Source organism: Pseudomonas sp. CBZ-4 (assembly GCF_000346755.1).
Taxonomy (GTDB): Bacteria; Pseudomonadota; Gammaproteobacteria; order Pseudomonadales; family Pseudomonadaceae; genus Aquipseudomonas.
Genome location: NZ_ANNV01000148.1, coordinates 1 through 57,671 on the forward strand (window position 1 = coordinate 1; position 57,671 = coordinate 57,671).

Here is a 57,671-nt window from a genome sequence, read left to right on the forward strand (position 1 = left end):
CGCCCCCCCCCCCCCTATCAACAGTGACTTCCGGATGAATGGTATTCTCTCGGCCGGCTATGTCACTGTTACGACGATACGCCAGGACGGTTCGCGGCAAGTGTTTAACTATGCAGACAGCCGGCTTTCTGGAAACCACCAGCGAAATTCCGGAGCCGCATGGGTTCAAAAGTAGCCGTTGCTCTGCCATCTAGTGAACGGACCGTCGAATTCACGGAGCATGCTCACAACAACCTTGAAGTGGATAGCCGTGACCACAACATGCGAGCTGCTTATATTCACATTATTGGGAACACGGCCGTGTCGGTGAGGACCATCATCGGCTGGCTGTTGGCATAGGCGCTTGGCTGGCTGTGGATGGCCCAGCGGTTCGAACATCTGCGCCACGTCGCCATAATCCGGATCGTAGAAAAGAATGTCACGCATCCAGAGCGCACCAAAGTCCAGCGCTTCGACGCGTTGCGCCATCTCGAAATGACCGCGCATGGTCGGGGCCGCTCGGCCGGGATGGGTTTCCAGCGGCAAAATCGGACCGATAGTGAGTGCTTCTGGTTGAAACAGGCGTTGAAAAACGGGATGACGCTCCTGGGAAGGATGTGGAGTCGGCTACATCTGTGGTAAAAAGGGCGTCGACAAAGCGATCGGTAAACCACAACTCCACGTGCAGCTCAGGCCACTGCTTCAGATAGGCATCAAGGATCGGCAGGACATGGCGCTGACCAAAGGACAGCGGGACCGTGAGTTTAAAGGTACCGGTCGGCCGCCCACGGCCCGGACCATGGTCACCTCGACCTCATCAAGATCCTCGATAATCTGCCGCCAGCGCTCATACGCAATCTGCCCCTCGTTTGTCAGGCTCAGTTTGCGCGTCGTGCGATTGAGCAACCGTGCGCCCATCCGGTCCTCCAAGCGAACAATGCGGGTCCATGCCCAGTGTAATCGCCGCGGCGGTAAAGCTTCCCGCCTTCACGGTAAAAACAAACGGGTTGATATCACCGATATTGGTTGGCTTGCGTGGAAGTTTGGCTCCAGGCCAGACATTCGAAGTATTCAATAGTGCTAAAGCTTAGTCGCTCGCGCCCGTGCTTTTGCGCAAGGGCACAAACGGCACAGGTTAACTATCAGAAGTCTTGCGCCGTCGGACGCAGAACAATCTCGTTGATATCGACATCGGCAGGTTGCTCGATCGCGTAAGCGATGGCCCGTGCAACCGAATCAGCCGGGATGGCCTTCTTGTAAAACTCGCCAACGACCTCGGCGCTCGGCTGGTGCCCGCTGCCGAACTTGAGCTCGGAATCCACCGCGCCCGGCTCGATGGTCGTCGTGCGAATATTCCCGCCGACTTCATGACGCAGGCCATCGGAAATAGCGCGCACCGCAAATTTGGTACCGCTGTACACCGATCCACCGGGGCTGAACACCTTGATGCCGGCAACCGAAGAGATGTTGATGAAGTGACCGCTGGCCTGTTGTTCGAAAAGCGGCAAAGCGGCCGCGATGCCATACAACACGCCCTTGATGTTGATGTCGATCATGCGATCCCACTCTTCGACGCGCAGCTGCGAAATCGGAGAGATCGCCATCAGCCCTGCATTGTTGATCATCACATCGATGCGACCGAATGCCTCGACAGCCTTGGCGACCAGCGCAGACAAGTCCTCTTTGTTTGTGACATCGATCGGATGGGCAATCGCCTTGCCGCCTGCTGCGGCGATCTCCCGGACAATCGCGTCCAGACGATCCTGGCGACGGGCGCCAAGCACTACATGGGCGCCGAGCGCTGCCAGATGACGCGCCGTTGCTTCGCCCAGACCGCTACTCGCACCGGTGATAACGACCACTTTACCCTGGATGTTTTTACTCATGTTCAGCGCTCCTGTTGAGACCTGTTTGGGTTGATGAGTGCAGTCTGCGCTGGTTTTATTCGTCAGAAAATGGAAGAGTTCGGATTTGAGAATTCCATTTTCTGGAACGGGAGTTGACGCCAATGCTCAATCGCATGGAGCTGATTCGGATCTTTTCGGTGGCGGCGCAATCGACCACGTTTCGCGATGCAGCCACCCGCCTCGGCACCTCTCCGCAGACCGTGACACGCGCCATCAAAGAACTGGAGCGCACGCTTGGGGAGCCGTTGTTCCACCGCAGCACGCGGCAGGTTCACGTCACCGCTTTTGGTGCCAAACTCGCCTTGCAAGCCCGGGAAACCCTGGAACGGGTGGATCAGTTGTTTATCGCCAACAGTAAACAGGAGGCAAAAGGCGTCGTCGGCATCACGGCCCCCCACGCCATTGGCAAGCTGTATCTGATTGAGTTTCTGAAACCGCTGATGCGGGAGAATCCCGGCCTGAGCATCGACCTGAGCCTGGATGACCAGCTCACCGACGCGGTGGCCAACAAGATTGACATCGGTATTCGTGTTGGAGCTGTGCGGGATCGGCGCTATATCGCCAGAACGGTGGCCCATGTCGACCTGAAAATCGTCGCGGCGCCGTCACTCCTCGACACCGTGCAATGCCCTGGCAGCATCGAGGATCTGAAACGCTTGCCCCTGTCGATGCTGATCGATCGCAAAAACGGCCGCCCCTGGCCGTGGGTGCTTGCCGAGGGGCAAACGTTCCTGCCTGCCTCCCCGGCATTTACCTGCGACGATCCAGAAACCGAGCGAGAGATTGTTCTGGCGGGAATCGCCTTTGGGCAAATGCCCGGTTATCTGGCAGAACCCTATCTGTCTGAAGGGCGACTGGTCGAGCTCATGCAACACGATGCCCCGCCGCCTTCCGAATTGATCATGTATCGCCCGCAATCAGGGCCCGTGGCACCGAGAGTGAGGCTGGTGTACGACCACCTGGTCAACTGCTTCTCAGATCCGCGTGTTTTTGCGCAGAGCGCGCGCTGAAAGAGTTGGGTGGAAAAACACCCGTGAGCCTCATCTTCCTTTTTCGTCGTACTGGGACAGGATCGTTTCCAGCAGGCCCGGAAAACGGTGACTCAAGTCTTCCCTACGCAACGAGTTCATGTGGGTCGTGCCGATGGTCTGGGTTTGAACCAGTCCGGCATCTCGCAGCACCCGGAAATGGTGGGACATGGTGGACTTCGCACGGCCACCGTCCAGCTCGCCACAGCTGGCCTCTCCCAGCTCGGCGAGGCGCCGGACAATCTCCAGGCGTACAGGGTCGCTCAAGGCGTAAAACAGACGCTCAAGAACGAATTCACTGAGAGGAAGGTGTTTGAAGGGGCGCATGAGCGAATCATACACGGGTTTGCTCTATGTCAATAGTTCGAATATTATCGAACAAGAGAAATAGTATCCCTCGGAGAAAAACCTAATGTCTGCGCTGTTCCAACCTTTCACGCTCAAGGATGTCTCCCTTCGCAACCGGATCGCGATTCCCCCCATGTGCATGTACTCGGCCAATGATGGCCTGATCAACGATTGGCACACTGTGCACTATGCCACCCTCGCGCGTGGCGGCGCAGGACTGGTGGTCGTCGAGGCGACTGCCGTGTCACCCGAAGGACGGATCACGCCTGGCTGCGCTGGTATCTGGAATGATGAGCTCGCCCGTGCCTTCGTGCCGGTGGTGCAATCGATCAAGGCTGCCGGCGCAGTGCCAGGTATCCAGATTGCCCACGCGGGGCGCAAGGCCAGTGCGAACCGTCCTTGGGAAGGTGACGATCATATCGGCGAGGATGATTCGCGTGGCTGGCAGACCATCGCCCCGTCGGCTGTTGCCTTTGGCGCTCAGCTCGCCAAGCAGCCGAAAGCCATGACGCTGGAGGATATCGCCCGGGTGCGCGAGGATTTTGTCTCAGCCGCTCGCCGTGCACGTGAAGCTGGCTTCGAGTGGTTAGAGCTGCATTTCGCCCATGGCTATCTGGCCCAGTCATTCCTCTCTGAACACTCCAACCTTCGTGACGACGCCTATGGCGGAAACTTCGATAACCGTAGCCGCTTTCTGCTGGAAACACTGGCGGCGGTTCGCGAAGTATGGCCAGAGCACTTGCCGCTGACCGCTCGCCTGGGTGTTATCGAATACGACGGCCGGGATGAACAGACCTTGTCAGAGGCTATCGAACTGACACGTCGTTTCAAGGACGGTGGTTTGGACTTGCTCAGCGTCAGTATCGGGTTCACCATCCCTGAATCCAACATTCCTTGGGCCCCCGGTTTCATGGGCGAAGTTACCCAGCGGGTACGGCGCGAGACGGGGATTGCGGTGGCCTCGGCATGGGGCTTCGGCACGCCGAGCGTCGCCGAAGAAGCGGTGAGAAGTGGTCAACTGGACCTGGCGATGATTGGCCGGGCGCACCTGGGCAATCCTAACTGGTCCTATTCAGCCGCCCAGGCGCTGGGTGTAGAGCGTGCTGCCTGGACCTTGCCCGCTCCCTATGCCCATTGGCTTGAACGCTACAGGTGATCCCGCCGGAGCGAGAGCGCTCGCGTGGCCTTAGGGCTATCAACTTGGTCGAATGCCCAAGTGGGCAAGATTGTTGTCGCGCTCTCACCCGGATTCAGGTTTTTGGCCGCATGGCCGGCATGGACATCTTCGATACACCCGTGCCAGCCAATGCTCCCTCTTCATATCGCACACAGACAGGAGGTTTGATGACCACCCCTCTGACACTGATTGCCACCTTGGTCGCCAAGGCCGGCTTCGAAGTCGAGCTCGAGCAGACGCTGCAGGGCCTGCAAGGCCCAAGCCGAAGCGAAGCGGACTGCATCCAGTACGATTTCCACCGTGATGCCGAGCAGGCTCGCACTTTCCACATGATCGAGCAGTGGCGGGACGAAGCGGCGCTGACTGCTCACGAAGCGACACCGCATTTTCAGGCAGCGCTCCCTTTCATCGAACGCGCTGCTGAAAAGCTCACCATCACGAAAATGTATCGCATCTCCTGAGGATCTTCGAATGAAAGCCATTGCACACTTCAAATGCCTGCCTATTGAACATCCCGACGCCTTGGTGGAGATCGATATACCCGAGCCAGTGCCGGGGCCGCGCGACTTGCTCGTAGAGGTAAAGGCCGTATCGGTCAATCCTGTCGATACCAAGGTGCGGCAGGGCTACGTACCGCACGAGGACGAAAGCCAGCCGCGCATCCTCGGTTGGGACGCTGCCGGCGTGGTCAAGTCGGTCGGCAGCGACGTAACGCTCTTCAAGCCCGGTGACAGGGTCTGGTACGCCGGATCGCTGATCCGCCCGGGCAGCAACAGTGAGCTGCAACTGGTGGACGAGCGTATCGTCGGCTCAATACCCCAGTCGCTGGATTTCAGCGAGGCTGCGGCATTGCCACTGACTTCCTTGACCGCTTGGGAATTGCTGTTTGATCGCCTCGGTGTTGCACGCGATACCACCGACCGGGGCGAAACGCTGCTGATCATCGGCGCTGCAGGCGGGGTGGGTTCAATCCTGACTCAGCTGGCGCGTCAGCTAACCGGGTTGACGATCATTGGTACGGCTTCGCGCCCTGAAACCCAGACCTGGGTCACCGAGCTTGGTGCGCATCATGTCATCGACCATACCAAGCCACTCAGCGAGGAGCTCAAGCGCATCGGTATCGCACAAGTCAGCCATGTCGCTAGCCTGACCCAGACCGATCGGCACTACGAGCAAATCATCGAATCACTGAAGCCTCAGGGCAAGCTGGGCCTGATCGATGACCCGGCCACGCTTGACGCCGTACCGCTCAAGCGCAAGAGCCTGTCGTTGCACTGGGAGCTGATGTACACCCGCTCGCTTTACGAGACAGAGGACATGCAAGAGCAGCACAACATCCTCAACGAAATTGCGCGGCGCATTGATGCGGGTGACTTGCGCACCACCGTTGGCGAAAACTACGGGCGCATCAGCGCAGAAAATCTTCGTCGAGCCCATGCTCTGCTGGAAAGCGGCAAGGCGAAGGGCAAGATCGTGCTGGAAGGCTTCTAAGAGGGCGTAGACAAAATAAATCAAACCGGCTGCACCACCTACCTAATGTCCTGAGCGTCGGGCGGATAATCCTGCACAGAAGCACCCGTGTTATCGGGTGCCTTCCTCAGCGTGGCCGGACTGAAAGCGGCTATTCGTCCTCATGACACTCGTTAGAGAAGCGGAATGCTATAGCTTACAAAAACTCGGTTCTGATCTACGTTACGAGCCGCTTCGCTGTTGGACTTGCCGTTACGCCAGCCGAACCCGACACCTTTAAGCGCTCCGGACTGAAGGAAGTAGTCCAGGCTAATGTCTCTTTCCCATTCCTTTTGGTTGTCGCCGGACGTAGTTTTAATATTATCGCCGGAGAGGTACATGACCGAGCCTTTCAGGCCAGGAACTCCCAGAGCGGCAAAGTCGTAAGCATACTGACCGAAAGCTGTGCGCTCGCCTGCGCGGGTGAACGTTTGGATCAGGCGGTCTGTATACAGATACAGGCTTGCTCCACCGGCGCCCTTGTCTATCAGGCTGCCCTGATTGAGTTGAGTGAAGTTGCTGCCATCCGACACACTTTGGTACCCCGCAGTAATCGCGTGGCCACCCAGCGTGTAAATCAACGCGGCACTCCAGGTACGGTTGTCGATCTCTCCATCACCGTTTTTGGTGTAGCCATTAATTCTGTAGCCTGACGTACCGGAGCTATTTGCACCTGACGAGTCAGTTTTGAAGTAGCGCAGGTCGGTTTTAAGGGACTGATTGTCCGAGAGCGCAAGGGTGTGAATCAATCCAAAAAAATGCTGCGTATAGTAGTTATCGAGGTTTGCGTAGTAGTACTGAGCTGTCAGATCCTTGGTGACACTCCAATCGCCCCCGGCGAAGTCAAACTGATTGCTCTCACGCGTACCACCAGCAACGGCCAACCCCGTCTGATCGCTTGAACCACGCCCTGTCGCATGTTCGATCCGACCTCCAGTCAAGGTCAGCCCCTTGAACTCGCTCGAGGTGATTTGACCGCCCTCGAAGGTTTGTGGAAGTACGCGCCCATCGTTGGCAACCAGAATTGGGAGTTTCGGAATCAAGGTGCCGTAGCGAAGTTCAGTTTTCGACATTTTGACTTTTCCGGTCAGCCCCACCCGGCTCCACTCGTCGACGGCACGGTTGTCACTGTCAGAAGGCATCATGGTGCTGCCGACATGCCGTCCTTTGCCGCTGTCCAGGGTAACCCCCAGCAATCCCAGGCCATCGACACCAAAGCCAACCATGCCATCGGTATAACCCGATTTGAAGCCCAACATGAAACCCTGCGCCCATTCTTCGGTTTTGGAAGGGGCGGCAGTGCCATCGCGGTTGTCGTTATTGAAGTAGAAGTTCCTCATCCCCAAGGTGGCCTTGCTATCACTTAGAAAGTCAGCATACGCCTGTGCACTCAGGGTGATACCAAGAAACACCGAACTTGCAGCAATTTTTTTCCTACTCAATTGTATAGCGCTCCATTTGTTATTTTAAAGTAATAGAAGCAACGCAAAATCTTAGAGGTCAACGCAACGCACACGAAGGACCGGTACTTAGTCAATTTCAACTAGCCCAATAATTGGCACGCCATTTTATTCTTCTGAACATCCTGCTCCATGGCAGCGCGTTGGAAAAAACCACCGAGGTGATCTGCACATGAGCATGAGGTGAACGGATGATCGTCGCATGTAGCGTACCCGTAGGGCGCCGATATGGCCGGTCTGGCTTTCGATAGTAGGTGGGAATCTGGTCATTTTTCGTGGCTCTTGTTGTTTTACAGCGCGAGAGCGCTAGAGCCAAGTGTGTGTGAAAGGCGCAGGGAGCGCTTTGCCTGGGGAGATGGAGTTTTGCGCCGAAGTCTGGAAATTTGTCTTTGCGTCTGATTTAAGGGGCTGGGACCCGACACAATTCCGGTCATGTTCGACGACTTCGATGACTTTATGGATAGCGACCGGGCTCTATAACTTTTTAATTTTGAGCGTTCATCACATAAGTGGCGAATGCAGATCCTTCGCGGTTTTCCACAAGGCACTTTGGCCACGATATTTATCTTAAATACAAGTATTTCATAGGATTAACCTCTCCCATTCTGATATGGTTTTTTTCGACTATCTGAGCCTTTTTCGTGAATCAGTAGTCTATAAAGTGCACGCCCGATGTTCTTTAAAACAACAAAAAGCAGCCAACTAATTTTGGCGCTTGGGCACACTGACGCGCTCGAGAACTCAGACCATCTCAGGATCAGAAATAAAACCTTTCTTTATAAAAAGAAATGGCACAAATAACTATTCACTTGATTTGGAGAGGGCGCCGTGCGAAAGCTTGGCTTGGGCTTACTGGTAACTGGCGTTTTAGGGCAACTATCAGCTCTACTATGGACCTACACGTCCACAGGACCAACTTGTGAAAATAACGTCGACAATTCATACATCCAGCAAAAAGTGACAGACTTCGAGCAAGAATTTGACGACATCGCTAATAAAGTTTGCGACAGAAATCAGTACAAATCTTCCCGACGAATTCACGCCCGCATTGAATACGCCCAGCCGCCATCGCGCACTAAAAGCCATTCAGCAACTGGAGTTGCCGGTAGCGCGTAAAGAAAACAATTTTGTCGTCATAGGCCCATATAAACATAAGCAGGACGCGACTCGAGTCGTGAAAGAGCTGAGTGAAAGTCATGGCGTTCGAGGATGGATGATGGCAGGAAATTGACATAGTCCAATTTAGCGCTGGGCCGACCTTGAACAACCAGCTACTTATTGCATGCCACAAGAGAGCATTCATGATCGCAAAAGAACTTAGAGCTGAACTTGCCCTGAAGAAATTCCTGGACGCCAATCTATGGATTCAGCTTGAACTCAGCGAACTGAATTACAGCCTCGCTGAAAACTGCGGGCTCTCGCCAGAAGAATATCGCCTTAAATTTCTGAAAGAAGCATTTGAAGCAGAAGCCGACGCGCATGGCTGCGATTGCTGGGACTTCATCCTGCAGTGGGCGGCCGAAACCAAGGAAGAACTTGAATTGATGCGCGAAGAACGCATGAAAGAGATTTATGACTTTATGGACAATTAATAGACGCTACAAATTTCGTAACCTTTAAAAGCTCAGAGTTTCAAGATGAAAGACTAACTTCATCGGCGGGAGCATTACCCAATACTCCCGCCCTCCTCTCGGTTCAAACCGCCGTATAACTATCAACCACACGCCGATACTGGCTGGGGGAAGCGCCGATGTGCTGACGGAAAAACCGTGTGAAATGACCTTGCTCGGAGAACCCGAGGTTCTCAGACAACAGGCCCAACGTGCCACTGCGCTCACGCTCCAGCCAGGCAAAAGCCCGGCGCATGCGCGCGTCGTTAAGCAGCAGGGTCGGGGTCATGCCGGTGTCTTTCTTGAACAGCGCAAAGAAGTGTGCCCGAGACAGACCACAGGCCCGCGCGGCGTTGTCGATCGGGTTCGGATCATCGAGGTGCTCAAGCAACCAGGCGGTGCCACGGCGCACGCGCGCATCCCGGAACTCACCTGTGTTGGGCGCACCCAGTAGCGACAAATGCCGCCAGCTGGAAAAGTCCTCGATCAGTTCGATCAGGAAGTCGAACAGCATGAACTCCAAACGCTCTTTCGGCACGATCCCACAACCATGCGCTTCGGCGACCAGGATGTCGGCCAGGGTGCGATTTCGACTCGACAGCTCGATGCATGATTGGGCAAAAAAGTCCGGCCGACCGCTGAGCGCCAGCGATTGCTGGGCAGTGGCCAGCCAGGCGGGCTCTATGTAAAGCGCCAGGATTAGCGTGGCACCGGCACCCGGCTGCGGATCGTAGAAATGCGGCTCCCAGGCGTTGACCAACACCGCGGTGCGATCACTGAGCGGAACCCGTCGACCGTTAACGTTGAAGTAAGTATCCTCGCCGGACACTTTGACCAGCACATGGCATTCGGAATGGGTATGGGTGACCAGCGAATGATCCATATTCAGCAAGGCGACCCGGCCAAACCTGCCGTGGAAAACCCGTTGGGCAATCGACATCAGATTCCTCCTCGCTTGAAGCGATATTGTTATCGGCCTCAATGCATATCATCGGGGCGCTTATCTATTTCTCAAGCCCGTCGATCGGTCCATGGTTCAGCCAGACTTTGCTGGCCACTATCGCGCGCGAATGACCGAGCGTCTACCTCGACTTTCGCAGCCCCCACGTTCGTCGGAAAAACCGCCTTACAAGGCATGGCGTTCTTTGCCGTGATAAACGCGCAGGATATCGGCCACCACCGCCAGAGCGATCTCCGCCGGGGCCTTGCTGCCCAGATCGAGGCCGATGGGCATGTGCAAACGGGCAATCTGTTCATCCGTCAGACCACCGATGCGCTTGAGCCGCTCGGCGCGCTTGGCCGAGGTTGCCTGAGAACCCATGGCACCGATGTAAAACGCCGGGGTGTGAACCGCTTCCATCAGCGCCAGATCATCGATTCGAGGATCGTGAGTCAGCGCCACCACCGCAGTCGCCGCATGGCAACCACCAGCGGCGATGTACATCGAGGGCAGCACGCGTTGCATCTCCACGCCTTCGAGCTGCACATGCTGCATCTCATCCCGGGGGTCGCAGGCGATGACTTCGCAGCCGATGGCGCGGGCGAAACTGGCGCAAACTTCAGCGACCGGCGACAGCCCGGCCAGAATCAGTCGCAACGCAGGGCCAACACTGATGCGCACCGTCTCGTCGACGACTTGCACCCGCTCGCTGCCGTGTCCGATGTCTGCGTCCAGGCGCAAGGCTCCGCTGCTCAACTCGACATGGCGCAGCAGACGCCGCTGACCCAGTAACGCCGCTTGCAGACTCTCCAGGTGCTCGATCCATTCGAGACTCGCAGCGCGGTGCTCGACCAGCACGATCAGCACGCCACCACAGGGTAATCGCAGACGGTGGCGTTGCTCGACGCTGTCGCCATAACTGACGATCTGCGCCGGTTCGCGTAATTCACCGCGCGTCAGGCTTTCGAGAAACTCCTCCTCGACGCAGCCACCCGACAGCGAGCCGACGTGTTCGCCCGAGCCATTGGTCACCAGCATCGCCCCCGGCGCACGCGGCGCCGAGCCATAGGTGGAGAGCACCGTACACAGCCACTGGGCCTGCCCGGCGCGAGCCCATTGCAGTGCCTGGTCGATCACCTGAACATCGAGATGACGCATGTTTTCTGTACCTCAAGCAAAGCGTGGTGCTGCAGACAGGGTTACGTTTACGGTAACCTGCGAGCAACCTTGTTCAATCGTTGATTCAACATGTCGCCACAACAATTTCTGCAACTTGGGCCGCTGCGCCTGGAATATCGCCAAATTCCTGCGGCTGACCCATCGCGACCGACGCTTGTGCTGTTGCACGAAGGCCTCGGCAGCGCCGATCAATGGAAAGACTTCCCCCAGCGCCTGGCCCAGGCCAGCGGTTGCGGTGTGGTCACCTACAGTCGTCAGGGTTATGGGCAATCGAGCCCGGTAACCCTGCCGCGTCCGCTGAACTACCTGAGCAGCGACGGCCCTCGTGAACTGCGGCAATTGCTCGATGCCTTGCAACTGCCGCAAGTGGTTTTGCTCGGTCACAGTGACGGCGCCTCCATTGTCCTCGCCTATGCCGCCGCCAATGATCCCCGCGTATTGGGCAGCATTGCACTGGCGCCTCACGTGATTGTCGAGACCGAGAGCCTCGATGGCATTCGCCATACCACCGAGGTTTGGCATCAGGGCGAATTGCGCGAACGCCTGGCACGCCACCATGGGACCAATGTCGACGGCGCCTTTCACGGTTGGAGCGACAGCTGGTTGCACCCGGACTTTTCCTTGGACGATCTCGAAGCGCAGTTGGCTTATATCGAAAGGCCGCTGCTGGTCATTCAGGGTCGCGAAGACCACTACGCCACGCCCGAGCAACTGATGGTCATCCAGCGACAGGTGCCTGGGCCGTGCCGCTGTGTGTTGCTGGATAACTGCCGGCACTTTCCCCAGACCGAAGCGACCGAGCGGACCTTGCAGCTGATCTGCGAATTCCTGGAGCGCCTCCCCGCCTGAATGCCCCGAATGTGACTCAACCATCGATCACCTCATCCAGCGTTGCTACGCGCTCCGGTCGTTCGCGCCAGCGACGGACGACACCCAGTTCGATATCGAACATATCCAGCACCCTTCCTACAGTGTGATCGATCATGTCATCCAGGCTGGTCGGCTTGGCATAGAACGCAGGCACTGGCGGCGCGATCACCGCACCGAGTTCAGCCAACTCGGTCATGCTGCGCAGGTGATTGCGGTGCAGTGGCGTCTCGCGAACCATCAGCACCAGGCGCCGGCGCTCCTTGAGCACCACGTCGGCGGCGCGGGTCAGCAGCGTTGAGGTCACGCCGCTGGCAATTTCTGACAGGCTGCGTATCGAACACGGCGCGATGATCATGCCCATGGTTTTGAACGAGCCACTGGCAATTGCCGCGCCGATGTCCTGATTGATGTAGCTAACGTCAGCAAGGGTCTTGATCTGAGACCAGGACATCTCGGTTTCATGGGCCAAAGTAATCAGCGCCGACTTGCTGACCACCAGATGGGTTTCAATCGGCGTGTCGCGCAACAGCTCCAGTAGACGTACGCCATAAACGGCGCCGGAGGCACCGGAAATTCCTACGATCAGCCGCTGCGGCCGGCTATTACTGGGAACGCTCATGGTCGCCTTCCTCTATCGGGCCTTCTTTGTAGAAATGGATGGCGTCGAGTGCGGTGGTCATGGTTTTGCCGATCATCTCGATGAACAGCATTGCCGCCGGGGTCAGTGGTCGACGGGCGTCGTGCACACAGACCATGCGCCGGCTGATCCCCGGCGCGGCCAGCGGATAGGCGCGCAACGCGCCTTCGTGCAATCCGCGATGCAAGACGGTTGCCGGCAGCACGCTGACCCAGTCGCTGCGACGCAAGAAGTCCTCAATGACCGCCAGATCGTCCACCTCCAACTGCGGGGTGACTTCAATGCCCTGGGCGGCAAGGTGCTGGTCGATGACCATACGCAGCCCGTGACGACGCGAGGGCAGCACCAGTTTGAATCCCGCCAGACTGGCCAACGGCAAGGGCAACGCTCCGTTAAGGCGATTGGCTGCACCGGTGGCGACCAGTAGCTCCTCATCGAAAATGTCGTGGCCGATCAGGTGCTCATGCTGAAAGCTTTGGTTGATGACCGCGAAATCCAGCACGCCGGTCAGGACCTTCGCGATCAACTCCTGGCTGTAGCCCGAGGTGACGCTCAATTCAACCTGTGGCTGATGCTCGACGAAATGCGCCAGGGTGCTGGCCAACGCGTTGTTGGCGGCAGACGCGATCAGCCCGGCACTGATGCGTCCGCCGATCTGGCCGCTACGGTCGATCAGGGCCTGACGCGCCGCCAGCAGCTGGCCAAGAATCGGCATGAACAAACGATAAGCCTGATCGCCGGCCTCGGTCGGCGCCATGCCCTTGGAGCTGCGCTCGAACAACGTCTGCCCGAGTTCTTCCTCAAGCCTGGCGATCTGCATCGACAACGCCGGTTGCACGATATTCAAGCGCTGCGCAGCCCGGGTGACGGAGCCTTCCTCATAAAGGCAGGTAAAATACTTCAGATGGCGCAGCTCCATGGTCACCCTCGCGTGCGCGCTCAACCGAGCGTGCCGACGTTCTGATAAATGTGTTTGAGCTCGCTGAAATCCAGCAGCGCATCGACGCCATGCAAGCGCCCCAGGCCGCTCTTGCGGTAGCCACCGGTTTCCGCCTCGGCGAACAATTTGTTGTGGTCGTTCAGCCACACCGTACCGTTGCGCAGTGCCCGAGCGACACGCCAGGCGCGAGCGCCCTGCCCGGTCCAGACACTCGCCGACAGACCGAACTCGGTATGGTTGGCGCGCGCTACTGCCTCGGCTTCATCTTCGAAGGACTCCAGCACCAGCAACGGGCCGAAGATTTCCTCCTGGCAGAAGAACGCGCCGCTGTCGCGGTGGGCGATCAGTGCAGGGGCGAGGAAGGCGCCCTGACTCAGCGCGCCATCCGGGCGGCCGCCGGCCAGCAGCACCTCGTCGCAACAGTCCAGCGCCTCGGCGATGCGCCTCTCGACCTTGTCGCGCGACTGCCAGTCGATCAGCGGGCCCATTTGCGTCGCCGCCTCCAAACCGTGGCCCAGGCGGATTTCGCCGAGCGCAGCACTGAGCGCACGTTTCATCTCGGCAAAACGGCTGGCCTGCACCAGCACGCGCCGTGCGGCGGTGCACTGTTGGCCGGAAATGATGGTTGCTGCTGCCGCCAGTTTCGGTGCGATAGCCTCGACGTCGGTATCCTCGAAGACCAGGCAACAGGATTTGCCGCCGAGTTCAAGGGACAGCTTCTTCATGGTCGCTGCGGCGTCTTGCATGATGCGCTGGCCGGTTGCGGTGGAGCCAGTAAAGCTGAGCACATCTACCAGCGGCGAAGCCACCAGGTACGCCGCGCCGACATGCCCAGTTTCAGCGAACAGGTTGACCGCGCCGGCCGGTAGGCCCGGTAGGGCGAATAGCGGCTCGAGCATGGCCGCGTTGAATAGCGCGGTCTGCGGCGCCGGCTTGATCACCGCGGTGCAGCCGGCCGCCAATGCCGGGGCGAGGGCGCGCACCAGCAGCACCGCCGGGGCATTCCATGGAATGATCAGCCCCGCGACCCCGGCCGGTTCACGCAGCATGTTGGAGAACTCGCCAGGCGCCACCTCCATCACATGGCCGGGATTGTGTCGGGCCAGACCGGCATAATAGACAATCTCGGAAATCGCCCCGGCTATCTCGCCGCGCGATTGCACCAGGGCCTTGCCATTCTCGCGGGTGAGCAGCTGCGCCAGTTCCTCCTGGCGTGCCTTGAGGCCTGCGGCCCAATCCAGCAGCAATTGCTGACGCAGGCGCGGATTCTGTGACCACTGCGGGTTGGCGAAGGCGCGCGCGGCGGCGGAGACCGCCGCTTGCGCCTCGGCTTCGCCGCCATCGGCGAAGCGGCCGATCAACTCGCAGCTGGCCGGGTCGAAGCTGTCCGCCCAATGTCCCGCGTCGGTCCATTGCCCATCGATGAAATGTCTGCTTTGCATGAGTCCTCCGGTATTCCGTGGGTCAGCGAGCAGCGGTCGACCACCAGAACCGACCGCTCATTGAGTCGCTGTCAGAGCTGGTGTTCGGTAGCCGCTTTGGACGCGCGCTCGACCTGCTGCGCATCAACGCGAGCCTGGTCCTCGGGTTTGCGCGCCGCATCCGACATGCCATTGAACAGCGTGCCCAGCACGCCCTTGTTCAAGTCGCTGGTGCCAAACAGTGCATCGCAGATCGGAAAGGTCAGGTTGAAATTGCGCGTGTGCATGAAGTCCGGGTTGTGATGCAGGACATGCATGCGGCGCACCGTGTTGACCAGCGGCATGGCATCGAGCAGCGGATGCTCGAGGTGCGACAGCGTGTGCAGGCCTTCGTACATCAGGAAGTAGGCCGCCATCGTCAACATTGCGATATAGCCGGCGTTGGCCGTCCATAACGTGCCCAGCAGCAGGGCCAGCGGCAGCGCGGCCATCACGAACAACACCGGAGCGAATGGGGGAAACAGCAGAGCGCGCCAATCCTGATGGCCGTGATAGTCCAGCGTCTTGTGCGAGAAGAACTGATGGTGGGTGGCGACATGCCGCTTGTAGGCCGGCTTGAGCCAGCTCCTCGGGCTGTGTAGCAAATAACGGTGGCCCGCCCATTCGGCCCAATTGCCGAACAGGAACATCGGCACTACCACCAGCAACCACTCCTGCCAGCTCGCATCGACAATCTGGCTGGCGCAGTACCAGAGCACCCCGCCGGTGAACAGCAGGGTGAAAGCCAGGTGCATTTCGCCGCGATACCAGCTGGGTGTGGACGCACGATAGCTCTCGCGGTATGCGTGCGAACGCTCAACGATTTGTTGTTCACGATTCATAACGGTTTACCCTTTCAATGAAATATCGGCTGCGCATGGACTCCCCCTATCAGTGGGTCACCGAGCCGCCGTCGACCACCACAGTCTGGCCGCTCATGAAATCGCTGTCGGCGCTGGCCAGAAACAGCAGCGCGCCGACCAGGTCTTCCGGTACCGCCTCGCGCTTGATGCAGCGGCTGGCGATGTTGTTGCGCACGATGTCGCCGGCCCAGGCGGCGTTGGCCTGGACGTTGGCGCTCATGGTCAGGCCGGGGGCCAGGCAGTTGCAGCGGATGCCGGCGTCGCCGACTTCGCGCGCTATCGAGCGTGTCAGGGCAATCACCGCGCCCTTCGACGCGACATACGCCGCCATCATCGGCGCGCCTTTGAAAGCCGTTGCCGAGGCAATATTGACGATCTTGCCGTAGCCCTGACGGCGCATCACCGGCATTACCGCCTTCGCGCACTCGAAGGAACCGCGCACGTTGACTGCCATGATCCGGTCCCATTCCGCCGAGCTGGTCTGTTCGAAAGGTTTGAGTTCCAGGGTGGCGAACAACGCCGCGTTGTTGATCAGCACGTGCACACCGCTGAACTGCGCCACGGCTTCCTCGACCATGGCTTGCACCGCGGCACCGTCGGTCACGTCGCAAGCGATTGCCAGGGCCGTACCGCCCTTGTTGCGGATCGCGGCAGCGGTTTCGTCAGGCGCCTTCAAATCGCAGAGCACCACCTTCGCGCCCTCGGCCGCCAGCGCCTTGGCGTAGGTGGCGCCGATACCTTGGGCCGCGCCGGTGACGATAGCGACCTTGCCGGTCAATCTGTTCATTGCCATCTCCTTCACTTGAAGTTGCCTTGGGTTTCCGGAATCACCACGCTGCCGATCAGGTAGATCACCGACAGGCCGGCGGCGAAAATCGCCAGTACCATGGGGATCTGCGCGGGGCTGCTGCTGAACAGGGACACAAAGGTCGGCATGGTTCCACCGAGGGCGAAACCGATGTTCCAGGACAATCCTGTGCCGCTGGCGCGCAGCTCGGTGCTGAAGCGTTCGTTGAGGAAGATCAGGATCGGCGCGATGATCGCCCCGCCCATGAAGGCGATGCCCACGCAATACAGCGCAGTGCGGGTCAGCGAACCCGGCTCGGCGACACCGAGGAACATCATCGGCAAGCTCACCAGGTTAATCACACCCAGTAGCATGAAGGTCTTCTTGCGACCGATCAGGTCACTCAGGTAACCGAAGGCCAGTGCTCCGACAATGGTTGCCACCGACCCGTACATGAGCATCTGCGAAGTTTGCGTATGGGGCACTTTGGCGACCACGTTGAGCAAGGTCGGCAGATAACCGCAGGCCAGGTAATACGTTGCTCCGCCGCCGAATGTAATCAGCAGATTGACCAGCATCACGCTGCGGTACTCGCGACCAAACAGACGCTTGAGCGGCGACACGACCACTACCGCCGGCCCCTTGGTCTTGCGCGCTTGTTGCAGTTGCTGCCAGACCGGGGTTTCTTCCAGATAGCGGAACATCACCAGCCCGAAAAACGTGCTGAGCAGCCCGCAGAAGAACATGAAGCGCCAGCCCCAGACGTCAAATTCATCCCCGGGGAAAATTTCCGACAACACCAGGTAAGTGAACGACGCCAACAGCGCGCCCATGCCGGCACCGGCACCACCGATCAACCCGGACATCAGGCCGCGATAGCGCGGCGAGATGGATTCGGTGCCGATGGTGTGAGTGGAGGCCACGATGCCGCCAACGAAAATGCCCTGAATCACCCGCAATAGCAGAAACAGTATCGGGGCCAATATGCCGGCCTGATGAATGGTCGGCAGCGCGCCAAACAGTGCCGTGGAAATACCGACGCCGACCATCGACACCATCAACGCTCGCTTGCGGCCGTGCTTGTCGGCATACGCGCCGAAGATTGCCGAACCCAGGGGGCGCACCAGCAGGGCCACGGCGAATGAGGCGTATACCGCGGCCAGCGACAGTGTCGGGGTGTCCGAGGGGAAAAACATGCGGCCGATGATCGGCGCCACGTAGAGCAGAATGAACAGGTCAAACAAATCCAGCGCCCAGCCGAATGTCGAGGCAAATGCCGCCAGTAAGGCCTTGCCCGGTGGAATCTGCGGTGTATCGATAGCGGCGCTGGTTGGCGATGCAGTTGTTGTTGTTGTCGTGGTCATGGTTGCCTCACGCAAGACGTGTCTTGAGTTGGTTGGAACTATCGGAAACAGGCCGCTGAACACCAACGGCCGCCGGGTTCAATCGTGCGTCTGGAGCACGCGTTGCCAGTCTTGCGGCGCCGCGTGCGCTAGCTTGTCGAGTTCGACTTCCTGTTGGCCCGGCACCTGGATTCGTTTGAAGCGCATGGTCGGTGCCGACAGCGGCACCGTGGCGTCATAGCCCATCTTCGAGCCGACACCGTCACGGGTGGACGGGTCGAGTTTCGAGCCCTGGGATTCGTGGATCAGCACCAGGTCGCGGTCGGCCTGGAAACGGGTGGCAATCGCCCACTCGACTTCGGTGGGGTCATGAATGTCCACATCCAGATCCACCACGGTGACATGCTTGATGTCGTAGTGACCGCCCAGCGCGCCGAGGATGACGTTCTTGCCCTCGCCTTCGGAGCGTTTGTCGATCTGCACATAAAGGTGATAACGACACACTCCGCCCTTGCTCAGGTGCACGTCACGCACGCACGGAAAACTGCGGCGCAAGTGCGCGAGCATGGTCGCTTCGCGCGGGATGCCGCCGAGCAGCAAGTGTTCCAGGCCGCCGCCGACGATGGTGTGAAAGATCGGGTTGTGACGATGGGTTACGGCGTCGACTTCGATCACATGTCGCTCGGCGCGTTCGCCGTAGTACTGCGGAAACTCGCCGAACGGCCCTTCCATCTCCCGCGCCTTGGCCAGCAACCGGCCCTCGATGACGATCTCGGCGTCGGCAGGCACGCGAATCTGATGGGTCACGCAGCGCGTTACCGCCAGCGGACGGCCATGCAGAGCGCCGGCGATTTCCAGTTCGTCGTGATCGATCGGCACGATGGCCTGGGACGCCAGCAAGGTCAGCGGATCAGCACCAATTACCACCGCCACGTCCAGATCCTCACCCAGCGCCTCGACTTCCTGAAAGAAGGCCAGCGCATGGCGTGGCAGCAGCAATGCACCCAGTCGATTTGGGCTGCTCACCTGCAAGCGGTGAATCGAAACGTTCTGCACCCCGGTGCGCGGGTTGCGGGTAATCAGCAGGCCAGCGGTGATGTAAGGGCCGCTGTCGTACTCGTTGTGGGTGGGAATTGGTAGCAGTTTGTTCAGGTCGATCTCGCGATGCACCACTTGCTGACAAGCTGCATCGCTGACTTCCCGCCACGGCAGCGGATTGAGGCTGGCCGCCTCGAAACGCGCCAACACTTCAGCGGACTCCACGCCCATCGCCTCGGCCATCCACTGCCGGTCGGACAGCAGGCCGGAAACCACCGCAATCGAGTGGCCGCCAGGCTGGGGAAACAGTGAAGCGCTCTTGCCGTCCAGACGATTAGCAATCGCTGCAACGCCGAAACGCAGGTCCACGCCGGGACGTATCATTGCCAAACGCTGCTGGCGCTGCAAATGGTCGAGCCAGCCACGCAGGCTGGCGCCTGCTGGCAAGTCCCCGGCCATGTCGGCTTCGGGGGTGGAAAGGGTCACAGGCTGCATGGCCTTACCTCGTCATTATTGTTTTGGTGGCATGCCCGGTCACCCGGCGGCGGGTTAAAGAACGGCTGATAGAAGTCCTTGAGCAACAAGGTGGCGATGCCCATGGTTAGCGCGGCCATGGTGCCGAACAGCGCCCCGGCCAGTCCTGCAACGGCGATCCCGGCCATCCATTCGTGCATGTGCCCGAAAAATTGCGCAAAGGCCTGCAACGATGGAATCACCGCCGGGAATTCCTTGCCTCCGGAGGTGAAGTTTTTCGCGCTTTGTGTAGAGCGTCGAACCCAGAAACTGATCAACGCCAAGACCACCCTGTAGGCGGCCACGATGGTTAATACCAGCCAGCTAGAAGCCATAAGTGGAACTCCGATTTTTATATTTATTGGACGGATTTCGGTGCAGCCGATCTCACCCTACGAGCCCCGCAACGGGTTTTCTATTAACGAATATTGATGCGCCCTATCAGTTTCAGTGAAGGGGCGGCAGGCCCTGCTCCATAGGGAGGCACGCCGTTGCCGACATGCTCCCGGGCCTGCTCGCCGGTACGCATTTACTCGCCGGTGAACACTGCCGGACGCTTGCTGTGAAACGCTTCGACGCCTTCCTTGAAGTCCTTGGAGCTACGCAGGCGGCTATAGCAGTGACCTTCCATTTCGATCGCGACGGTCAGCGGCGCATCTTCGTTGTCGTTGATCAGTTTTTTCGCCGTGCGCTGAGCCAGCGGCGAGAAGCGGCGCAGTTCATCGACCAAGGCATCGACGGTGCTTTCCAGTTCGGTATCCGGCACGACCTCGGTCGCGATACCCCAGGCATAGGCCTGGTCGCCCGTGATGCGTTTAGCACGCATCACCATGTGCTTGGTGCGGGTGATGCCGATGATTTTCTGCAGGCGTGCGGAGCCACCCGAGCCCGGGATCTGACCCAGGTTCTGCTCAGGCAAGGCATAGCGAGTGGTTTGCGAAGCAATGCGGAAATCGCAGGCCAGGGACAGCTCGAAACCGACGCCGAAGGTGTAACCACGGTTGGCGACGATTACCGGTTTTTCGCAACGTGCCGGTGCCGCAACGTTCCAGGCCAGCTTCGAAACGTGCTCCGGCGACGCTTCGAGGAAGCCCTTGATGTCACCGCCGCTGGAGAAGTGTTCACCCACCGAGCGCAGCACGATGACGCGCACGTCTTTGTGTGCATCGAGGGCTTCGAAGACCAGGCGCAGTTGATCGCGCTGGCCCATGGAAATAACGTTCAACGGCGCCCGGTTGAGGATGATGTCAGCGCGCTCGCGGGACGCATCGACTTCAACCTGGAAGCCATCGAACTGCGTGTCGAGAAATTGCTGGATCGCTTGTTGTTGCATGGGAGTGTCCTCTGGATGATTAGCTGATGGCCTTCAAGGCCTGTTCCTGAAATTCGGCCAGCAGCACGCGCCGCAGCACCTTGCCAACTGGAGATTTGGGAATCTGATCGATGAAGTGGTAACGCCGTGGCCGCTTGAATTTGGCCAGGCCCGAAGCGATGCAATGAGCATCGAGGTCGCATTCCGACACCTCGGCGCGCAGCTTGATAAACGCTGCAATGATCTTGCCCCACTGCTCGTCAGGCAGACCGACCACCACCACTTCTTCCACTGCCGGGTGCAGAGAGAGCATGTTTTCGATTTCCGCCGGGCTGACGTTTTCGCCGCCGGTGATGATCAAGTCATCGACACGACCCGTGACGAACAGATCGCCTTCCAGATCGAAGTAGCCGATGTCACCGGTGAAATACCATCCGTCACGCAACGCCTTGGCGTTCGCCTCAGGGCGGTTCAGGTAGCCTTCGAACGCCTCGTCACTCGCCAGGTCGGCGATGATCTGGCCCTCCTCCAATGGGTTGGCCTGCACGTCCACCGTTTCAGCATCGATCGGTACCACGCGCACGCGCTGGTTCATTGCACTGCGCCCTGAGGAGCCGGGTTTGCGACTGGCCTGCTGGTCGATGGTGAAGGTGTAGATTTCCGAGCTGCCGTAATGGTTGACGAACAACTGCGGCTGGAACGCCTGCTCGACGCGACGCATCAAGCCGTCGCTCATCGGCGCGCCGGCAAAGCCGATTTTCTCCACACTGGCTACTCGCTCGCGGGCGAAGGCCGGGTGCTCGATGAGCATGTGGTAGAGCGTCGGTACGAGGTACAGGTTGCTGACCTTTTCCCGCTCGATGGCCTGCAGCGTGGCTTCCACGTCAAACTTGGGCACACAGACGAAATGCCCGTCGATCAGCGCCATGGACAGCAACGAACGCACGCCCATGGTGTGGTAAAGCGGCATGACACCCAGCGTGCACTCGCTCTGGCGGTAGAGGTTTTGCGCTACGTGGGCCACCGCCGCGGCGCGTTCACTACGGTGCCGACGGGGCACGCCCTTGGGCTTGCTGGTGGTTCCGGAGGTGTACAGCAGCAGTGAAAAGTCTTCGGCGTCGGCCTGCAAAATGATGTCGGAGGGGGTCTGCGAACACAGCTCCTCGAAACTCAGGTCGGTGTCGGCGGCACGGATACCGGCGGCGATCCGTGGCAGCCTGGTGGCGGCGCTGCAACCGGCCACCGCGGCCACGGTCGCGTCGTCGTAAGCCAGTGCGCGGATTTGCGCATCTTCGATGCAGTAGCCCAGTTCATCGGCAGTCGAACGCCAGTTCAACGGGGTCATGACCACGCCCGCAAACTGACAGGCCCAATGCAGGGTCGCCATCTGCCAGCGGTTCTGCATCGCTACCAGCAGTCGGTCACCCCGTTGCAGCCCAAGGCGTTGCAAGCCCCGCGCTGCGCTCTGGATATCGACGAACCAGTCTTCATAGGTTTTCTTCAACGCACCGTCACTGACCGCCACGGCGTGCGGTCGGCGTTCAACGGCAGCGAGAAAACTGCGTCCGAGATCGAACATTATTGTTATACCCCTTTGTTCGTTTGGCGCTGGGCAGCGACTTCGAGCACGGCCTGGACGATGCCGGTGTAGCCCGTGCAGCGACATAGATGCCCCGAAAGCATGTCGCGTACCTGGGTCTCGTCCGGGTTGGGTACCCGTTCGAGGAAATCCACGCAGGACATGAGAATGCCCGCAGTGCAAAAGCCGCACTGCAAGGCGTGATGACGGCGAAAGGCTTGTTGCAGGTCGCTCAGTGTGTCGTCGTCGGCCAGGGACTCGACGGTCTCGATACGCCGCTCGTGCCCCTGTACCGCGAGCATCAGGCAGGAACGCATGGCGACCCCGTCCACCAGCACCGTGCAGGCGCCGCAGACACCGTGTTCGCAACCGACATGGACGCCGGTGGCACCGAGGTCGTGGCGCAGGAAGTCGCAGAGTTGGGTCCGCGGTTCGGCCAGCGCTTCGCGGGAGCGGCCATTGAGTTCCAGGCGAATCGGAAAGGTTTGGTCGGCAGTTACACGCATGTTCAGACTCCTTCGATCATCTGATGACCCAGCTCGCGAACCAGTTGGCGGCGATAGGCGGCGCTGGCGTGCACGTCGTCTTGTGCATCGAGCGACCAGGCGGTTTGATTGAGCGCGTCAGGCAGCGCCGCACCCCGTGGCAGGCTGCGACGTTGCGGACGGTCGGCGACCCCGCCGATGCCGAGTTCGACCTGGTCCGTCCCGATGGCCGCGGCCAGGGAGACAATTGCAAAGTCGCCGTGGCGCATGGCGATTTCGCGGAAGCGATAGGTGATGCCTTCGCGCTTGAGCGGAAAACGCACCTCGACGACCAGCTCATCCGCACGCTTGTCGGTGGTGAGAATGCCTTGGAAGAAGTCGGCGGCCTTGACGATGCGCTTGCCTTTTTTGGACTCGAGAACGATCTCGCCGCCCAGTGTCACCAGGCACAGCGGCAACTCGGCGCTGGGGTCGGCGTGAGCCACCGAACCGCAGACCGTACCGCGATTACGCGTCTGGAAGTGGCCGATCCAGGGCATCGCCAGTGCCAATAAAGGCACCTCGTCCATCAGGGTCGAACGCGCCAGCAACTGCGCCTGTCGCACCCCGGCACCTACCGCCAGGCAATCCTTGCGCAGCTCGATATAGGCCAGCTCGGCCACATGATTGATATCGATCAGCAACTTGGGTTGAGCCAGGCGCATGTTCAGCACCGCCATCAGCGATTGGCCACCGGCGATGATGCGAGCCTCCTGGCCATACTCGGCGAGCAACTCAACCACCTGACGACGGGTTTCAGCCCGAACGTAATCGAAAGCAGCCGGTTTCATTGCGCACCCCCCTTGCCAAACAGCGCGCCAAGCGAGGCGCGCAGTCGCGCCCACCAGCCGGTGGAGATGGCTTGGCCGCTGACCCGTTGCGACAGGCGAGTAAAGATTTGTCCGATGATCACTTTCGAGGCCCCTTGCAACATTCGGCCGCCGACCGCGGCGACTTTGCCGCTGACCGCCACCTGGTATTGGTATTCCAGACGCGTGTGGCCATTTTCCAGTTCGACGAAACGCACTTTGGCCTGGCCCTGGGCCGAACCCATCGAGCTGCTGCCGGAACCGGACAGACGCAACGAATGCGGTGGGTCCAGATCACTCAGGGCCACCTTGGCCTCGAAGCGCGCACGGATCATGCCGACGCCGACGGTGACGTCTGCGCGGTATCGGTTCTCGCCTTCAAGCACGAGGTCGTGGCAACCGGGAATGATCGCCGCCAGCGTCTGCGGGTCGAGCAAGGTATCGAAGACCTGTTGCGGCGAAGCAGGAATCACCACCGAGTCGTTGGCCCGCAACGCGGGTCCACCGGCAGGTGCTGCGTCCAGGTCTTCGTCGGGCTCCATACCGGCGGGCCGAGGGGGCTCGTCGATCCCGATGAGCGTGCGTACTTTCGATGGTGTCAGTGGCAGACGGATGTCCGAGCGACCGAGGGCGTCGGCCACCGCGTTGGCGATGCACACCGGCGTGCTCATGTTGTTGCCCTCGCCCACACCCTTGGCGCCCAGCGGGGTGAAGGGCGATGGCGTTTCCATGTGCAGGATCACCGGTTCGATCACTTCCGGTGCGGTTGGCACCAGATAATCGGCGAAGGTCCCGGAGAGGAAGCTGCCGTCCTCACCGTAGGCGAATTCTTCCATCAGCGCCGCGCCGAGGCCTTGGGTGAAGCCACCACGAATCTGGCCGTCGACCAGCGCGGGGTTGAGCAGGCGGCCGGCGTCATGGCAGGTGACGTAGCGATCGATGTGGATCTCGCCGGTCATGCGGTCGATTTCCAGACCACAGATGTCGAAGACAAAGCCGTAGCACAGCGAGCTATTGACCTGGTCCTGGTCGTCCGGGGCCACCAATTGCGGCGGGCTCCAGAACGCGGTTTCGCGCAGACCGCCACTTTCACCTTCCGGTAGCAGGCCCGGCGACCAGTGGGTCGCACCGGCAATCCGATGGAATGGCGCCACCGCCCCGCCATTGACCACAAAAATCTTGCCGCCGGCGAAACGAATATCTTCGGGACTGGCCTGCAATTGCTCGCCGGCAATCACGGCGAGGCGATCGCGGATCTTCAGCGCGGCCTTATAGACGGCACCGGCCACAGCGCCGGCGAAACGGCTGGAATAGTTGCCCGAGGCAATCGACCAAGCGTCCTTCTGAGTATCCAGCTCGACGTTGACCACGATGGATTCCAATGCAACCCCAAGCACTTCGGCGACGACCTGAGCGACGGTGGTTTGATGGCCCTGCCCTTGCGGTGCCGAGGACACATGCACACTGACGTCACCCAACGGGCCGACGTTGATGGTTGCGGTGGCGACAGCGCCGTTTTTCGGACCGGCCTTGCGCCGCTCTTCGGGTGTCATCGCGGTGGTGATGTAACCCATGTTGGAAATCGAGGGTTCAATGACGGCGGCATAGCCAATGCCATAGATTCGACCTTCGGCCCGCGCCTGATCACGACGTTTGAGCAACTCGTCGAGTCCACCGTCAGCCGCCGCCAAGGCAATGCCAGCTTGGTAGTTGCCGGAATCGAGCAACGCACCGGCCGCCGCACGATAAGGGAAGGCATCGGCCGGCACCAGGTTGCGGCGGATCACGTCCAACGGATCAAGCTTCAACTGCACGGCGATATGTTGCAGCAGCCGCTCCAGGGCGAAATATACCTGCGGGCCACCGAAACCACGGTTCAGGCCGGAAGGGGTTTTGTTGGTCAGCACCACGCGGTTGCGCACTTGCAGATTGCGGATCGCATAGGCACCCGTCAGGTTGCCGTGCATGCGGTAGAAAGTCGCCGGTTCAGGCGCTCTAAGGTAGGCACCACAATCGTCGATCTGGTCATAACGCAAAGCGGTGATGCGCCCGTCTGCTTCTACCGCCGCTTCAATTTCGGTCACCCGATTGGTCGCCGAAGAAGCCCCCTGAAGATGTTCCAGACGGTCCTCGACCCACTTCACCGGTGCGCCGACCTTGCGTGACGCCAGCCCCATCATCACCACGTAAGGGAAAACCCCTTGCTTGATGCCAAAGCTGCCACCGGAATCTTTCGGTGTGCGCAAACGCAAGCGGTTGCCAGGCACATTCAGAGCCCGGGCCATGACCGTGTGTAATGCATAGGGGCCCTGGAAATTGGCCAGCACGTCATAAATGCCGGTGGCGCGCTCGTACTGAGCCAACACCACATAGCATTCAATGGGTGTGCAGGAACTGCGCGGAAACTTCACTTTGAGCGAGACCTTGTGCGGCGCCTGCTCGAAGGCCTGCTCCGGCTCGCCATAACGAAAGCGTCGTTCGTTGACCACGTTGCTGCCGACGGCTTCGTGCAGGATAGGCGCCTGTTCGGCGGTGGCCCGTTCTGGATCGATGATCGGGGGCAGCGGCTCGTATTCAACGCGCACACCTTCGATGGCGTCTTCGGCCAGATAGCGGCTCTCGGCGATCACCACGGCCACCGGCTCTCCAACGTAGCGCACTTTGTCGACGGCGACGCACCAGTGCTCCATCGGCTGACGTACACCCACCGGAAATGGCAGCGCCCAGCGTTTGACGTCTTCGCCGACCAGCACGCCGTGCACGCCTTTCATCAGCAGCGCACTGGAAAAGTCCACCGAGGTGATCCGCGCATGAGCGTGGGGTGAACGGATGATCGCCGCATGGAGCGTCCCCGGCGGGATCGCAGCGTCATCGGCATAGCAGCCGAGACCGCGCAACAATGCGGCGTCCTCGACACGGGCCTGACGGGCGCCGATGTGGCCGGTCTGATTTTCGGTAGCAGGTTGGAAACTAGTCATTTTTTCGCGGCTCTTGTTGTTATGCAGCGCGATAGCGTTAGAGCCGAGTGTGTGAGAAAGGCGCAGGGAGCGCCTTGCCTGGGGAGAGGGAGTTCTGCGTTGGAGTCTGACAATTTGCCTTAGCGTCTGATTTACAGGACTGGGACCCGACAGAATGGCCGCTCAGGGAAGGGACGCGGGATGGCTCAGGAACGCTTCGATTTCTGCGTAGGGCATTGGTTTGGCAAAGTAATACCCCTGAAAAATATCGCAGCGACTGCCCTTCAGGAAATCCACCTGAGACGCCGTTTCCACGCCTTCGGCGACCACCGTCAGGCTGAGGTGATGGGCCATGGAAATAATGCCTTGGGTGATCGCGGCATCGTGATTATCGGTGGTGATTTCCTGGATGAACGAGCGGTCAATCTTGATCTTGTCGATGGGCAAACGCTTGAGGTAGCTGAGGCTGGAAAAACCGGTGCCGAAATCATCAAGCGCAATGCGCACCCCCAACATCTTGAGCCGGTGCAAGGTTTCAATTGCCTGTTCAGCGTTATGCAACAGAAGCGACTCGGTGATCTCCAGCTCCAACTGCTCACCACTGAGACCATGTTTCTCCAGGGTGGCCTGGACACACTGGACGAAATTGCCACGCTGAAAATGCATCGGCGAAATATTCACCGCCATCGAGATGCCGGTGATGCCCTGCTCGCCTAACTGACGCAGCTGCGCGCAGGCCGTATCGAGTACCCAAAGGCTCAGCGGGATAATCTGACCACTGTCCTCTGCCACCGGTACAAACACCGCTGGCGAGATAAATCCTTTTTCGGGATGCTCCCAGCGCAGCAACGCTTCGATCCCGACCACCTGTAACGTTCGCGCGTCTATCTGCGGTTGATAATGCAACTTGAACGACTGGGTTTCGATTGCCTTCTGCAGGTCATTGCGCAGGCTCGCGTGCTCGCAAACACGCTGATTGAGATCGCTGGTGTACCACTGAAAATTGTTGCGCCCTTGCTGCTTGGCTTTGTACATGGCCATGTCAGCCTGCTGGATCAGCTGCATCGGCTGCTCGATGTGACCATCGCTCAGGGGGATGCCGACACTTGCACTTACGTGCAGGTCAATGCCCTGGATGCAGTAGGGTCTGGCAATGCTGGCCATCAATCGCTCCGTCACCGGAACGACGTCTTCATCACGAAGCAGGTCCGGCAGCAGAACGATAAATTCGTCACCGCCCATGCGCACGATGGTGTCACCGGGACGAACCTGCTGGGTCATACGCTGCGCCACCTCAATCAGCACCTGATCGCCGAAGTAGTGTCCGATCGAATCGTTGATGGATTTGAATCCATCCAGATCAATGCAAATCACCGCCAGACGACGCTTACGCCGACGACTGATGTGACAATCCAGCATAAGCCGGTCTTCAAGAGAGACACGGTTAAGCAAACCGGTCAGCCGATCATGGCAGGCGTTGAAGCTCAACTGGCGCTCGTAGTGCTTCTGCTCGCTGATGTCCCTGGCAACTCCGAATACCCCGACGATCTCGCCATTGACCATGATCGGCAGGTTGGAAATGTCCATGGTCAACAGCTTGTCGCTCACGTCGCGAACCCGTGCCTCGAAGCGCTGGGGCTCTCCGGTGCTGGCTGCAGAGAAATGCCGACTGACCCGTTGCAGGTCTTCTTCGACCACCAGATTGGCAAAGTGATGACCGATGAAGTCGGTTGCGGTAAGCGGCTTGAGCTTCAAGCCCGCTGGATTCACACTCTGGATGTTGCCGGCCAGATCGAGGGCGAACACCGGGTTTGGGTTATAGGTGAACAAAGAACGAAAACGTTGTTCGCTTTCCTCCAGACGTTGGCCGTCACGTTCATGGCGGATCGCAATGGCTGCCAGTTGGGCCGCGCAGGCCAGTCGCTGAATCTGCGCCTCGTCCGGCGCATGGGCGCGGTTCTGGTACAGGGCAAATGTACCCAACACGCATCCTTGATGGGAGAGCAAAGGCACCGACCAGCAGGAACGCAGGTTATGCCCCAGCGCCAGGCCGCGAAAACGCTCCCAGCTTGGGTCCCGGGCGATGTCTTCGGTGACCACCAGCTCGCGACGGAACGCTGCGGTGCCGCAGGTTCCTTCCTGTGGACCAATGGCCATTCCATGACTGAAATCTCGTGCGGCGGGTATTCATGGTGGTTCCTGAGGACTGCCGAGACCATCGATCTTCAAAGAGTCTGAAAAAGTGGCCGGCCGGGCACAATCCGCTCGCACTCCGGTCGCGCACTTTATAAAGCACCGACCTAGCCACAAAAAAGGCTCAGATCCACCATAAGAAACCGTATCAGATTGCTCCCATTCGGCCGGCTTCGCTGTCCTCAAGTCGCGGCAAAATTTCTCGGCCAACTTCTTCCACCACCTGAGCGGCATCGCGTTCGCCGTACTTGAAATTCAAAACCACATGGTTGACACCGGCCGCACTGAGTCCTTCGAGAAACTGCAGGATCACATTGCACCCGGCGCGCAATATCAAGTGAATTGGGCTCGGTGAATGGTCGGGATGTTCGGCCATTTCGATGTAAAGCGACTGCACGAAAGGCTTGAACACACCCGGTGCATAAGCTGTTACCGCTGCCTGCCAGCGTGCGACCATTTCCGCCTGCAATTGAAGACCGCGTGGGTAAGTGATCCAGCCATCGGAATTACGCGCAATCCCCATCGGCTGACCGCTGTCTCGGTCACCAGCGTCGGCAGGTGACTGGCGGGCTTGGGTATCTCACACCGAACATTTCGCCGTAAGGGGATTGCAGGAACTCCACGGCCCGGTCCCCCAATTCCACGACCAACACCAGGCGGCCACCGGACAGGCAATACACTGAGGCCGAAGCCTTGGCCGTGGGCAGCGGGTGGCGCAAGGTGAGTATGGAAGGGCCGCGTGGGATCTACTCTGCTGGTATTGATCCACTTACGGCATTAGGTATTGAGGCATGGTTGGCTGACGAGTGCAGGCGTGACGTAAAACTGCAGATCCAAGCCGAACGATAGCGACTTCGCGCCCCTAAGCCTGCTCGCCGACGTCAGCTGCACACGAAACCTGCTCAATTAATGACCAGCACATTGCAAGCCCTGTATTCCGCAGTGCCTGGGTCATTATCCACAGATATACCCACGCCCTTTGTGGATAGCTTTGACGCCTATACGCGCACTCCTAAGAAAAGCAGAGGCACTCTGCGGCCCGCGCAGCTCCCAATGGCTATTCGATCCTGGTATCTCCAAGAAGACTACCTCTACGCGGGAAGGCTCCGTCGGCCTGACGAGTACAAACCGATGGGTACCCTGTCGATGGCTTGTAAGAGAAGAGCACCTTAGATACTGAAAGCACCAAGAAAGGGCGACAACGTCGTCCTAAAAAACGTGCTAGAGAGCGCCAAAGCTGGCTTCAGCTCTACACGGAAACAATGAGGATTCCACCGAAAGCCAGACGATTTGTGGGAGTAAAACCGATAGAAAATAAAAAGGGGTCGCGAAATAAAATCTCGCAACCCCTTGAATTATATGGTCGGGACGGAGTGATTCGAACACTCTACCCCTAGCACCCCATCTCCTTTTTCATACTTCTTGAAAGCTTCCAAAATTTTACTCTGGATTTTTCTAAGCTAGTATTTACTTGAGTTCCAGCGGTGTTCTGCTCTACGAGAGTCCAGTAACGTCCATCAAGAGCCGACGTTTTTGTGGGGGTAAAAGTAGGGGGAGTCCATTTCATGGCCAAAATTACCATCAAAGAACTCGAGTCGCTGACCGCCAATGATGCCGGCCGCATCCTCAGGGAGGATGGCAATCTGGCCGGTCGAATCTCAGTCCGTAAGGACGGTGTGTCGGTCAGCTTTTTCTATCGCTATCGCTGGGGCGAGCAGAATAAAGAGTACTCCTGCGGGTCCTGGCCGCGCAAATCTCTGACTGACATCCGTAAAGCACGCAACCAGGCCCGGGCGCTCATCGATGAGCAAATCAATCCCAACGAGCAAAAGAAAACCGCCAAGGCACAGGCATACGCCGCTGCTAACGTAGAGGCCGAACAAGTAAAAACGACGAAGGTGCAAACGCTGACCGTCCAAGATCTGGCCAAGGCGTGGCTGTTGGATGGCGTGGCGCGCAAAGACGGCAATGTTGAATTGCAGCGCCGTTTTAACAAGGACCTATACCCGGCGCTCGGCAAGACATCGGTGAGCAGTGTGTCCGAGCACGATGTTCGGGCATTGATCCGGGTGGTCGTCAGCCGCGGTGCTCACCGGCAAGCCATCAGCTTTTTCGCCGACCTCACCCAGATGTTCAGCTGGGCCAGAAAGCGCCAACCTTGGCGGGCCTTGTTGATCGAGGGCGATCCGACGGAACTGGTCGACATCACCCCATTGATTCCTGCTGACTACGAGGCGGAACGAAGCAGGATCCTTTCGGCCACAGAGCTGCTGGAACTGCATAACCGCTTCCAACAAATGACCGCCGATTACAACGCCCTCCCCGCCGGTCAAAAGTACGAGGGCATTCGACCGTTAAAGAAAGAAACCCAACTCGCGCTCTGGATCAGCCTGGGTACGCTGTGCCGGATTGGCGAGTTACTGCAGGCCGAATGGAAAAATGTCGATCTGGACCAGCAGACGTGGTTCCTCCCCAGTGAAAACGTCAAAGGCACTCGCGGCAAGAAACAGGACCACCATGTCTTCCTCTCCCCCTTCGCCCTGCATTTCTTTCAGGAACTGAAGACCCTAACGGGACATTCCCAATGGTGCTTTCCGAACAAGCTCGATGATGGGCATGTGGACGTAAAAGTGGTGAGTAAACAGGTCGGCGATCGCCAGGCGCGGTTCAAAAACCGCAAGGCCCTCTCCAGACGGCGTCATGACGATACGCTGGTCCTTGCCGACGGCCAGAACGGTGACTGGACACCGCATGACCTACGCCGTACAGGCGCGACCATGATGCAGGCCTTGGGTATCAGCCTGGACGTCATCGATCGCTGCCAAAACCATGTGCTAGCCGGCTCCCGAGTGAGGCGCCACTACCTGCATCACGACTATGCCGAAGAGAAGAAACGCGCCTGGAACCTGCTGGGCGATCGGCTCGGTGCGGTGTTGTCCTCAACCTACGAGCACACACTGACCGAGTCGATGATGTCTTTTCCAGCCTACACCGCCGCTGAATCCTTGCCGCCTTCTTAAGAAGGATTCTTTAGTGCTGAGTCCTCATAGCTTCGTAGACATCTCCGAGCGATTTCTTCAGCTCGATTTCAACCCGTCATGATCGGCAGTAATCGGCCGATTCTGTTGAAAAAGTAGCTCCCCTGTCTGGCCTGCGGCAAAATCTCTGCATTGGCCAGCAGGGAAGCACGCAGCATGATGGGACAGTTATCGAGTGGGCAGGATCGGCTGTTTTACTCGTTCAACCTTGAAGATCACATTCCAGCCAATCACCTTCTGCGCAGCATTGATCGGTGTCTCGATCTGAGCGACCTGCGCCATTACCTCGCCGATTTTTATAGCCCGATCGGGCGTCCGTCGATTGATCCTGAACTGATGATTCGCATGCTGATCGTGGGCTATTGCTACGGCATTCGCTCAGAGCGGCGGTTGTGCGAAGAGGCCCATTTGAACCTGGCGTATCGCTGGTTCTGCCGGTTAAGCCTTGAAGATGAAGTCCCCAACCACTCGACCTTTTCCAAAAATAGACACGGCCGTTTTCGGGACAGCGATCTCTTTCGCTGGCTGTTCAATGAAGTGCTGCGTCGTTGCATGGACGCAGGCTTGGTCAAAGGTGAAGGCTTTGCCGTAGACGCCAGCATCATCAAAGCGGATGCCAGCCGGCAGCGCGGCGTACCGGGAGATGAACAGGTCAATTGGAGCAATCCATCCCTGAGCACTCGCGCCGTGCGTGAGTACCTTGAGGGACTCGATGAAGAGGCTTTGGTCGAAACGCTACCGAAGCGCCTGTCGCTGACGGATCTTCAGGCCCGCTGGACCGCTGCTCCAGGCGGCCCAGCGTTCTACGCTTACTCCACGAATTATCTGATCGATACCGAACACGGTGTCATCGTGGATGTGGAACCCACACCGGCTCATCGAACCGCAGAAGTCGAGAGCACCAAGACGATGATCGAACGGGTCGAAGCGCAGTTCGACATCAAGCCGGAGCGTCTCATTGGCGATACCGCTTACGGTACAGCGCCGATGCTGGCCTGGATGGTGGAGGAAAAAGACATCGAACCGCATGTGCCGGTGTGGGACAAAACTGAGCGCAAGAACGACAGCTTTTCGAGTAACGATTTCCACTGGAATGAAGAGGCTGAGGAATACCGCTGCCCAGCCGGCAACGTATTACGCAGCGAATGGCGAGCCTTCAAAAACGAGCGTTCGCACGTCACCAAAGCCAACACCATCATCTTCCGCTCCCGGCAGACCGACTGCGCGACGTGTCCGATGAAAGCCAAGTGCTGCCCGAACACGTCGATTCGCAAGATTGCTCGCAGCGTTCATGAAGCCGCTCGTGATGTCGCTCGACGCATCGCAGCAACACCGGCGTATCAGCGCTCTCGCCACGAGCGTAAGAAGCTCGAAATGTTGTTTGCCCACCTCAAGCGCATCCTGAAACTGGATCGCTTGCGACTATGTGGCATGAGTGGCGCGTCCGATGAGTTCACGCTGGCGGCCGCGGTACAGAACTTGCGTCGACTGGCCATACTTACATCTCAAGGGCCGCCTGCCCCGGGATAGATGCGCCTGCACTCAGCCAAAAACCTCAAATTGACCCAATAACAAAGCAACAAAAGTCAACGAAGGGCCGAGAAACCACTCAATGTGGTGAGTAGGTTCTCCGGTGGTGGCCGTGCCTGAGTTCAGGTGATCTGAAAATCTGACTTTTTCAACAGAATCGGCCGATTTCTGCCTGTCGCCGCCGTCGGCTATGTGGCTTGGGACTGGCGAACAGTTAAGCATTGAGATTTTTGGACAGAGTGATGGTGTTAAGCCAGTCCACGATACGACTACCGTCCCCTAATGTTTAAGGCTTGAATCAACACGAACCGCTCGGGAGACCAATTCGGTTCAATGCCAGGCAAGCGAGGCAAGCGAGCCAAGTGAGCCAAGTGAGCGTGCCCACTTACATAGACTTGACCGACACCACTTCTACAAACCTGAACTTTTTCCTGGCCGTTTTAGTAGCTTCTTGCTCTGCCACTAGGGAACTCAGCGTATCGGCCTCATGTACCATCTCGTGCATCTTGCCTTCAAATTCATTTCCCACCCGCAGCGTGACTCTCAGCCTGGGCGTAAAGCCTATTGAGACTGTCTTTTTCTTCGCAGCCTTCACCGGTTGCACAATCACGACATCCGCGACAGTGTCTTGCACATGCGGGTTAATAGCCGGCGCAGAGGACTCAGAACCACCGAATAGCGCACGGCGCATCTCCTCTTCCATCAACTCTGTATTCATACCATTTCTCAGAAGGACGTTATGTACAACCTGACCGATTCTATCAGCTCGGCCGGACTCCGTAGTAAGGCGTCGCTGGGTCAGACCTGAAGCGGTAGAGGGCCACCAGATACCGGCGAGCGTCAGCATCTGGCCAATCTGTTGCATCGACCGGTTGAATCCACAGCCGAACCATGCCGTTATAGGCAGCTCACCTGATAAAGCCGGAGCAATGCTTACGTCCGCGACACCCGAAAAATCAGGCCTGGGTCAGCTTTGAGCACAGACAATGTCCAGCCATGGGCCAAGGCTATCTCCTGGCAAATGGGCAGGCCCAGTCCGGCACCATGATCTCGCCTGTGGGCGGCGCGCCAGAATCGCTCGAACAACAAAGGCAGTTGAGCACTATCGATGCCTGCCCCCCTGTCCCGTACGACAACTGTGTCGTTTTGAATGTCCATACTTACAACTGTCTTGGCGGGAGCATGCTGTATAGCGTTCTCCAGCAGATTCTTCAGCAAGGTGAATAATGCTCCACGGTCGGCCCTCCACTTCACATTGTCTGCAGCGGATATTCTCAAGCACACGTCAGCGGCTTCAGCCATGCGCTGCAAGTAGCAGATGACCTCTTCGGCAATCTCTTGCACCCGAACGACGGTGAAAATGTAGTTGTGCGCCTCGCTTGCTTCCGCCAGGAGCAGAAGTTGCTGCACTTGGCGGGTCATGTATTCGACGTCACTCAACAGAGCGTCACGATGGGTCCCGGCATCCTCCCTCAATTCGATTTGCGCACGGATCAGTGCCAGGGGCGTCTTCAATTCGTGCGCGGCGTTGCCGAGAAACTCCTGCTGCACGCGATAGCCTCGTTCGAGGCGATCCAGCACTTGATTGAAACTGTCGACTAGTGGCGCGATCTCCGACGGTACGGCTTCTGTGCTCAGACGGGAATTCAGGGAGCGTGGAGAGATGGCTGTCGCGGACTTTGACACCTCTTGTAGGGGCTTGAGGGTGTAACGCAAAGTGATGTAGGTGCACACACCAAAAGCAACGAGCAGCACAAGGCTGAACACGATGATGCCAGCGCCTACCAGCGGCAAGGCAACGCGATGGAGCAGCCCCATGAACCTTGTGCTGACAGCGACCTGGAGATACCACGTCCTGCCATCATGCACAGCGGGTTCGGTGGCACCGTACAGCGTCGCACCCTTGTGCTCGAAGTCGAAGCGACCACGCTCCAGGCGAAGCAGGTCTCCGTCAGTTGGCCAGAATTGCTCCCCGGCACTCGATAGCAACGCCACGCGTCCGGCTTCGTCCAGAATTCGATAAGCGACTTCACGCTGAAGGCTGACGTAGACCCACCCCAGCTCATCAGCGTCCTCGTAGAATCCAACGGGCCTGCCATCGCCGTCGAAGCGGATATCCTCCGCCATTTCCTCCGCGAGGTTGGCGAAGTCCATTCGTGCCAGAACACTGCTCTGCAGCGCTACAGCAGCAGCGATCACCAGCAACGTGATGCTGAATAACATGCCGGCCACATAGGCCAGCAGGATTTTCAGTCTCAGGCTATTGGGCTGAATCATCTTCACGAAGCGCATAACCAAGACCTCTTACATTGGCTATTCGCTGGCGTGAACCAATGGCGAGCAGCTTGCGACGAATACGATGAAGGGCCACATCCAAAGCGTTCGGTGTGACCGCGTCACTTAGCCCCCATGCTGCTGCCTCCAGTGTGCTGCGACGCACGACCTCCTGATGCTTGCGCAAAAGCACCAGCATGATGTGCATTTCCGCCGGTGCGAGCGAGATGCTCTGCCCTGCACAACACAGAGCACTGGTCTCGGGACGCAGGGTCAAATCACCGTGACTGAGATCGAGTGTGCGGAACACCACGGGGCGGCGCAGTAATGCCTTGACGCGCGCCACCAACTCGTCCATGGCGAATGGCTTTGGAAGGTAGTCATCAGCCCCGGCGTCGAGGCCCTCTACGCGATCATGCAGCGCATCGCGCGCGGTCAATACCAGACAAGGAATACCTAGCCCGGCTTTACGCAACTTCGGCAGCAAGACGAGGCCATCACCGTCCGGCAACCCCCGATCGAGGATCACCGCCTGATAGGGCATCTGCTGGACAGCAGCCCATGCGGCATCGATACGGCCGACCACATCGACAGCTATTCCAGCAGCCGCCAGCCCCTTGCACATCAAGTGGGCGAGTCGGTCATGATCCTCAACCAGCAGTATCCGGCTCATCAAAAACGGTACACATAGCCGAAGGTGAGATTGTTTTGGGTGGATCGATCTACCAGCGGGCTGTCCTTGATTTCGGATGACAATTGAGTGACCTCAGCATCGGCAAACACGGAATGATGGTTATCGAACTTATAGATTCCTCGCAGGCCCACTTCGGTGTTTATACCGGACTTGCCCTCATAGAAACCGCGATTGGCGAGCACTTCGCTTTTGCGGACTCCGAAATAGTAGTCAACATACTTGCTGTCCTGCCATGTCGCGGCAAAACGTGGCGTGAGCATGACGTACTCGTTGATTTGCCATGTCCTTTCCAGGCCGAGGCTGACACTTTGTCCCTTGCTATGACCCGAAATGTCATGAACCCATTCCAGGCTGACGTCTGCCAGATCATTCTGCCATTCGACCTTCGCGCCAGCCCAAAAGCTGCTCTTGCGGTCGCTCATCCCTTCCAGGATGTCTGCATCGTTGTCTTCATAACCGCTTGAATCATATTTTCCGATGAGGCTGAAGTCGATTTTATTGGCCTCGTTCACCTCGAAACCGGGCAGTTTCAACGCCACGTTGGGGCCAAACAAGCGAATGTATTGATTCTCGAACTGGATCAACGGCAGCGCCTCATTTTCACGATCGATTCCGGTGTAAGCCTTCTGGCTGCTCTTGGCGCCGATGCCCACGCCCCAGGACGCCGAAGATTTTTCCGGATCTTCTTCAGCCTTCACTGTCGCAGGTAAAACCAGCGTTACGGCAAACATCGCGGCGAATACCTTGCGAATGTACGGAACCTTGATAATCGAGACCGGCGACAAGAGCATACGCATAACCGTTTCCTGTAATTGCGTTGGGGAATCGCATCATCAAGGCGCTCTTCTTACGCATTACTTACAGGAACCGGCTTTTTCGATTTGTCTGCCGGTAAGTATCTGGAAAGTCGCATTACCGGAAGGTCTCTCCTGTCGCCGACACAGATGAGAGCACCGCATGCCACCGCTTACAACTTTTATCATGGATTCACCCGGATCGCGTGCCGGGTTCGTGGCTATCGGATATGCGTTGCCCACCACTGCCCTTGCGGGTGTGGCCATGGTGCTGCTCCTGGGTTGCACGTCCGGCATTTCCAAGCCGATTCCGGGAGGAATCAATCCTGTCGCTACACAATGGCATGCGCCCCTGCCCCATGAGGGACGGCTTGAAGCGCTGGACCAATGGTGGGCGCAGTTCGATGACAGCCTGCTGCTGCACCTGCTGGAGGATGGTCAGCGCGCCAGCCCGACCCTCGCCCAGGCAGCCAGCAACATCGCCGATGCACGTGCAGCGCATGTTGCCGGCAGGGCGGCCCTCCTGCCCTCCATTGAAGTAAGCGCCAACGCAAGTCGGGGCCGAACCGAACTCGGCACCTCAACGGGCAATGCGTACGCGACGGGCCTGCAGGCCAGTTGGGAGTTGGATATCTTCGGGGCGAATCGCGCCGCCACCGACGCCGCCTCTGCCAGGCTGGAGTCCCGCCAGGCTGGATGGCACGATGCGAGGGTTTCGCTGGCCGCCGAGATTGCGACAACTTATGTCGACTATCGAGCGTGCGAGGCACAGACCCGGGAGGCCGAAATCGATGCCCGGTCTCGGGCGCAGACCTCCCGCCTGACCAGGCTGGCGGTCAATGCAGGCTTTCAGCCGCCGTCTGCAGCCGACCTGGCCGACGCCAGCGCAGCCCAGGGTCGGGTTAGCGTGGTGCAGCAAAAGGCGCAATGCGACCTGCTCGTCAAGACACTGGTTGCCCTCACTGCACAAGACGAAATGGCGCTGAGACGCGATCTTGTCAGCGCTGGCGCACGCTTGCCGCGACCGGCTGAACTCAGCATCGACAGCCTACCGGCGTCGGTGGTTTCACAACGGCCCGACGTCCATGCCGCCGCGCTGGATTTAATGGCCGCGAGCGCCGATTCGGATCAGGCACAGGCCCGGCGCTGGCCGCGCATTACCCTGAGCGGCAACATCACGCCCACCCGCCTTCACAGCGCTGGCGTCAGCACGGATGGCACTGTCTGGGGCGTGGGACCCATCACAATCACCATGCCGTTGTTCGATGGTGGAGTGCGCAAAGCCGACGCGCAGGCAGCCCTCATACGCTACGAAGCGGCGGCAACGATCTTCACCGCGCGCGTGCGCGAAGCCGTACGGGAAGTCGAAAACGCGCTCGTCTCCTTGCAAAGCACGGCGGCACGCAGCGCGGATACCGGTATATCCGTTGAAGGATTTGAACGCTCATACCAGGCCACGGAATCTGCCTACCGGTCCGGAGTGTCCAGCGTGTTCGAACTGGAGGACGCACGCCGTAGCCTGGTGGCTGCGCGCAGTGCGGCTATCGGACTGGATCGCGAGCGCGTCAACGCCTGGATCGCCCTCTATCGCGCTACGGGTGGCGGCTGGGCCTTCACGGACTTGCACAAGGCCGGCCTTCCTGCGACGTCAAACAGGCAAAAATCACCCTAAAAGTCCCCACACGTGTTGGCGATTGCGCTGTATCAGAGCGGGCCGCCCTCAGGAAAGAGATGATGAACAGCAAATATTTTTACGTAGCGGTTATCGCGGGCATCGCTTTGGCTGTCACCAGCGTGGTGATCACCGCCACCCTCCAGCTGGAAGACAGCGAACCCGTCGCGGCCAAGCCCGCGCTCACCGTTACCCTGACAAAACCACAGTTCGACCTGATGCCCGTCAAGGTCTCGGCGAATGGCAACATCATGGCCTGGCAGGAAGCCAGCATCGGAACCGAGGCGAGTGGGCTCAGGCTGGCCGAGGTGAAGGTCAATGTGGGGGACGTGGTGCAGCGCGGTCAGGTCCTCGCCATCTTCGCCGCGCAGACAGTAACCGCCGAACTGGCACAAAGTCGTGCGGCTACCGCCGAGGCCTCGGCTGCACTGAGCGAGGCGACTGTCAACGCCGGTCGTGCCCGTGAACTAAGGGAAACCGGGGCGATGTCCGGTCAGCAGATCCAGCAATACTTGACGCAAGAGCGGGCTGCCCAGGCGCGTCTGGAGGGTGCGCGCGCGGTCGAGAAAACGCAGCAACTGCGCCTCGTCCAGACCCAGGTGCTGGCGCCAGATGATGGCGTGATTTCCGCGCGCAGTGCCACGGTCGGTGCCGTCCTCCCCTCCGGACAGGAACTGTTTCGAATGATCCGCGGTAATCGCCTGGAGTGGCGCGCCGAAGTGACGGCTGCGGATTTGGCGAAGCTGAAAGCCGGGCAAACGGTTCAGGTCAAACCGGAGGGCGGTGAGCCGATTACCGGCACCTTACGCATGATTGCCCCGCTCATAGACATTCAGACCCGCAATGCACTGGTCTACGTAGACCTGCCGCAGCCTGGGGCCGCGCGTGCCGGAATGTTCGCTCGCGGTGAGTTCGAGATCGGGACAGAGCGGCTGCTGACCCTGCCGCAGACCTCAGTGGTGCTGCGCGACGGATTCAGCCATGTGTTTCGCCTCGGCGCGCAGTCGAGAGTCGTACAAACCAAAGTCACGACGGGCCGTCGCACGGCAGATCGCGTGGAGATCGTCAGCGGTCTCGACCTGTCCGCCCAGGTGGTTGCTGCGGGCGGAAGTTTTCTGGGTGACGCAGACCTTGTACGCGTCGTTGCCGAAGCTCCCCTTGCTGAAGATCACAGGGCATCCAACCCTGGCGTTGCTCCCCTCTTCTTGAAATGACGTCTGGCAACGAATAGGTGAATACGATGAGTCTGAATATTTCCTCTTGGTCGATCCGCAATCCGACACCGTCGGTGCTGCTCTTCATCTTGCTCACGGTCGTGGGGCTGATGGGATTCGTGGCGATGAAGATCCAGAACTTTCCCGATATCGACCTGCCGACGGTCACCATAACCGCGACCCTGCCAGGCGCGTCCCCCGTGCAACTGGAAAATGACGTTGCACGCAAGATCGAGGACTCGCTCGCGACGATCCAGGGTCTGAAACATATCCAGAGCACGCTGACTGATGGCGAGGTCAACATCACGGTCGAGTTCAACCTTGAGAAACCTACGCAAGAGGCAGTCGACGACGTCCGCGACGCTGTTTCCCGAGTACGCGCCGACCTGCCTGGAGACCTGCGTGATCCGGTGATCCGCAAGGTTGAACTCGCCGGTTTGCCGATCCTGACCTATACGGTGGCGTCCACGGGCATGGATGACGAGGCACTGTCCTGGTTTGTCGATAACGAACTCAGCAAAGCGCTACTCGCAGTACCCGGCGTTGGCCAAGTGACCCGTGTCGGTGGCGTCACCCGGGAAATACGTGTGGATCTCGACCCGGCGCGGCTGCTTGCGCTGAACGCGAGTGCGGCGGACATCTCCCGCCAGTTGGGTCTGGTTCAGCAGGAAGCGTCAGGGGGGCGTGTCGATTTTGGCGCCACCGAGCAGTCGGTGCGCACCATCGCAACGGTAGACTCGGCGCAGGAGATGGCCACACTGGAGATCGCACTGAGCGACGGCCGACACGTCCGGCTCGGCCAGGTGGCGAATATTTACGATACAACTGCTGAATCACGCTCCGCTGCATTTTGGAACGGTGAGCCTGTGGTGGGTTTTGAAGTCGTCCGCGCAAGAGGCGCGGGCGAGATCGAGGTCGCTGAAGGCGTGCGTGCGGCGGTCGAAAAACTGAAGAGCAAGCGCGGGGATATCTCGATCGTCGAAGCATTCAACTTCGTCGATCCGGTGGTTGAGACTTACGATGGCTCGATGCAGCTGATCTACGAGGGCGCGGTCCTCGCGGTGCTGGTGGTGTTCTTATTCTTGCGGGACTGGCGAGCGACTTTGATTGCTGCAGTGGCGTTGCCGCTGTCGGTCATTCCGACCTTCGCGATGATGCATCTGATGGGCTTCACCCTCAATATCGTGACCCTGCTTTCGCTATCGCTCGTGATTGGCATCCTGGTTGACGATGCGATCGTCGAGATCGAGAACATCGAGCGACATCTGCGAATGGGCAAGACGCCGTATCAGGCAGCTATGGAGGCCGCCGACGAGATCGGACTGGCCGTCGTCGCGACGACCTTCACCCTGATTGCCGTGTTTCTGCCGACGGCCTTCATGAGCGGCACGGTCGGCAAGTTTTTCGTACAGTTTGGCTGGACGGCAGCTACTGCAGTCTTCGTCTCGCTGGTCGTTGCTCGCATGCTGACGCCAATGATGTGCGCCTACCTGATGCGTGCCCCCGAAAAACTGACCAAGCCTGAGCCCTGGTGGATGGGCGACTATCTGTCATGGGCACGCTGGTGCCTACGCCACCGAGTTCTGACCATTACAGGCGCATCGGCATTCTTCTTCGGCGGCCTGATGCTCACATTGGCACTCCCTGGCACCTTTATCCCTCCGGATGACAACTCACAGACCCAGGTGACAATAACCCTGCCGCCCGGTAGCAAGTTAAGTGACAGCATTGCCTTGGCGGAGCGAGCGCGACGGATCGTCAAGCAGAACGCCCATGTAAGGACAGTCTACACCGCGATTGGCGCTGGTACCGCAGGTGCCGACCCCTCGGAACCGGCAGGCGTCTCGGCCGCAAGCGTTCGCAAAGTTGTGTTGACGCTGAACATGACACACCGCAGCGAGCGTTCAGGATTGCGCAAGCAAGCACTTGAGCAACAACTGCGCGATGCGCTGGCGGTCCTGCCTGCGGTACGGGTCGCAGTCGGGATGGGAGGCTCCAGCGAGAACTATGTACTGGTGCTCGCAGGCGAGAACAGCCGTGAGCTTGAACAGCATGCGCAACACGTCGAGCGTGAGTTGCGCACCATTCCTGGCCTAGGTGCGATCACCTCGACAGCGAGTTTGGTGCGCACGGAACTGGTCGTCAGGCCAGACTTCGCCCGTGCTGCCGACCTGGGGGTCACTTCAGCAGCGATCGCCGAAACGCTGCGTGTTGCCACTCTGGGTGACTATGACCAGGCATTGGCGAAACTTAACCTTAGTGAGCGTCAAGTGCCTGTAGTCGTGCGACTCAACGATGCTGCCCGCAGGGACTACGAACTGCTGAAGCGGTTGCCAGTGCCCGGCGCCCGCGGCCCCGTGTCGCTGGACAATGTGGCGACGCTGACGATGGGCGGCGGGCCCACCGACATAACGCGCTACGACCGATTGCGTAACGTCAACTTTGAGATCGAGTTGAATGATCGCCCTCTTGGCGAGGTGGAACGCGCCGTGCTTGCGCTGCCCAGCGTGAAAACGCCGCCGTCCGGCATCACGCAAACGGCGCAGGGGGATGCTGAAGACATGGGCGACCTGGCCACTGGCTTCGCTGTCGCCATGCTGACTGGCATTCTGTGCATTTACATGGTCTTGGTCATGCTGCTCAAGAATTTCGTGCAACCCATGACCATTCTGGCTGCGCTCGTATTGGCAATACCCGGCGCGGTTCTCGCGCTCTACCTCACCGGTTCTCCATTGTCGATGCCTTCGATGATCGGGCTCATCATGCTGATGGGCATTGCGACGAAAAACTCTATTCTGCTGGTCGACTACATCATCATCGCCCGACATGAGCACGGCCTGGAGCGCGGTGATGCGATCCTCGACGCCTGTCACAAGCGGGCTCGTCCCATTGTGATGACAACAATCGCCATGGGGGCAGGCATGCTGCCGATCGCGCTCGGTTGGGGCGGCGACCCGAGTTTTCGTGCGCCAATGGCGATCGTTGTGATCGGCGGTTTGATCTCTTCGACCTTTCTGAGCCTGCTGGTGATTCCTGTGATTTACAGCTTTGTCGATGATGCAGCGCAGGGTATAAGGAGCCGTCTTTGGGCGTATCCACATACAAGCGAACTCAATTAACCCGCAAACTGTCGCGGCCAAGTTGATGGTATCGGGAGGATCAAGCTCATGATGGACAATTAAACAAGGAAAACCTGAGAGCGTTGGCTAAGGCGTGCCAGTACTCTACCGCCTGGTTCGATGTCATTTCAGACCCCGCGTCCATCGGCAAACACGTGAAGGCCGGCGGCAGAAGCGTCGAGATCATGACGGAGGTCACTGGTCAGCGACTTCACATCGGCCAAGCCATACAAACATGCCATCAACGTCGTCTTGCCCGCCCCTTGAGAGCCGCCAACTGCAACTACCCAAGTGTCGCCTAGCACCTGAGCAAGCAACAGCCGGCGCATGACTTCCAGTAGCTTATCGTCGATTTCTTCATTGCCCAGATCAGTGCAGGCACCGCGGAGGTGGCGCAGTGCATTGTTCAGGCTTTCAAGCAGGACTTCGGGGGACTGCAGGGTCACTATCGTTTCCTTTTTCGATCGTCGATGTTGCCGCCGCTTGGCGGCCCTGAAAGCAAGCCACTTTTTACTGGAGACTCAGGTAGGGCCAAGAGAGCTCTGAGTACAGATGACCAGTAGAGTGCTGAGTATGGGAACGGATGCTGGGGGGGGGTACACGAGGGTGGCCAGGTCACCGCTGGCGAAAAACTGCAGACTTGCATCACACGAATCCCTTTTGCTCTGGGTTCACCTAGCGCGGCTACGTGACCGCTGTTAGTCAACTTCCCTATTAGGAATCTATCGGCTGGCCGCTTGAATACTTAAACCTCAGGGGCATTCAGCGCCTGCTCTTACTTTTAAGACTCAGTTTCAGGCACCCGATCCAAAACACAGCTTGATGGTCCTCAGGCTACTTGCCAGCGCAAGCTACAACACAATCTACGACTTTTTCGAGGGCGCCGTATGCCAGCTCCGGCGACCAGTGCGAGGACGTCATCAAGCTGTTGCCTGTTCAGCCACTTTCGCTGAGGTACGCAATTTGGCTGAACTAAAACATGGACTCGTTCGGCCAGTGGTTCCGCTACTGAGGTATAGCGAATGCGCCAAATTGCCGGGATATCCATTGAAAAAGTCATTCAAATGCGCATCGCTCTCAATCGGCCAATGGAGCGTGCGCGCTTACTGCTGAAAAGCTACTTCCGATGATTGTAGCTATTCGTGCGCAAGCGAAATTTTCCGATCAATAGCGTTCCTCACCCCATGGTTCTCGTAGGGCAATTATCGGATACTGCCATTGCGCCAGCACCCATTTTTCAAGGTTGAAACGACTCATGGCAAGGAAGAAGGTAAAAAACTCCACAGGTAATGGCATCCTGATCATTTTCGCTCTGGCCTTCGGCGCAGTCGCATCGATCCCGAAAAATGCTTGGATCGCCATTGGTGTTATTGCTTGCATTGCCGCGGTTTTTTGGCTGCTGGTTCGTCGCTCAAGGCGACAGGCCGAGCAATTTTCAGTGGCCGTTTCGGAGACAGAACGTCTGCGAGAGCATCAACGGTCAGGCATCACTTTCTCTATCCGTGAGGTTTCAGGGAGCAATATGGGCACAGAGGAAACCTCTGATTTTTATACTGTCCAACTCGGCTCAGCATCTTCAAAGTCCTTCAAAATTCCAAATGCGAGCACGCAAAAACCTGATGTTCGCTGGGTGCCAGCAGGTGAATCTGTCACCGTTTCCGGTTTTTCAATTCCCGGTGGCATGTTCTATATGGGCAGCGTGCTAGGTGGCCGGCACGATGCCGAAGAACCCTCACTGATAAACCCCAAGCTCCGTATCGCAAAGACACACGTCGATCTAGAAGAACGGCTGATGTCCTATTGGCCCAGTTTTCACTCCATCACGTCAGAGGCTCGCCGTGGATACCTTCAATGGCTGGAGGGCGGTCGTCGTTACCCACTGGCAGACACCGGCTACGTCTTTTTGTATTTCTATGGTCTAGAGCGTCGAGCACTCGTTGACGCAGTGAGTGACCCGGGCGTCAAGGCTGAGCTTCCTTTGATCGTAGAAGAAGTCCAGCGCCTATTGAGTATCTACGGGGAAAATAGGTCGTTCAGGGGATATGCGGAAGGTTTTCTGGATTACCTGAGCAACACCAAGATCGATCCAGACCTTTACCTTGGCCCACCTCCCAACGTTGTCGCGTATAGCTACGAGATGCCACTGCCACTACGCGTAGGTCTGGGGCAATTCGCTTCCAACAAGCGCCCCCTTGATGCCGATTGGGCATTAGCCTGGGCGCTAGCTGACCCCAACATCAGCAAACGCACGCCCGTGACTCGCTGCAAGGATGTCTTTTCGAGACTGTTCAAGCTTAAGTACACAAGCGCCCATCCTAAGGGTCTTGTCCTGGCGCAGAACAAGACCAAACTTAAAACCAGCTATCGGCCGGCCTCCGCGGTCTTAATGGCCCCCACGCTTAGCTTGGGTGACCTTCCTGATGTCCTGGCCACGTCAGGTACACGAAAAAGCCTGCAGTTGCTGGTTGAGCTATGCACTACCGAGCTTGAACCCTACAGCCGATATTTGGGCCGCAACCCTGATAGCGCAGAAGCTCTCGAAGGTCTTTTGCAACTTCCCGTCGCTCTCTGGCCGACGGCAGCCCGTACAGAATTGGACGAGCTTCAATTCAGAATTGGCGACGACCTGATTGTCATGAGCTTTGGCGAACTCGCAGGCCGGTTCAAGAGCGCCGGCGCCCTGTCCCGCGACAAAGTACTTGCACTTGCCCGCGCGCTGGAATCGCTTCACATCGGTATTGAACCCGACGTACTGGCTGGCAGTAAGACACCGAAAGCAGAAGATCAAATCGCGCTGTTCGTGACTCAACCAGAAGACGGGTCACTGCGAGCTTCTGCAGCCTACAATGCTGCTTCGGTGACGCTCGACCTTGCTAGTGCTGTGGCTTCTGCCGATGGTGATACCTCCACTGAGGAAGTTATGCTTCTTGCTCAACACATCGACTCCTGGAATCACCTGAGTGTGGCCCATCGCAAACGCCTTAAAGCACACCTGCGAATGCAGATCCAGCAACCACCAACGCTGGCCAGCCTAAAGAAAAAACTCGACCCACTAACGGTCGAAGCCAAACGCACGATTGCCAGCTTCCTGGCCCATCTGGCGCAAGCAGATGGCATCGTCAGCCCATTGGAAGTGAAACTTCTTGAGCGCGTTTACAAGGCCCTGCAGCTGGACAGTCAGTTGCTGTACAGCGATCTCCACGGTGCTGCATCTGGAGCAAGTATTGCCTTCGTAAAACCAAAAGCCGGCATTCCTCGTTCCGAGCCTGGTACCCCGATCAACTCCACTGCAAATCAAGGGTTCGTGCTTGATCACGAGCGCATTGCAGAACTGCAACGAGAAACCGCAGAGGTCTCCGCCCTCCTTGCCAAAGTCTTCACTGATGACCAGGTTGACGAACCGGAACAGTTGATAGATGTGGCAGAATCAGTACAAAAATCGAATGCAGACATTGATGGTCTCGATTTGGAACACTCTGCATTCCTTCGGTTGCTGATCTCACGCCCTGAGTGGAGCCGCTCCGAACTTGAAGCTGCCGCCAGCGACATGGAGCTGATGCTCGATGGTGCCCTGGAACAAATTAACGACATGGCTTTTGAACGATTCGACATGCCCGTCACTGAGGGTGATGACCCTGTCGAGATCAATACAGACATTCTGGAAGAGTTAGCCCTATGAGCACTATCAGAGCCAAGGATCGCGATGCGGTCATCCAGTCGCTACGCGCAGGCGTCGTTCCTCGCGTGGGCCAACACCTGATTCAGGTTGGCCGGGTAGGCGAACTAGATGCACTGATTAAGGACGTCAATCGCCTGGTTGAAAGTGGATCGGCATTTCGAGTCGTCATTGGCGAGTACGGTGCGGGCAAGACGTTCTTTCTGAACCTGGTACGAGCCATTGCCATGGAGCGCAAGCTTGTCACCATGCATGCCGACTTGAACCCAGATCGCAGATTACATGCCACGGGTGGACAAGCACGTTCGCTTTACTCCGAGTTGGCTAAAAACATGTCGACGCGTACGAAGCCCGACGGAGGGGCTATGCAAGGCATTGTTGAGAAATTCATCTCTCAGGCCAAAACCGAAGCCAAGGCGGCGGGTACGGACAGCGAGACTATTATTCGTGCTCACTTGGCCGAGCTGACCGAGATGGTCAACGGGTATGATTTTGCGGAGGTGATTGCCGCCTATTGCCGAGGTTTCGAAGAAGGCAACGAGCAGCTCAAGGCCGACGCCATCCGTTGGTTGCGTGGAGAGTTCACCACTAAGACTGATGCTCGAGCAGCCTTGGGTGTACGAACCATCATTGATGATGCCTCCGTCTACGATCAGCTCAAGCTCCTGTCGAGATTCGTCAGACTTGCAGGTTTTGGCGGTCTGATGATCTGCCTCGACGAACTGGTCAACCTCTACAAACTGGCCAATACCCAAGCTCGTAATGCCAATTACGAACAGATCCTCCGTATTCTCAACGACTCTCTGCAGGGATCGTCCGAAGGGCTTGGTTTCGTTTTAGGTGGCACTCCTGAGTTTTTGATGGACACTCGTCGGGGGCTATTCAGCTACCCTGCCCTGCAATCTCGATTGGCCGAGAACTCGTTTGCAAAATCAGGATTGGTGGATCTGTCGGGGCCGGTCATTCGCCTGACCAGCCTGACCCCGGAAGACTTCTACGTGCTGCTTCAGAAGCTTCGTCACGTATACGCTGGCGGGGATGTCGAAAAATACTTACTACCTGACGAAGCGCTCCCCTTGTTCATGGCGCATTGTAATCAGCGCCTGGGAGAAGCTTACTTCCGCACGCCACGTACCACGATCACAGCGTTCATCAACCTGCTCGCCATCTTGGAGCAAAACCCGGGCGCCGATTGGCGAATGCTGCTTGGAGCCGTCGAGGTCGCCAGGGACTCAGGCGGCGAAGACGATACCAAAGTCGATGCGGACGATGAACTTGCCACCTTCACACTCTGAGTCATCGGGTTTCGATCAACTTGAGTCCCGAATCCAGCGATGGGTTTGGGCGGAAGGCTGGACTTCCTTGCGCGACGCCCAGGAATGGGCGGTACCTGTTCTGGTGGATGCCGATCAGGATGTCATCATCGCCGCAGCAACAGCGGCAGGCAAAACCGAGGCTGCTTTTCTTCCCATACTCACCAATTTGCTGAATCGTGATGATCCACCCGGTTCGGTGCTGTATATCAGCCCGCTCAAGGCCCTGATCAACGACCAGTGGGACAGGTTAAGCCGTCTTTGTCAGCAGCTTGAGATTCCCGTAGTGGCTTGGCACGGGGACATCTCCTCAAGCAAAAAACATCGCTTTTTGAAGTCCCCTGAGGGGGTGCTTCTGATCACTCCTGAATCCCTTGAAGCCCTGTTCGTCAACCGCGGTTCAAGTCTTGGCGGGGTGTTCCAGCACCTGCGTTATATCGTCGTGGATGAGCTGCATGCGTTCATCGGTAGCGAACGAGGCAAGCAACTTCAGTCGCTAATGCATCGGGTAGAACTTGTTGCCGGCCACCGTCTCCCTAGAGTCGGGCTCTCAGCCACCCTCGGCGATATGAAGATGGCGTCGGAGTTTTTGCGTCCGGGAAATGCCGATGGCGTTACCGTCATTGAATCAAAAAGCTCCAACCAGACTCTCCAGGTGCAAGTTCGTGGTTACGTTCAGCCACCCATGAGCGAGCTCAAGAAGAAGCCCGTAAAGCTCTCTGACCAGGCGGAAAATGAAGACGAGACAGAGAACGAGGCAAGCCCAGACTTCGCGATCGCCGATCATCTTTACAAGGTGTTACGCGGCAGTAACAACCTGATTTTCCCAAACAGCCGGTCTCAGGTTGAATGGTACGCAGATCAACTGCGACGGCGCTGCGAGAAAGGCGGCGTGCCTAACGAATTCTGGCCTCATCACGGTAGCCTTTCGAAGGACTTACGTGAGCAAGCAGAGCATGCTCTCAAGGCAGGGACTCATGCAGCATCCGCGATTTGCACCACGACGCTTGAGCTCGGCATAGACATCGGCAGCATCAAAACAGTCGTGCAGATTGGTGCCCCACCATCGGTGGCGAGTCTGCGACAACGTCTAGGGCGATCGGGAAGGCGCCCAGGAGAAAAAGCAACGCTGCGCGTTTACTGCAAGGAATCGCCACTCAAAGATGGATCGAGCCTCTCGGATCAACTGCGCCAAGGCTTGGTTCAAACCATTGCCATGGTTCGACTGCTGGCCAAGGGGTGGTTTGAACCTCCCAGGGCTCAAGGCATTCACGCGTCCACCCTCGTTCAACAATGTCTTTCAGTGATTGCCCAGTGCGGCGGTGCATCTGCTGCAGATCTCTGGAAAAGTTTGATTGCTGAGGGAGCATTTACAAAAGTTGAGAAACCAGACTTTGTGAAGTTGCTCAAGGCGCTCGGCGAGCACGAGCTCATTGTTCAGGACAGCTCAGGGTTGCTTCTTCCTGGGACGGTTGGAGAGCGATTGATCAACCACTATGAGTTCTACAGCGCATTCACCAGCGACGAAGAATTTCGCCTTGTATGCGATGGTAGGGCACTGGGATCTGTGCCGGTAAGCCGTCCACTGACCAAGGATCAGCGCATTATTTTCGGAGGCCGGAGGTGGCAGGTTCGTGATGTTGATCTCCAGGCCAAAGTCATCATCGTTTCAGCAGCACGCGGTGGTGCCCCTCCTCAGTTCGACGGTCTGGGTGCGATGGTGCATGACAACGTACGCCAAGAAATGCGAGCCGTCTTGGCAGACACAATCCCCTGCCCCTTTATTGATCAAGGGGCTCAAGAGCTTCTCGACGAGGCTCGAAAGACATTTGTTTCGCTGGGCCTTGGTAAGCGCTACATAGTTGAGTCGGGCGGTAAGTGTTATCTGATGAGCTGGCTAGGTGATCATGCCAACGATGCACTGCGCTTGTTACTCAATCATGTCGGCCTTTCTTGTGATAACGCAGGCCTTACCATTGAGATTGACGCCGACATCGGTCGAACCCAAATGGCACTGAAGGAAGTCGGAAGCCTGGATGCTGCTGATCTAGACTCGATACTTTCGGAGGTGGAAAACATGCTGCGCGAAAAGTGGGATTGGGCACTGCCGCAATCCTTGCTGATGAAGTCGTTTGCTTCCATATCGCTCGATATCTCGACCGCAATTCTTTTTGCACAGAGTCATTCTCTGGAAAAAAAAGCGGAAGAAACTGCGCCGCATTGATCCGATGCTAGACGCAGAAAACACTGCGATGCTTCCCCGCTGGGCTGATGATGAGTGATCACCGCCGGCTCCGCTTTGCTTAATCTGGGCCTATTTACCGGCCAGCACGGAATGATTTGTTTTTAATCGAGTATCGTGGCCCACCGGCTAACACTTAAACATCGAAATCTCCGAGAAGCTGACCTTCGATTAAAACCAGGTCGATATTTAACAGTTCTCAGTCGACCAGCTCCGTGCCATCATTTTGCAATCCACCCCAGCGATAAAAGGACGTACCGATGGCACAACAATATCTCATTCCGGCCCTGATCGGACTCTTCAGCTTGCTGTTTCTGGGGATCGGTTTCTGGATCAATAGCCGTATCGCGGCAGGCAAGCTGGCTCAACAATTCTCCGAAATACAATCCAGTCATCAAGCTGAACACCAGCAATTGCTGAACGATGTTGCGCTTTCTCGGCAACGTGAGCAGCAAATGCTCCATGAGCAATCGGAACATCAAAATGAGCTGAAACTGGCCAGTGAAGCATTGGCGAACCATCGAGAGATCGAGAAGCAGCTCAGCATTCAGCTCAGCGAGTTCAAGACTTCGCTGGAGGCCGAGAAGCAACGCACGCTCGATAAAGTGCAGCAACTCGCAGAGGCCGCCGCCCTCACTGAAAAACACAGCGTGGAAACGAACCAACTCCGGCTACAGCTCGGCGAATTAAAACAAGAGCTTGGGCAAGGCCAGGAGCAGACTCGGCAGTTGGATGAGTTGAAGCAGGCGCTGACGCAGCAGCAAGCGCGTTTTGAAGCAGCTCAACTACAACTGCAAAAACAAGGTGAGCATCTAGGTCAAAGCGCGGAACAAGCGCATCAGCTCCTGGAGGTAAAAACCGCCAATAAGGACCTCCAAAGTCGTCTCGACAATACCCAGGAAGAATTCAAAAAGCAGCGCGAACAATTGGGGCAGGCGGCAGAACAAAAGGACCAATTGGACACGCTGCGCAACACATTGGCCCAACGAGACAAAGAACTAGGCGATACGCGAGATGAACTCAGCCTTGCGAAGCAGAGTCTTGCCGAAATAAATATGCGCCACCAGCGCGACCAGCACTCAGCTACAGAGAAACTGCAGCTGTTGGAAGATAACAAGGTTCAACTCAAGCAGGAGTTTCAGAATCTTGCAAATCAGATTTTCGACAGCAAACAGCAGAGCTTCTCTGAGCAAAGCCGCCAAGGGCTGGACACTCTGCTAAAACCGTTCAAGGACCAGCTCGAATCATTCCGTCAGCGAGTGGATCAGGTTCACTCCGATACCGTGCAAGGCCAAAGCTCGATGAAAAGCGAGCTGGTCAAGCTGATGGAATTGAACGTCCAGATCACAACCGAGGCGTCAAATCTTACCAAAGCGCTTAAAGGTGACAAAAAACTTCAAGGCACCTGGGGCGAGCAAAAGGTAGAGATGCTGCTCGAGCAGGCAGGGCTGCGTAAAGGGTTCGAGTACCACCGCGAGGCGAACTTCAAGGACGACGATGCAGGAAACAATCGACCAGACTTCGTGGTCAATTTACCCGAAGGTAAACACATCATCATTGACAGCAAGATGTCGCTGGTGGCCTACACGGAGTACGTTTCCGCCGAAACCGACGAAGATCGCACCAAAGCCCTGTCCGCACACGTTCTGGCGTTGAAGAACCACATCAACGGATTGTCCGATAAGAAATACACCGACCTTAACGGCATCAACTCTCCTGACTTTGTGTTTTTATTCATGCCGGTTGAGCCCGCGTATTTGGTCGCGGCTGAGCACAGTCCGGGGGTATTCCAGGCTGCATATGAAAAACGTATTGCGATAATTACCGCCACCACACTGCTGCCAGTTCTGAGGGTCGTATCGAATCTGTGGAGCATCCAACGTCAAAACAGCAGCACGCTGCAACTCGCAACGATGGCGAGCAAGGTCTACGACAAGTTGCGAATCTTCGTGGATAAAATGGACAAGCTCGGTAATCAGATCGCTACGGTGCAGAAAAGCTACTCAGACAGCGTCAATACGCTGAAAGGGGATCACGGAAGCCTGACCAAGACCGTGGACAAGTTCGTCGCTTTGGGCGTCACGGTCTCCAAGCGTCTACCAGCATCAGCTGTGGGAGACGATGAAGAGATGGAAAGCGAGTTGGCAACACTTCCGGTGGAAAGTGCGGCCAATACCTAACCTAAACAGTGAGCGGTAACCCTTGCCGCTCATTTTGCCTCAACAGACCCCGAGCACTCGTTCGAAATCACTGGCTTGAATTTCCCCCGAGCCGCTCAACATATCCCTCGCCAACGCCCGTCTCTTGCTCAACAACTCATCCAGCGTCGCTTCAAACGTTGGCATCGCCGCATCCCGCACTGTTGGGTAATACACGTAAACATCCTTCTCCTGTCCAATACGATACGCACGATCAGTGGCTTGATCTTCCTTGGCCGGGTTCCAGCAGCGGGTGAAGTGGATGACGTGGTTGGCAGCCTGAACGTTGACGCCAAAGCCAACTGCAATAGTCGAGAGGATGATCACAGAGAAGCCCGGCTGATCCTGGAACTGGTCGATCAGTTTTTGTCGGCTGTTCGCGCTCTGGCTGCTGGTGCTTGTGTCGCCGTTGATCACGGTTGCGCGGAATCCGAAATACTCCTGAATGGCGTGTTGGAGTTCACGCTGGATATCACGCAGTTCGGTAAAGAGAATGACTTTGTCACCCTTCCCTGCCTTTTTGATGGACTCAAGGGTATCGAGCAGCCAGCGCAGCTTCGGCGAGTTGTCACGCAGGCGTTTGTCCGGCTGAACACTATAGGGGTGAGCACAGATGAGTTTGAGCTTGTGCAGCAGGCCGAGCATGCCGGAGGTTTTCTGATCAAGCTGTTCTTCGATCTGTTGCTTCTGGCTATAGGCCGAAATTTCCGAGAGGTAAAGATTTCGCTGTAGGGCGTGCATCGACAATGAACGGCAACCCTTGTCTTCGATTTTCGCGGGCAGATCTTTGGCGATATCCTGTTTTGTGCGGCGCAAGGTTTGTGGCTCAATCAGCCCACGCAAGCGTTCCAGGGCAACGGTGTCTCGCTCAAGTGCAGCTTCGATGGGTCGCTGGTACTCGCGACCAAACTGGTTCAACCCGCCAAGGAAGCCTGGCTGGATGAAGTCGAACAGGCACCAAAGATCAATCAGGGAGTTTTCCACTGGCGTCCCGGTGCAAGCGACCCGGAATCGAGCCGGAACAGCCTTAATTGCCTGAGTAACCAGAGCGGCAGGGTTCTTCAGTTTCTGAGCTTCGTCGCACACGACGATCGACCATTGCTGGCGAGCGAGGGAGAACTCTTGGTCACGAAGCGTTTCATAGGTGGTCAGTACGATGCGTGCACCGCCAACCCAGCCCGGACGAAGTAGATTCTTGATACCCTTAGCCTTCAAGTCGGCAGGAATCTCATCTTTCTTGAACTTCACCGCGCTCAAAGCCGAACCGTAAAGCTTCAGGACTGGGAGTGCGTCAGCAAAGAAGAACCGGTGCAGCTCTCGCTCCCAGTTATCGAGCAATGAAACCGGCGCAACGATCAAGGTCGGCTTGTCTTGAGGATATTGCTCCAGGTACCAAACCAGAAACGTCAGCAGTTGAATGGTTTTGCCCAGGCCCATGTCATCGGCGAGCAAGCAACCTGAGACGTCTGTCGGCGAAAGCCGGAAGAGATGTTGAAGCCATGCAATGCCCTGTAACTGATGTTCTCTCAAGATGACTTCGGGTCTTAACAGGCTCGGCAGCTCAGGCTGGGCATCGAGGGCTGCTCGTAGGGCTTCCTGACGTACTTGAACGTACGTTGGCTCGTCGATGTTATGACCAATTTGGAGTACCGCTCGACCTACTTTTTCTTCAAGACTCGAAATCTTGGTCTCGGGTGTGGATATCTTTTTGGACCAGGCATCAAACAGCTGCTCTGCCGCCGCGATGGAAAGCGGCGTGTCGGAGAGTGGCATCAGCACCGTATCATCACCTGCCGCGCGAGCCTCGTCCAGCCGTTGCTCGAACTCATCAAACTGAGCCCGATCCGACGGATCCCAGCGCCCGAGGATTTCGGCGTCGATGCCCAAATCCGCGAGGTCTTTAGGCAACCAGTTTTCTGTCGCCTCCTTGACCAGGAAAGGTGACGTGATGCGCTCTGCTTCGCCGATGCCAGTGACACGATCGCCATACAGCGACAAATCCAACACTGCATCAAACTCCGCGCCAGCCGCTTCGTTCTGCCAGCGTCTAAGCAACTCACTAATGCCTGCCAATTGGCGCAAATCGAAGTCGCTTAATTCAAGCTCGTAACCCTGCCAGAAGCCCGCCGGCATGCCTGCAGCCAGCTTCAACTGAAGCTCATGCACGAAGGGAGCAAACTCATGGGCTTCGTTGAACGGCAGTTCTATCGATGCTTGCGGTGTTGGTGAAATGGGCTCAAGGGTCAGGTTAATGCGCTGAATGCGTAGACCGGTATCGTTTAGCTCGGGCTCAAGATGAAAACGGTGGAAGAAGATACCAGCGTCCGCCAAGTCGCTCTCGTAGGTGTCAGCGTCCAACACCTGACTGGCACTATCACCCAAAGCGCTATAGGGATTGCGAATGAATGAAAGCGCATCGTCGCCCGCCACCCGACGTCCGTGCAGTGAACGCACATAATCTAGTACCGATTTTACTTCCGGCTCGATCAGCACATGGGTCAGAGATCCGTCAGCCCCGATGACCCGGTAACGATCCTGCACTAGTTTGTGGGCATCGAAATTTTCCAACCAATTTTCAGGCTGCCCGTCGAATGTAGGTTCCAGCTCGATGACAGGCGTATTGCCTACGCTCGATTTACGTGGATGGAGACGAAGGTTTTCGGGCCTGACCACAACGGTTTTGTCGAGAAAACCGTCCATGCCTGCGCCAGCCTTGCGGGCCAGCTTGCGGACGCTGGCCCAGCCGATCTGGTTGGTAAGTTCGCCAGGGCTTTCTTGTTGCGATAAATGGAGTTGCCGAACAGCACTCACCAATTGGTAAGTTGCCTCAGGCAGCAGCTCGATTTTATCGCCATGCGTGAGGACAGCGCCCGTACGTTTGGTTTGCACTGTCGCCGCGGATTCGCTATCGCGCCAAGCACCTATCGATACCTTGAAATCGTTCGAAGCAAGACTGCCTTGGCTAGTAAGCTGCGGCGTCAAATTCGACTGCTTTGGCAATCCGAGTAACGGTACGCTGCTGACGTGCCCTTCCTCATTCAAAAGTCGATAAAGCTCGTCCCACGGCAGTAGCCAGCGATCGCTGAGTTGGGATACGAACTCTTCCTCTTCGAGCTGATCGAGGTAACTTGCCAGTGACCAAAACTCAGTACTGCCGGCAAGGCTCAGCGGGAAGCACAATCCCTGCTCCTCTATCGAGTACATTGGCAAATTATTGAACTCACCGGACTTCGGCAGCGGGCCTTTTCCAGATAGAAAACGCTTGAGCATTACTGCCTCCAGAATTTCAGTGGCTGATTGTTGACGGGCTTGAAGCCGAGGCGCTGCAGAGAAGCCATGGCCGCTGGCTCATGACTTTCAAGTTGCACTTGTAAGGCTCCGCCTTTGGCGCGGGAGTCATACACCCTATGAGAAATCCCCTTCAACGCTTCCGCCAACTGCGCTTCGAAAGCAATAGTTTTGGGTGGCGACCTGAATGGGTGATCACCTCGACTATCAATGTGCCCATCAGCCCGGATGCCGAGTTCTGCAAGAGTCTCGTCAAATTTAGCCAGCCATCCGCTAACATGGTTTGGCCTTGATGGCACAGCCATATGCCCCATGGGTTTTACGGCTGATTTATTTTTCTGTTTCAACTCCGAGTTAAGATCCAGATAAATCTGGTCCGGGTTGAACGGTGCGCTGTCGGCTTTGTAGACGTAACAAGCGTTGCCTTTCTCCGAAAATTCGACGAACAGATAATTTGCAATTTGCATAATGACTGCGTTGTTGCTTGATTTACTGCCCGCCAGATAGCTCAAACGGCCATTGTTTTTTCGCCGAAAATCAACAAAGTCAGACCCGGCATCCGTTTTGGCGTCTGCACCCAACACAATCCGCGTATAGCTCATCTGATTCGCGAAACGTAGCCAATAGAACAGGCGTGCCTGATCTACATCCCTATCGCCTTTGAGGAGATTGAAGAAGTGCTCAAGGTCTTCTTTCGCAAACCACGCGACCACCATCGCACAAACGTCTTTCTCCACGTACTGAAGCCAGCTATTTTGCCTGGAGCGAATTTGTGGGCTGCCCCAGTTATCCAAAGCACTCTGTTTGAGAAGGGACGACGGTTTTTCCCGATACGACGCTGCGTGATAACGCGTCAGGCAGGCGCTGAGGAGCGCATTCATGTATGTCGGATGCTGACGCCCGATCTCAATGAAGTCGGGGAATCTTTTCGAGAACTCGTCGTCTTCCAAATTGAAGATTCGAGACAGCAATACGTTAAATATCCGGTGCCATAACCAACTGCTGTCAGGTATCTGCGCGATTGTTTGCAGCATCGAGAGATCACCGATCTCGCCGTTGAACATCTGCTCGCCAAGCGTCTCCCCAGCCTGTTCGGAAAACAGCTGCTTATGATACTGGACGATACGGATCCATTCTTTTTCACGAGTCTGTTGCGCCTTTACACAAGCGAAACCCTTGCGGATGTCGCCTTGCAACAAGCACCAGACCGGATTCGTGTCGGGCTTATCGGACTCGTAACCGAAGTAGCTGAAACAAAGCGCCAGCCAATCGCGGCGGCTCAGCCGCCGTTTTTCTATCCGCTGACTGACCTCGATATGGACTCGACCATAAAGTTGCTCGTCTTCAAGAATGGGTCCCACACTCTCGACTTTATCGGCGAGACCGGCGAAGACCATGCGCCATTCGGAGGACGACAGAGGCAGGACATTCCTGAATTTATTGATGGCGGCTCTACGTTTTTCCTGAGGCGGTGGCAATGCTTTCTCTGCCCGTTCAAACCGGTCGTATAAATCGGCACTGGCAGCTTCCATTCGAGGAAAGCGAGCCAACGGTTCAGAACTGATCGCAATTCTACGGGCATTGAGCCTGAGCGCTATAGCTGACGACAGCTTGGCTAATGCACTTGTCATCGCGCCATCGCCAATTGGCATTTCTC

The 57,671-nt window shown here is 57.6% G+C and carries 45 protein-coding genes and 2 pseudogenes (1 of these 47 running past the window's edge); 17 read left to right on the top strand and 30 right to left on the bottom strand.

The genetic code is table 11. The annotated features are described in order from the left end of the window. Nucleotides 1–165: 165 nt before the first annotated feature. From B348_RS1000000132000 to B348_RS0119615, 3 genes and pseudogenes are all read right to left on the bottom strand, one after another. Nucleotides 166–486, bottom strand: a complete 321-nt coding sequence (locus tag B348_RS1000000132000) for a hypothetical protein (RefSeq protein WP_017737775.1) — start codon at nucleotides 484–486, stop codon at nucleotides 166–168. A 76-nt stretch (nucleotides 487–562) separates the two neighbouring features. Beyond that, nucleotides 563–1,054: pseudogene (locus B348_RS01000000130145) on the bottom strand (LysR family transcriptional regulator); the annotation flags it as partial. A 67-nt stretch (nucleotides 1,055–1,121) separates the two neighbouring features. Further along, on the bottom strand, nucleotides 1,122–1,865 hold the full coding sequence (locus B348_RS0119615; RefSeq protein WP_017737776.1) for an SDR family oxidoreductase: 744 nt from the start codon (nucleotides 1,863–1,865) through the stop codon (nucleotides 1,122–1,124). Between the two features lie 122 nt (nucleotides 1,866–1,987). On the opposite strand from B348_RS0119615, the gene B348_RS0119620 reads away from it, so the two are divergent. Further along, nucleotides 1,988–2,896: a LysR family transcriptional regulator gene (locus B348_RS0119620; protein WP_017737777.1), complete on the top strand. Its 909-nt coding sequence runs from the start codon at nucleotides 1,988–1,990 to the stop codon at nucleotides 2,894–2,896. Nucleotides 2,897–2,926: 30 nt separating this feature from the next. On the opposite strand, the gene B348_RS0119625 is transcribed toward B348_RS0119620, so the two are convergent. Further along, nucleotides 2,927–3,241: a helix-turn-helix transcriptional regulator gene (locus B348_RS0119625; protein ID WP_017737778.1), complete on the bottom strand. Its 315-nt coding sequence runs from the start codon at nucleotides 3,239–3,241 to the stop codon at nucleotides 2,927–2,929. An 85-nt stretch (nucleotides 3,242–3,326) separates the two neighbouring features. Between B348_RS0119625 and B348_RS0119630 the strand changes: the two genes are divergently transcribed. The 3 genes from B348_RS0119630 to B348_RS0119640 all read left to right on the top strand — a co-directional run bounded on the left by B348_RS0119630 (nucleotide 3,327) and on the right by B348_RS0119640 (nucleotide 5,930). Continuing rightward, nucleotides 3,327–4,418 carry an NADH:flavin oxidoreductase/NADH oxidase gene (locus B348_RS0119630; protein WP_026136919.1) on the top strand — a complete coding sequence of 364 codons (1,092 nt, stop codon included), beginning with the start codon at nucleotides 3,327–3,329 and terminating at the stop codon, nucleotides 4,416–4,418. Between the two features lie 188 nt (nucleotides 4,419–4,606). After that, a complete protein-coding gene (locus tag B348_RS0119635; RefSeq protein WP_017737780.1) occupies nucleotides 4,607–4,900 on the top strand; it encodes a putative quinol monooxygenase in 294 nt (97 codons plus the stop codon). 10 nt (nucleotides 4,901–4,910) lie between these two features. Continuing rightward, nucleotides 4,911–5,930, top strand: a complete 1,020-nt coding sequence (locus tag B348_RS0119640; protein ID WP_017737781.1) for a zinc-binding alcohol dehydrogenase family protein — start codon at nucleotides 4,911–4,913, stop codon at nucleotides 5,928–5,930. Nucleotides 5,931–6,082: 152 nt separating this feature from the next. Here B348_RS0119640 and B348_RS0119645 read toward each other — a convergent pair whose 3' ends face one another. After that, nucleotides 6,083–7,390, bottom strand: coding sequence for an OprD family porin (locus B348_RS0119645; RefSeq protein WP_017737782.1), 1,308 nt, complete (start codon nucleotides 7,388–7,390; stop codon nucleotides 6,083–6,085). A 997-nt stretch (nucleotides 7,391–8,387) separates the two neighbouring features. On the opposite strand from B348_RS0119645, the gene B348_RS1000000132005 reads away from it, so the two are divergent. Both B348_RS1000000132005 and B348_RS0119655 read left to right on the top strand, forming a co-directional pair. Beyond that, nucleotides 8,388–8,639 carry an SPOR domain-containing protein gene (locus B348_RS1000000132005; RefSeq protein WP_256204484.1) on the top strand — a complete coding sequence of 84 codons (252 nt, stop codon included), beginning with the start codon at nucleotides 8,388–8,390 and terminating at the stop codon, nucleotides 8,637–8,639. Between the two features lie 70 nt (nucleotides 8,640–8,709). Beyond that, nucleotides 8,710–9,000 carry a DUF6388 family protein gene (locus tag B348_RS0119655; protein ID WP_017737784.1) on the top strand — a complete coding sequence of 97 codons (291 nt, stop codon included), beginning with the start codon at nucleotides 8,710–8,712 and terminating at the stop codon, nucleotides 8,998–9,000. Between the two features lie 103 nt (nucleotides 9,001–9,103). On the opposite strand, the gene B348_RS0119660 is transcribed toward B348_RS0119655, so the two are convergent. Continuing rightward, the gene (locus B348_RS0119660; RefSeq protein ID WP_017737785.1) at nucleotides 9,104–9,958 is read right to left on the bottom strand and encodes an AraC family transcriptional regulator; all 855 of its coding nucleotides are present in this window, start codon (nucleotides 9,956–9,958) and stop codon (nucleotides 9,104–9,106) included. Between the two features lie 186 nt (nucleotides 9,959–10,144). Next, entirely contained in the window at nucleotides 10,145–11,116 is a 972-nt protein-coding gene (locus B348_RS0119665; protein WP_017737786.1) for an XdhC family protein, read from the bottom strand. A gap of 90 nt (nucleotides 11,117–11,206) precedes the next feature. On the opposite strand from B348_RS0119665, the gene B348_RS0119670 reads away from it, so the two are divergent. Then, a complete protein-coding gene (locus tag B348_RS0119670; RefSeq protein WP_017737787.1) occupies nucleotides 11,207–11,986 on the top strand; it encodes an alpha/beta fold hydrolase in 780 nt (259 codons plus the stop codon). Nucleotides 11,987–12,002: 16 nt separating this feature from the next. Here the strand turns inward: B348_RS0119670 and B348_RS0119675 are convergent, their stop codons facing one another. The 15 genes from B348_RS0119675 to B348_RS01000000130155 all read right to left on the bottom strand — a co-directional run bounded on the left by B348_RS0119675 (nucleotide 12,003) and on the right by B348_RS01000000130155 (nucleotide 29,485). Then, the gene (locus B348_RS0119675) at nucleotides 12,003–12,626 is read right to left on the bottom strand and encodes a UbiX family flavin prenyltransferase (protein WP_026136920.1); all 624 of its coding nucleotides are present in this window, start codon (nucleotides 12,624–12,626) and stop codon (nucleotides 12,003–12,005) included. Next, nucleotides 12,610–13,563 (bottom strand): LysR family transcriptional regulator, encoded by a 954-nt coding sequence (locus tag B348_RS0119680; RefSeq protein WP_017737789.1) that lies wholly within the window; start codon nucleotides 13,561–13,563, stop codon nucleotides 12,610–12,612. Before B348_RS0119680 ends, B348_RS0119675 begins: the two co-directional genes overlap by 17 nt. Nucleotides 13,564–13,583: 20 nt before the next feature. Continuing rightward, entirely contained in the window at nucleotides 13,584–15,026 is a 1,443-nt protein-coding gene (locus tag B348_RS0119685) for an aldehyde dehydrogenase family protein (RefSeq protein ID WP_017737790.1), read from the bottom strand. A 71-nt stretch (nucleotides 15,027–15,097) separates the two neighbouring features. Continuing rightward, a complete protein-coding gene (locus B348_RS0119690; protein ID WP_017737791.1) occupies nucleotides 15,098–15,886 on the bottom strand; it encodes a fatty acid hydroxylase in 789 nt (262 codons plus the stop codon). A 49-nt stretch (nucleotides 15,887–15,935) separates the two neighbouring features. Further along, a complete protein-coding gene (locus B348_RS0119695) occupies nucleotides 15,936–16,694 on the bottom strand; it encodes an SDR family NAD(P)-dependent oxidoreductase (RefSeq protein WP_017737792.1) in 759 nt (252 codons plus the stop codon). A gap of 11 nt (nucleotides 16,695–16,705) precedes the next feature. Further along, nucleotides 16,706–18,058 carry an MFS transporter gene (locus B348_RS0119700; protein WP_026136921.1) on the bottom strand — a complete coding sequence of 451 codons (1,353 nt, stop codon included), beginning with the start codon at nucleotides 18,056–18,058 and terminating at the stop codon, nucleotides 16,706–16,708. 78 nt (nucleotides 18,059–18,136) lie between these two features. Beyond that, entirely contained in the window at nucleotides 18,137–19,570 is a 1,434-nt protein-coding gene (locus B348_RS0119705) for a UbiD family decarboxylase (protein WP_017737794.1), read from the bottom strand. Then, nucleotides 19,558–19,923 carry a hypothetical protein gene (locus tag B348_RS1000000132010; protein ID WP_017737795.1) on the bottom strand — a complete coding sequence of 122 codons (366 nt, stop codon included), beginning with the start codon at nucleotides 19,921–19,923 and terminating at the stop codon, nucleotides 19,558–19,560. The genes B348_RS0119705 and B348_RS1000000132010 overlap by 13 nt, the downstream gene beginning before the upstream one ends. A gap of 194 nt (nucleotides 19,924–20,117) precedes the next feature. Then, on the bottom strand, nucleotides 20,118–20,921 hold the full coding sequence (locus B348_RS0119715) for an enoyl-CoA hydratase/isomerase family protein (RefSeq protein WP_017737796.1): 804 nt from the start codon (nucleotides 20,919–20,921) through the stop codon (nucleotides 20,118–20,120). A gap of 19 nt (nucleotides 20,922–20,940) precedes the next feature. After that, nucleotides 20,941–22,479, bottom strand: a complete 1,539-nt coding sequence (locus B348_RS0119720) for an AMP-binding protein (RefSeq protein WP_017737797.1) — start codon at nucleotides 22,477–22,479, stop codon at nucleotides 20,941–20,943. 5 nt (nucleotides 22,480–22,484) lie between these two features. After that, on the bottom strand, nucleotides 22,485–22,985 hold the full coding sequence (locus B348_RS0119725) for a (2Fe-2S)-binding protein (protein ID WP_008060977.1): 501 nt from the start codon (nucleotides 22,983–22,985) through the stop codon (nucleotides 22,485–22,487). A gap of 2 nt (nucleotides 22,986–22,987) precedes the next feature. Further along, on the bottom strand, nucleotides 22,988–23,794 hold the full coding sequence (locus tag B348_RS0119730; protein WP_017737798.1) for a xanthine dehydrogenase family protein subunit M: 807 nt from the start codon (nucleotides 23,792–23,794) through the stop codon (nucleotides 22,988–22,990). Beyond that, a complete protein-coding gene (locus tag B348_RS0119735; RefSeq protein ID WP_017737799.1) occupies nucleotides 23,791–26,790 on the bottom strand; it encodes a molybdopterin cofactor-binding domain-containing protein in 3,000 nt (999 codons plus the stop codon). The genes B348_RS0119730 and B348_RS0119735 overlap by 4 nt, the downstream gene beginning before the upstream one ends. 162 nt (nucleotides 26,791–26,952) lie before the next feature. Further along, nucleotides 26,953–28,926: a bifunctional diguanylate cyclase/phosphodiesterase gene (locus tag B348_RS01000000130150; RefSeq protein ID WP_017737800.1), complete on the bottom strand. Its 1,974-nt coding sequence runs from the start codon at nucleotides 28,924–28,926 to the stop codon at nucleotides 26,953–26,955. A gap of 184 nt (nucleotides 28,927–29,110) precedes the next feature. Next, complete coding sequence (locus tag B348_RS01000000130155) at nucleotides 29,111–29,485, bottom strand: hypothetical protein (protein WP_050558324.1); 375 nt, start codon at nucleotides 29,483–29,485, stop codon at nucleotides 29,111–29,113. A 203-nt stretch (nucleotides 29,486–29,688) separates the two neighbouring features. Between B348_RS01000000130155 and B348_RS1000000132015 the strand changes: the two are divergent. The 3 genes and pseudogenes from B348_RS1000000132015 to B348_RS0119755 form a co-directional block, all read left to right on the top strand. Next, nucleotides 29,689–29,808, top strand: a pseudogene (locus B348_RS1000000132015) (TIGR03759 family integrating conjugative element protein); the annotation flags it as partial. A 719-nt stretch (nucleotides 29,809–30,527) separates the two neighbouring features. Next, the gene (locus B348_RS0119750) at nucleotides 30,528–31,982 is read left to right on the top strand and encodes a site-specific integrase (RefSeq protein WP_017737802.1); all 1,455 of its coding nucleotides are present in this window, start codon (nucleotides 30,528–30,530) and stop codon (nucleotides 31,980–31,982) included. A 174-nt stretch (nucleotides 31,983–32,156) separates the two neighbouring features. Then, complete coding sequence (locus B348_RS0119755; RefSeq protein WP_017737803.1) at nucleotides 32,157–33,530, top strand: IS1182 family transposase; 1,374 nt, start codon at nucleotides 32,157–32,159, stop codon at nucleotides 33,528–33,530. Between the two features lie 385 nt (nucleotides 33,531–33,915). On the opposite strand, the gene B348_RS0119760 is transcribed toward B348_RS0119755, so the two are convergent. The 4 genes from B348_RS0119760 to B348_RS0119775 all read right to left on the bottom strand — a co-directional run bounded on the left by B348_RS0119760 (nucleotide 33,916) and on the right by B348_RS0119775 (nucleotide 37,295). Then, entirely contained in the window at nucleotides 33,916–34,248 is a 333-nt protein-coding gene (locus B348_RS0119760; protein ID WP_026136922.1) for a hypothetical protein, read from the bottom strand. 215 nt (nucleotides 34,249–34,463) lie between these two features. Further along, the gene (locus B348_RS0119765; RefSeq protein ID WP_017737805.1) at nucleotides 34,464–35,822 is read right to left on the bottom strand and encodes a HAMP domain-containing sensor histidine kinase; all 1,359 of its coding nucleotides are present in this window, start codon (nucleotides 35,820–35,822) and stop codon (nucleotides 34,464–34,466) included. Beyond that, nucleotides 35,791–36,477, bottom strand: a complete 687-nt coding sequence (locus tag B348_RS0119770; protein ID WP_017737806.1) for a response regulator transcription factor — start codon at nucleotides 36,475–36,477, stop codon at nucleotides 35,791–35,793. Before B348_RS0119770 ends, B348_RS0119765 begins: the two co-directional genes overlap by 32 nt. Next, nucleotides 36,477–37,295, bottom strand: coding sequence for a MipA/OmpV family protein (locus B348_RS0119775; RefSeq protein ID WP_017737807.1), 819 nt, complete (start codon nucleotides 37,293–37,295; stop codon nucleotides 36,477–36,479). The genes B348_RS0119770 and B348_RS0119775 overlap by 1 nt, the downstream gene beginning before the upstream one ends. Before the next feature lie 262 nt (nucleotides 37,296–37,557). On the opposite strand from B348_RS0119775, the gene B348_RS0119780 reads away from it, so the two are divergent. The 3 genes from B348_RS0119780 to B348_RS0119790 all read left to right on the top strand — a co-directional run bounded on the left by B348_RS0119780 (nucleotide 37,558) and on the right by B348_RS0119790 (nucleotide 43,297). Continuing rightward, entirely contained in the window at nucleotides 37,558–38,964 is a 1,407-nt protein-coding gene (locus tag B348_RS0119780) for an efflux transporter outer membrane subunit (protein WP_218187741.1), read from the top strand. 62 nt (nucleotides 38,965–39,026) lie between these two features. Then, a complete protein-coding gene (locus tag B348_RS0119785; protein WP_256204485.1) occupies nucleotides 39,027–40,178 on the top strand; it encodes an efflux RND transporter periplasmic adaptor subunit in 1,152 nt (383 codons plus the stop codon). 26 nt (nucleotides 40,179–40,204) lie between these two features. Continuing rightward, nucleotides 40,205–43,297: an efflux RND transporter permease subunit gene (locus B348_RS0119790; RefSeq protein ID WP_017737810.1), complete on the top strand. Its 3,093-nt coding sequence runs from the start codon at nucleotides 40,205–40,207 to the stop codon at nucleotides 43,295–43,297. Between the two features lie 128 nt (nucleotides 43,298–43,425). On the opposite strand, the gene B348_RS0119795 is transcribed toward B348_RS0119790, so the two are convergent. Beyond that, the gene (locus B348_RS0119795) at nucleotides 43,426–43,743 is read right to left on the bottom strand and encodes a hypothetical protein (RefSeq protein ID WP_017737811.1); all 318 of its coding nucleotides are present in this window, start codon (nucleotides 43,741–43,743) and stop codon (nucleotides 43,426–43,428) included. Between the two features lie 809 nt (nucleotides 43,744–44,552). Between B348_RS0119795 and B348_RS0119800 the strand changes: the two genes are divergently transcribed. From B348_RS0119800 to rmuC, 4 genes are all read left to right on the top strand, one after another. After that, the gene (locus B348_RS0119800) at nucleotides 44,553–46,976 is read left to right on the top strand and encodes a TerB N-terminal domain-containing protein (protein ID WP_026136923.1); all 2,424 of its coding nucleotides are present in this window, start codon (nucleotides 44,553–44,555) and stop codon (nucleotides 46,974–46,976) included. Then, nucleotides 46,973–48,268 carry an ATP-binding protein gene (locus B348_RS0119805; RefSeq protein WP_017737814.1) on the top strand — a complete coding sequence of 432 codons (1,296 nt, stop codon included), beginning with the start codon at nucleotides 46,973–46,975 and terminating at the stop codon, nucleotides 48,266–48,268. Before B348_RS0119800 ends, B348_RS0119805 begins: the two co-directional genes overlap by 4 nt. After that, a complete protein-coding gene (locus B348_RS0119810) occupies nucleotides 48,243–50,510 on the top strand; it encodes a DEAD/DEAH box helicase (RefSeq protein ID WP_081609267.1) in 2,268 nt (755 codons plus the stop codon). The genes B348_RS0119805 and B348_RS0119810 overlap by 26 nt, the downstream gene beginning before the upstream one ends. A gap of 278 nt (nucleotides 50,511–50,788) precedes the next feature. Then, nucleotides 50,789–52,708: a DNA recombination protein RmuC gene (gene rmuC, locus B348_RS0119815; protein ID WP_017737816.1), complete on the top strand. Its 1,920-nt coding sequence runs from the start codon at nucleotides 50,789–50,791 to the stop codon at nucleotides 52,706–52,708. Nucleotides 52,709–52,747: 39 nt separating this feature from the next. On the opposite strand, the gene zorD is transcribed toward rmuC, so the two are convergent. The 3 genes in view from zorD to zorB1 are tightly spaced (each overlapping or abutting the next) and all read right to left on the bottom strand, a layout consistent with a single transcriptional unit that may run on beyond the window. After that, complete coding sequence (gene zorD, locus B348_RS0119820) at nucleotides 52,748–55,996, bottom strand: type I Zorya anti-phage system protein ZorD (protein ID WP_017737817.1); 3,249 nt, start codon at nucleotides 55,994–55,996, stop codon at nucleotides 52,748–52,750. Next, nucleotides 55,996–57,645: a type I Zorya anti-phage system protein ZorC gene (gene zorC / locus B348_RS0119825; protein WP_026136924.1), complete on the bottom strand. Its 1,650-nt coding sequence runs from the start codon at nucleotides 57,643–57,645 to the stop codon at nucleotides 55,996–55,998. The genes zorD and zorC overlap by 1 nt, the downstream gene beginning before the upstream one ends. After that, nucleotides 57,642–57,671 carry the final stretch of a type I Zorya anti-phage system protein ZorB1 gene (gene zorB1, locus B348_RS0119830; protein WP_017737819.1) on the bottom strand. It continues 714 nt past the right edge of the window, so 30 of the gene's 744 nt are visible here — the last part of the coding sequence; its start codon lies off the right edge, out of view; its stop codon occupies nucleotides 57,642–57,644. The genes zorC and zorB1 overlap by 4 nt, the downstream gene beginning before the upstream one ends.

Coding starts and splice junctions, on each gene's coding strand:
- B348_RS0119675 (WP_026136920.1), bottom strand. CDS start 12,626: ATGAGCGTTCCCAGTAATAGCCGGCCGCAGCGGCTGATCGTAGGAATT.
- zorC (WP_026136924.1), bottom strand. CDS start 57,645: ATGACAAGTGCATTAGCCAAGCTGTCGTCAGCTATAGCGCTCAGGCTC.
- B348_RS0119720 (WP_017737797.1), bottom strand. CDS start 22,479: ATGTTCGATCTCGGACGCAGTTTTCTCGCTGCCGTTGAACGCCGACCG.
- B348_RS0119775 (WP_017737807.1), bottom strand. CDS start 37,295: ATGCGTATGCTCTTGTCGCCGGTCTCGATTATCAAGGTTCCGTACATT.
- B348_RS0119770 (WP_017737806.1), bottom strand. CDS start 36,477: ATGAGCCGGATACTGCTGGTTGAGGATCATGACCGACTCGCCCACTTG.
- B348_RS0119690 (WP_017737791.1), bottom strand. CDS start 15,886: ATGAATCGTGAACAACAAATCGTTGAGCGTTCGCACGCATACCGCGAG.
- B348_RS0119765 (WP_017737805.1), bottom strand. CDS start 35,822: ATGCGCTTCGTGAAGATGATTCAGCCCAATAGCCTGAGACTGAAAATC.
- B348_RS0119700 (WP_026136921.1), bottom strand. CDS start 18,058: ATGACCACGACAACAACAACAACTGCATCGCCAACCAGCGCCGCTATC.
- B348_RS0119755 (WP_017737803.1), top strand. CDS start 32,157: ATGATGGGACAGTTATCGAGTGGGCAGGATCGGCTGTTTTACTCGTTC.
- B348_RS01000000130155 (WP_050558324.1), bottom strand. CDS start 29,485: ATGGGGATTGCGCGTAATTCCGATGGCTGGATCACTTACCCACGCGGT.
- B348_RS0119790 (WP_017737810.1), top strand. CDS start 40,205: ATGAGTCTGAATATTTCCTCTTGGTCGATCCGCAATCCGACACCGTCG.
- B348_RS0119670 (WP_017737787.1), top strand. CDS start 11,207: ATGTCGCCACAACAATTTCTGCAACTTGGGCCGCTGCGCCTGGAATAT.
- B348_RS0119805 (WP_017737814.1), top strand. CDS start 46,973: ATGAGCACTATCAGAGCCAAGGATCGCGATGCGGTCATCCAGTCGCTA.
- B348_RS0119730 (WP_017737798.1), bottom strand. CDS start 23,794: ATGAAACCGGCTGCTTTCGATTACGTTCGGGCTGAAACCCGTCGTCAG.
- B348_RS01000000130150 (WP_017737800.1), bottom strand. CDS start 28,926: ATGGCCATTGGTCCACAGGAAGGAACCTGCGGCACCGCAGCGTTCCGT.
- B348_RS0119655 (WP_017737784.1), top strand. CDS start 8,710: ATGATCGCAAAAGAACTTAGAGCTGAACTTGCCCTGAAGAAATTCCTG.
- B348_RS0119665 (WP_017737786.1), bottom strand. CDS start 11,116: ATGCGTCATCTCGATGTTCAGGTGATCGACCAGGCACTGCAATGGGCT.
- B348_RS1000000132010 (WP_017737795.1), bottom strand. CDS start 19,923: ATGGCTTCTAGCTGGCTGGTATTAACCATCGTGGCCGCCTACAGGGTG.
- zorD (WP_017737817.1), bottom strand. CDS start 55,996: ATGCTCAAGCGTTTTCTATCTGGAAAAGGCCCGCTGCCGAAGTCCGGT.
- B348_RS0119810 (WP_081609267.1), top strand. CDS start 48,243: ATGAACTTGCCACCTTCACACTCTGAGTCATCGGGTTTCGATCAACTT.
- B348_RS0119640 (WP_017737781.1), top strand. CDS start 4,911: ATGAAAGCCATTGCACACTTCAAATGCCTGCCTATTGAACATCCCGAC.
- B348_RS0119705 (WP_017737794.1), bottom strand. CDS start 19,570: ATGCAGCCTGTGACCCTTTCCACCCCCGAAGCCGACATGGCCGGGGAC.
- B348_RS0119695 (WP_017737792.1), bottom strand. CDS start 16,694: ATGAACAGATTGACCGGCAAGGTCGCTATCGTCACCGGCGCGGCCCAA.
- B348_RS0119780 (WP_218187741.1), top strand. CDS start 37,558: ATGGTGCTGCTCCTGGGTTGCACGTCCGGCATTTCCAAGCCGATTCCG.
- B348_RS0119625 (WP_017737778.1), bottom strand. CDS start 3,241: ATGCGCCCCTTCAAACACCTTCCTCTCAGTGAATTCGTTCTTGAGCGT.
- B348_RS0119715 (WP_017737796.1), bottom strand. CDS start 20,921: ATGCAACAACAAGCGATCCAGCAATTTCTCGACACGCAGTTCGATGGC.
- B348_RS0119680 (WP_017737789.1), bottom strand. CDS start 13,563: ATGGAGCTGCGCCATCTGAAGTATTTTACCTGCCTTTATGAGGAAGGC.
- B348_RS0119760 (WP_026136922.1), bottom strand. CDS start 34,248: ATGAATACAGAGTTGATGGAAGAGGAGATGCGCCGTGCGCTATTCGGT.
- B348_RS0119615 (WP_017737776.1), bottom strand. CDS start 1,865: ATGAGTAAAAACATCCAGGGTAAAGTGGTCGTTATCACCGGTGCGAGT.
- B348_RS0119630 (WP_026136919.1), top strand. CDS start 3,327: ATGTCTGCGCTGTTCCAACCTTTCACGCTCAAGGATGTCTCCCTTCGC.
- B348_RS0119750 (WP_017737802.1), top strand. CDS start 30,528: ATGGCCAAAATTACCATCAAAGAACTCGAGTCGCTGACCGCCAATGAT.
- rmuC (WP_017737816.1), top strand. CDS start 50,789: ATGGCACAACAATATCTCATTCCGGCCCTGATCGGACTCTTCAGCTTG.
- B348_RS0119735 (WP_017737799.1), bottom strand. CDS start 26,790: ATGACTAGTTTCCAACCTGCTACCGAAAATCAGACCGGCCACATCGGC.
- B348_RS0119685 (WP_017737790.1), bottom strand. CDS start 15,026: ATGCAAAGCAGACATTTCATCGATGGGCAATGGACCGACGCGGGACAT.
- B348_RS0119725 (WP_008060977.1), bottom strand. CDS start 22,985: ATGCGTGTAACTGCCGACCAAACCTTTCCGATTCGCCTGGAACTCAAT.
- B348_RS0119620 (WP_017737777.1), top strand. CDS start 1,988: ATGCTCAATCGCATGGAGCTGATTCGGATCTTTTCGGTGGCGGCGCAA.
- B348_RS0119785 (WP_256204485.1), top strand. CDS start 39,027: ATGAACAGCAAATATTTTTACGTAGCGGTTATCGCGGGCATCGCTTTG.
- B348_RS0119800 (WP_026136923.1), top strand. CDS start 44,553: ATGGCAAGGAAGAAGGTAAAAAACTCCACAGGTAATGGCATCCTGATC.
- B348_RS0119660 (WP_017737785.1), bottom strand. CDS start 9,958: ATGTCGATTGCCCAACGGGTTTTCCACGGCAGGTTTGGCCGGGTCGCC.
- B348_RS0119635 (WP_017737780.1), top strand. CDS start 4,607: ATGACCACCCCTCTGACACTGATTGCCACCTTGGTCGCCAAGGCCGGC.
- B348_RS1000000132000 (WP_017737775.1), bottom strand. CDS start 486: ATGCGCGGTCATTTCGAGATGGCGCAACGCGTCGAAGCGCTGGACTTT.